This window comes from Paenibacillus residui (assembly GCF_042677205.1).
Lineage (GTDB): Bacteria > Bacillota > Bacilli > Paenibacillales > NBRC-103111 > Paenibacillus_L > Paenibacillus_L residui.
This window is the reverse complement of record NZ_JBHTIU010000034.1, coordinates 1-57,671: the sequence shown is the minus strand read 5'-3', so window position 1 is coordinate 57,671 and position 57,671 is coordinate 1. Positions and strand designations below refer to the sequence as shown.

General features: G+C 50.4%; 44 protein-coding genes and 1 pseudogene (1 of these 45 running past the window's edge). 24 read left to right on the top strand and 21 right to left on the bottom strand.

Going from position 1 to position 57,671, the window contains the following annotated elements:
- A protein-coding gene (locus tag ACFQ03_RS11110; RefSeq protein ID WP_379288155.1) for a helix-turn-helix domain-containing protein crosses the window boundary here: on the bottom strand, window positions 1–1,048 show its start. Its footprint begins 1,283 nt before the window's first position; 1,048 of the gene's 2,331 nt are visible here — the first part of the coding sequence; its start codon is at window positions 1,046–1,048; the stop codon falls past the left edge of the window.
- Window positions 1,049–1,242: 194 nt separating this feature from the next.
- On the opposite strand from ACFQ03_RS11110, the gene ACFQ03_RS11105 reads away from it, so the two are divergent.
- The 3 genes from ACFQ03_RS11105 (at window position 1,243) to ACFQ03_RS11095 (ending at window position 4,126) form a co-directional block, all read left to right on the top strand.
- Complete coding sequence (locus ACFQ03_RS11105) at window positions 1,243–1,371, top strand: hypothetical protein (protein ID WP_379288153.1); 129 nt, start codon at window positions 1,243–1,245, stop codon at window positions 1,369–1,371.
- 79 nt (window positions 1,372–1,450) lie between these two features.
- Complete coding sequence (locus ACFQ03_RS11100; protein ID WP_379288151.1) at window positions 1,451–2,545, top strand: hypothetical protein; 1,095 nt, start codon at window positions 1,451–1,453, stop codon at window positions 2,543–2,545.
- 12 nt (window positions 2,546–2,557) lie between these two features.
- Window positions 2,558–4,126: an FAD-dependent oxidoreductase gene (locus ACFQ03_RS11095; protein WP_379288149.1), complete on the top strand. Its 1,569-nt coding sequence runs from the start codon at window positions 2,558–2,560 to the stop codon at window positions 4,124–4,126.
- 840 nt (window positions 4,127–4,966) lie between these two features.
- On the opposite strand, the gene ACFQ03_RS11090 is transcribed toward ACFQ03_RS11095, so the two are convergent.
- From ACFQ03_RS11090 to ACFQ03_RS11065, 6 genes are all read right to left on the bottom strand, one after another.
- Window positions 4,967–5,803 carry a sugar phosphate isomerase/epimerase family protein gene (locus ACFQ03_RS11090; RefSeq protein ID WP_379288147.1) on the bottom strand — a complete coding sequence of 279 codons (837 nt, stop codon included), beginning with the start codon at window positions 5,801–5,803 and terminating at the stop codon, window positions 4,967–4,969.
- A gap of 166 nt (window positions 5,804–5,969) precedes the next feature.
- Window positions 5,970–6,896, bottom strand: a complete 927-nt coding sequence (locus ACFQ03_RS11085) for an ROK family protein (protein WP_144941819.1) — start codon at window positions 6,894–6,896, stop codon at window positions 5,970–5,972.
- Between the two features lie 71 nt (window positions 6,897–6,967).
- A complete protein-coding gene (locus tag ACFQ03_RS11080) occupies window positions 6,968–7,906 on the bottom strand; it encodes a DUF4434 domain-containing protein (RefSeq protein WP_150960284.1) in 939 nt (312 codons plus the stop codon).
- Window positions 7,907–8,012: 106 nt separating this feature from the next.
- Window positions 8,013–8,921, bottom strand: coding sequence for an N-acetylmuramic acid 6-phosphate etherase (gene murQ / locus ACFQ03_RS11075; RefSeq protein WP_379288144.1), 909 nt, complete (start codon window positions 8,919–8,921; stop codon window positions 8,013–8,015).
- 461 nt (window positions 8,922–9,382) lie between these two features.
- Window positions 9,383–9,658: a hypothetical protein gene (locus tag ACFQ03_RS11070; RefSeq protein WP_144941814.1), complete on the bottom strand. Its 276-nt coding sequence runs from the start codon at window positions 9,656–9,658 to the stop codon at window positions 9,383–9,385.
- Window positions 9,659–9,974: 316 nt separating this feature from the next.
- Window positions 9,975–10,217, bottom strand: coding sequence for a YkuS family protein (locus ACFQ03_RS11065; RefSeq protein WP_379288142.1), 243 nt, complete (start codon window positions 10,215–10,217; stop codon window positions 9,975–9,977).
- 149 nt (window positions 10,218–10,366) lie between these two features.
- Here ACFQ03_RS11065 and ACFQ03_RS11060 point away from each other — a divergent pair, with 149 nt between their 5' ends.
- A complete protein-coding gene (locus tag ACFQ03_RS11060; protein ID WP_144939037.1) occupies window positions 10,367–11,164 on the top strand; it encodes a M55 family metallopeptidase in 798 nt (265 codons plus the stop codon).
- Between the two features lie 158 nt (window positions 11,165–11,322).
- Here ACFQ03_RS11060 and hisC read toward each other — a convergent pair whose 3' ends face one another.
- The 7 genes from hisC to ACFQ03_RS11025 all read right to left on the bottom strand — a co-directional run bounded on the left by hisC (window position 11,323) and on the right by ACFQ03_RS11025 (window position 22,073).
- The gene (hisC, locus tag ACFQ03_RS11055) at window positions 11,323–12,438 is read right to left on the bottom strand and encodes a histidinol-phosphate transaminase (protein ID WP_379288139.1); all 1,116 of its coding nucleotides are present in this window, start codon (window positions 12,436–12,438) and stop codon (window positions 11,323–11,325) included.
- A 269-nt stretch (window positions 12,439–12,707) separates the two neighbouring features.
- Window positions 12,708–14,924, bottom strand: a complete 2,217-nt coding sequence (locus ACFQ03_RS11050) for a hypothetical protein (protein WP_379288137.1) — start codon at window positions 14,922–14,924, stop codon at window positions 12,708–12,710.
- A gap of 114 nt (window positions 14,925–15,038) precedes the next feature.
- Entirely contained in the window at window positions 15,039–16,502 is a 1,464-nt protein-coding gene (locus ACFQ03_RS11045) for an ABC transporter substrate-binding protein (RefSeq protein WP_379288135.1), read from the bottom strand.
- Window positions 16,499–17,377 (bottom strand): ABC transporter ATP-binding protein, encoded by an 879-nt coding sequence (locus ACFQ03_RS11040; protein WP_379288133.1) that lies wholly within the window; start codon window positions 17,375–17,377, stop codon window positions 16,499–16,501. The genes ACFQ03_RS11045 and ACFQ03_RS11040 overlap by 4 nt, the downstream gene beginning before the upstream one ends.
- Window positions 17,378–17,381: 4 nt before the next feature.
- Window positions 17,382–20,309, bottom strand: a complete 2,928-nt coding sequence (locus ACFQ03_RS11035; protein WP_379288131.1) for an ABC transporter permease — start codon at window positions 20,307–20,309, stop codon at window positions 17,382–17,384.
- Between the two features lie 5 nt (window positions 20,310–20,314).
- Window positions 20,315–21,412 carry an efflux RND transporter periplasmic adaptor subunit gene (locus ACFQ03_RS11030; protein WP_144939049.1) on the bottom strand — a complete coding sequence of 366 codons (1,098 nt, stop codon included), beginning with the start codon at window positions 21,410–21,412 and terminating at the stop codon, window positions 20,315–20,317.
- The gene (locus tag ACFQ03_RS11025) at window positions 21,363–22,073 is read right to left on the bottom strand and encodes an ABC transporter ATP-binding protein (protein WP_225312773.1); all 711 of its coding nucleotides are present in this window, start codon (window positions 22,071–22,073) and stop codon (window positions 21,363–21,365) included. Before ACFQ03_RS11025 ends, ACFQ03_RS11030 begins: the two co-directional genes overlap by 50 nt.
- 602 nt (window positions 22,074–22,675) lie before the next feature.
- On the opposite strand from ACFQ03_RS11025, the gene ACFQ03_RS11020 reads away from it, so the two are divergent.
- From ACFQ03_RS11020 to ACFQ03_RS11005, 4 genes are all read left to right on the top strand, one after another.
- Window positions 22,676–26,485, top strand: a complete 3,810-nt coding sequence (locus ACFQ03_RS11020) for a glycosyltransferase family 39 protein (RefSeq protein WP_379288128.1) — start codon at window positions 22,676–22,678, stop codon at window positions 26,483–26,485.
- Between the two features lie 35 nt (window positions 26,486–26,520).
- Window positions 26,521–27,489 carry a glycosyltransferase family 2 protein gene (locus tag ACFQ03_RS11015; RefSeq protein WP_225312774.1) on the top strand — a complete coding sequence of 323 codons (969 nt, stop codon included), beginning with the start codon at window positions 26,521–26,523 and terminating at the stop codon, window positions 27,487–27,489.
- Window positions 27,479–27,886 (top strand): GtrA family protein, encoded by a 408-nt coding sequence (locus tag ACFQ03_RS11010; protein WP_144939057.1) that lies wholly within the window; start codon window positions 27,479–27,481, stop codon window positions 27,884–27,886. The genes ACFQ03_RS11015 and ACFQ03_RS11010 overlap by 11 nt, the downstream gene beginning before the upstream one ends.
- A 350-nt stretch (window positions 27,887–28,236) precedes the next feature.
- A complete protein-coding gene (locus ACFQ03_RS11005; protein ID WP_379288125.1) occupies window positions 28,237–29,412 on the top strand; it encodes an LCP family protein in 1,176 nt (391 codons plus the stop codon).
- Window positions 29,413–29,475: 63 nt separating this feature from the next.
- Here ACFQ03_RS11005 and ACFQ03_RS11000 read toward each other — a convergent pair whose 3' ends face one another.
- On the bottom strand, window positions 29,476–31,251 hold the full coding sequence (locus ACFQ03_RS11000) for an ABC transporter substrate-binding protein (protein WP_379288123.1): 1,776 nt from the start codon (window positions 31,249–31,251) through the stop codon (window positions 29,476–29,478).
- A 158-nt stretch (window positions 31,252–31,409) separates the two neighbouring features.
- Between ACFQ03_RS11000 and ACFQ03_RS10995 the strand changes: the two genes are divergently transcribed.
- Window positions 31,410–31,781 carry an aminoglycoside adenylyltransferase domain-containing protein gene (locus tag ACFQ03_RS10995; RefSeq protein WP_144939063.1) on the top strand — a complete coding sequence of 124 codons (372 nt, stop codon included), beginning with the start codon at window positions 31,410–31,412 and terminating at the stop codon, window positions 31,779–31,781.
- Window positions 31,782–31,790: 9 nt separating this feature from the next.
- Here the strand turns inward: ACFQ03_RS10995 and ACFQ03_RS10990 are convergent, their stop codons facing one another.
- Window positions 31,791–32,306 carry a GNAT family N-acetyltransferase gene (locus ACFQ03_RS10990; RefSeq protein WP_150960304.1) on the bottom strand — a complete coding sequence of 172 codons (516 nt, stop codon included), beginning with the start codon at window positions 32,304–32,306 and terminating at the stop codon, window positions 31,791–31,793.
- 387 nt (window positions 32,307–32,693) lie between these two features.
- On the opposite strand from ACFQ03_RS10990, the gene ACFQ03_RS10985 reads away from it, so the two are divergent.
- The 4 genes from ACFQ03_RS10985 (at window position 32,694) to ACFQ03_RS10970 (ending at window position 36,910) form a co-directional block, all read left to right on the top strand.
- Window positions 32,694–33,401 carry a response regulator transcription factor gene (locus ACFQ03_RS10985; RefSeq protein ID WP_150960305.1) on the top strand — a complete coding sequence of 236 codons (708 nt, stop codon included), beginning with the start codon at window positions 32,694–32,696 and terminating at the stop codon, window positions 33,399–33,401.
- On the top strand, window positions 33,401–34,825 hold the full coding sequence (locus tag ACFQ03_RS10980; RefSeq protein WP_186328404.1) for a HAMP domain-containing sensor histidine kinase: 1,425 nt from the start codon (window positions 33,401–33,403) through the stop codon (window positions 34,823–34,825). Before ACFQ03_RS10985 ends, ACFQ03_RS10980 begins: the two co-directional genes overlap by 1 nt.
- Before the next feature lie 157 nt (window positions 34,826–34,982).
- Entirely contained in the window at window positions 34,983–35,981 is a 999-nt protein-coding gene (locus ACFQ03_RS10975; protein ID WP_225312775.1) for an ABC transporter ATP-binding protein, read from the top strand.
- Window positions 35,978–36,910, top strand: coding sequence for an ABC transporter permease (locus tag ACFQ03_RS10970; protein WP_379288119.1), 933 nt, complete (start codon window positions 35,978–35,980; stop codon window positions 36,908–36,910). The genes ACFQ03_RS10975 and ACFQ03_RS10970 overlap by 4 nt, the downstream gene beginning before the upstream one ends.
- 6 nt (window positions 36,911–36,916) lie before the next feature.
- Here the strand turns inward: ACFQ03_RS10970 and ACFQ03_RS10965 are convergent, their stop codons facing one another.
- Entirely contained in the window at window positions 36,917–37,384 is a 468-nt protein-coding gene (locus ACFQ03_RS10965) for a hypothetical protein (protein WP_379288117.1), read from the bottom strand.
- A 290-nt stretch (window positions 37,385–37,674) separates the two neighbouring features.
- Between ACFQ03_RS10965 and ACFQ03_RS10960 the strand changes: the two genes are divergently transcribed.
- The 8 genes from ACFQ03_RS10960 to ACFQ03_RS10925 all read left to right on the top strand — a co-directional run bounded on the left by ACFQ03_RS10960 (window position 37,675) and on the right by ACFQ03_RS10925 (window position 50,682).
- The gene (locus ACFQ03_RS10960) at window positions 37,675–41,163 is read left to right on the top strand and encodes a discoidin domain-containing protein (RefSeq protein WP_379288115.1); all 3,489 of its coding nucleotides are present in this window, start codon (window positions 37,675–37,677) and stop codon (window positions 41,161–41,163) included.
- A 296-nt stretch (window positions 41,164–41,459) separates the two neighbouring features.
- Window positions 41,460–42,416 carry an ABC transporter permease gene (locus ACFQ03_RS10955; RefSeq protein ID WP_144939078.1) on the top strand — a complete coding sequence of 319 codons (957 nt, stop codon included), beginning with the start codon at window positions 41,460–41,462 and terminating at the stop codon, window positions 42,414–42,416.
- A 15-nt stretch (window positions 42,417–42,431) separates the two neighbouring features.
- Window positions 42,432–43,304, top strand: coding sequence for a carbohydrate ABC transporter permease (locus tag ACFQ03_RS10950; protein WP_144939080.1), 873 nt, complete (start codon window positions 42,432–42,434; stop codon window positions 43,302–43,304).
- A 111-nt stretch (window positions 43,305–43,415) separates the two neighbouring features.
- The gene (locus tag ACFQ03_RS10945) at window positions 43,416–45,002 is read left to right on the top strand and encodes an extracellular solute-binding protein (RefSeq protein ID WP_379288112.1); all 1,587 of its coding nucleotides are present in this window, start codon (window positions 43,416–43,418) and stop codon (window positions 45,000–45,002) included.
- 169 nt (window positions 45,003–45,171) lie between these two features.
- Window positions 45,172–46,194 (top strand): response regulator transcription factor, encoded by a 1,023-nt coding sequence (locus ACFQ03_RS10940; RefSeq protein WP_379288110.1) that lies wholly within the window; start codon window positions 45,172–45,174, stop codon window positions 46,192–46,194.
- Window positions 46,191–48,026 (top strand): cache domain-containing sensor histidine kinase, encoded by a 1,836-nt coding sequence (locus ACFQ03_RS10935; protein WP_379288108.1) that lies wholly within the window; start codon window positions 46,191–46,193, stop codon window positions 48,024–48,026. Before ACFQ03_RS10940 ends, ACFQ03_RS10935 begins: the two co-directional genes overlap by 4 nt.
- Before the next feature lie 168 nt (window positions 48,027–48,194).
- On the top strand, window positions 48,195–50,315 hold the full coding sequence (locus ACFQ03_RS10930; protein ID WP_379288106.1) for a TIM-barrel domain-containing protein: 2,121 nt from the start codon (window positions 48,195–48,197) through the stop codon (window positions 50,313–50,315).
- 112 nt (window positions 50,316–50,427) lie between these two features.
- Entirely contained in the window at window positions 50,428–50,682 is a 255-nt protein-coding gene (locus ACFQ03_RS10925; RefSeq protein ID WP_144939090.1) for a hypothetical protein, read from the top strand.
- A 102-nt stretch (window positions 50,683–50,784) separates the two neighbouring features.
- On the opposite strand, the gene ACFQ03_RS10920 is transcribed toward ACFQ03_RS10925, so the two are convergent.
- The 3 genes and pseudogenes from ACFQ03_RS10920 to ACFQ03_RS10910 all read right to left on the bottom strand — a co-directional run.
- Complete coding sequence (locus tag ACFQ03_RS10920) at window positions 50,785–51,429, bottom strand: metal-dependent hydrolase (protein ID WP_144939092.1); 645 nt, start codon at window positions 51,427–51,429, stop codon at window positions 50,785–50,787.
- Between the two features lie 355 nt (window positions 51,430–51,784).
- Entirely contained in the window at window positions 51,785–52,636 is an 852-nt protein-coding gene (locus ACFQ03_RS10915) for a stalk domain-containing protein (protein ID WP_379288103.1), read from the bottom strand.
- 213 nt (window positions 52,637–52,849) lie between these two features.
- Window positions 52,850–53,041, bottom strand: a pseudogene (locus tag ACFQ03_RS10910) (helix-turn-helix domain-containing protein); the annotation flags it as partial.
- Between the two features lie 190 nt (window positions 53,042–53,231).
- On the opposite strand from ACFQ03_RS10910, the gene galU reads away from it, so the two are divergent.
- The 3 genes from galU to ACFQ03_RS10895 are packed head-to-tail and all read left to right on the top strand — an operon-like array spanning window position 53,232 to window position 55,797.
- Window positions 53,232–54,134, top strand: coding sequence for a UTP--glucose-1-phosphate uridylyltransferase GalU (gene galU, locus ACFQ03_RS10905; protein WP_379288101.1), 903 nt, complete (start codon window positions 53,232–53,234; stop codon window positions 54,132–54,134).
- A gap of 9 nt (window positions 54,135–54,143) precedes the next feature.
- On the top strand, window positions 54,144–54,782 hold the full coding sequence (locus ACFQ03_RS10900) for a sugar transferase (protein WP_379288099.1): 639 nt from the start codon (window positions 54,144–54,146) through the stop codon (window positions 54,780–54,782).
- 22 nt (window positions 54,783–54,804) lie between these two features.
- Entirely contained in the window at window positions 54,805–55,797 is a 993-nt protein-coding gene (locus tag ACFQ03_RS10895) for a UDP-glucuronic acid decarboxylase family protein (RefSeq protein ID WP_379288097.1), read from the top strand.
- On the opposite strand, the gene ACFQ03_RS10890 is transcribed toward ACFQ03_RS10895, so the two are convergent.
- Entirely contained in the window at window positions 55,776–57,128 is a 1,353-nt protein-coding gene (locus ACFQ03_RS10890; protein WP_379288095.1) for a hypothetical protein, read from the bottom strand. The genes ACFQ03_RS10895 and ACFQ03_RS10890 overlap by 22 nt on opposite strands.
- Window positions 57,129–57,671: the final 543 nt, after the last annotated feature.

Here is a 57,671-nt window from a genome sequence, read left to right as displayed (position 1 = left end):
GAATGAAAGAGTCCAACTCCTGAATATCGTCCGTATGCGCGGATTTCCTGGCATCCCCGGACAGCATGTTGAGCAGCCTCTGGATAGGATAGGACAATCTCTTGGCTCCGACGAAGGACAGAAGGGCAGCCGCCAAGGTTAGAACAGCAGCGACAATCCAGGTGATCGTCTGAATTCTATCGGCTTTATCCGTTAACAGTGCGGTTTCTGTCATGGCGATATAGCTCCAATTGTTAAAAGAAGATTTGATCGCCGATATATTGTAATCGGTTCCGTCAACGGCAACAGGGCCGGAGTAGGACTGTGTTCCGGATGACGCCGCTTGGAAGACGGATGGGCTTAGCTTCGTTCCGATAGTGTCCGAATCCTTGCTCAGAACAATGGTTCCTTCTTCGTTGACGATATACAGCTTTCTTCGCTCTCCCAAATTGACGGATTGGATGAAGGAAGTCAGCTTTTCGTTCGGGACCTGCAGAATAAGCAGCCCTTTCTTCTGTTCGGAATAGAAGATCGGCACCGGCCGCATAAACAGAAGCTCGTCCTGTCCCGGATACGTATGGGGCGGAATGGCGACCGCGGATCCGTAGTGGGTCTCCGTATTTTTAATCAATCCATAATAGGGATAGTCGGTAAGATCCAGGAAACCGTCCCTGCTGGAATATACTTTGTTATACAGTGTGAAGGCGATAGCGACATCATAATCGATATTGGAAAAGCTGCGCTGTTTTTTAATCGAATCGATCATTTCCAGCGTGTAGTCAATATTTTTGTTGGTAGGGCCCAACTCCACGGATTTCTCCACGGCGGCATTGTTAGCCAGCAGGATGGATGCCCTGTCCAGCGATTGCAGCATGCTGTCCATTTGGAACTGCATCTGCTGCAGAATAATCTGCTGGTTATGATTCACTTCCTCCTGAACCATGCGCGAGGCAATAATGGAGGAAGCGGTTCCAAGCAATATCACCGGAACTATACAGATCAGGATGGAATATATAAATAATTTTCTTCTGAAGGAGCGGTTTCGCCATAGATTCAATTTATGCAGCATTCAGTTATTCACCCCATCCCAAAGTCGCGTAAAGCCTCCTGCCTCAGATGTAAGCGGGGCCACTTTATCATTGTGATAAGTTTATTCGTTATTGTCAAAGTAAAATAGCGGAAGACGCCGTTCAAAGCAAAAACACGGCCGCTATGAAAGTTCGGGTGTGGGGACCGTGATCATGTTATGAAGGTAACCGGGGCGTGGAATCGTTCATCGGAGAGAACGTCCACGATATTCGCCGGTTCATTGTGCATCTGTGTACGGCGAAGAAGCTCAAAGAGGTCGCGGCTTCCATTCTGGAAATTTTCTTTATTCTCAATAAGAAATAGGGGAAAAAATCTCCTGTTCATGATATATTAATTCTATCTTCATTGTACCAAATTTTCAATCAAAGAGGGGAGCTCCAGCATGAATTTGATTGTGTCATCCGTCGTATCCCGTTTAAGGCCTTATTTTGACGGACTGCTTAGAGAAGAGGGAGAGACGGGCGCGCTCTACATTTACGATGAGGAACTGGGGGATCGGGCCAGCTGCTGCACGACAGGTGAGGCGGCCTGCTTTTACTTGCTGGATTGGAAGCTGCATCAGGGAGACGGCAAGGACATCGCCCGCAAGCTGGCAGAGGATGTACGGCGTAGACAGCTTCCTCAGGGCGCGTTCGGACAACCCTATTATGTAAAGAAGGGAGAAGCCGGGACGGTCGACATTGCGGAAATCGGTGCGGTAGCGAACAGCTTATATCATCTTTATAAGGGAACTGGCAGTGAAGCGGCACGAAGCAGCCTTGTGCAGTCGGCTCAATACTTGTTGACTCAGGTGGCCGAAGAGAATCCGGGCGCCGTCTATAAAAATCCGAACGCTACAGGACACGATGTCTTGAATGGCGATATATATGCCGCCCATACTTTCGGAAGAGCATACCAGGTTACGGGAGAGGAGCAGTACCGGTCGAAGGCGGAGGAAATTGTGAGTCATGTGGCGGACCGGTTCGGAAAGCATAGCCCGGGCTGGTGGCCCTATACCGAGCTATGGGACGGCAAGGTAGGTATGGGCAACAGCGTTGCTTACCAAGGCACGATCATAGCCTTTGCCCACACGGTCGTTCCGCTTCTTCCGCCGCCGTTGCAGGACCGTTGGAACCGGGTGGCAAGGGAAGCGGTAGACACAATGCTGCAGGCGATGGAGGAAGGTCCGAATGACTTCAACGAAGCTCCCTGGTGGTGCCGGGATTGGAACAACGCTTGGGAAATTTGGCTGTCCTTCTCCCGCTGCCCCGAGATAGAAGGAGCAAGTAATTATGTCATGAGCCGGCTGCGTGAGACGGAGGAAGCTGTTATCAAGGAAGGAGCCGCTTGCTTCCGGCCCAAGGTAACCTCTGATGATCCGGAGCGGACTCCTGTGACGACAACTTTTCGCAAAGCGGCTACATTCGCAGGGATTTTATCCTATCTTGTGCTGGACCAGGCCGAGGATATAAACGCAGAATCGAGTGAAAGGAAATAGGTGATGAATCTAATGGATAGAAAAAGTCTACGTGCCGATATCGTTATTATCGGAGGCGGAACGGGCGGCTGTGCAGCAGCGCTGGCTGCGGCCAAACAGGGCAAACAGGTAATTATGACGGAGGAGACCGATTGGCTGGGCGGCCAGTTCACCAGCCAAGCCGTTCCCGCAGACGAGCACCGCTGGATTGAACAGTTCGGCTGCACCGCGACCTACCGGGAGTTTCGGAACCGGGCACGCGATTACTACAAAAGAAATTTTGCAATGACTCCCGAGGCGATGCGGAATGAACGTCTCAATCCGGGGAACGGCATTGTCAGCCGCCTTTGTATAGACCCGCGGGTGGCGCTTGCCTGCTTCGAAGAAATGCTGGCACCGTATATCCACAGCGGCCGCGTACAGGTTTTGTTGAACCGGAGGGTGGTTAGGGCGGAAACGTCCGGTGACGATGTCGTCTCCGTAACGGTTTCTTGCTTGCGGACGGGGGAAGAGACGGTGCTGACCGCTCCTTATTTCCTCGATGCTACAGAATGCGGGGATGTGCTGCCGTTAGCCGGCGTCGAATACGTGACAGGAGCCGAATCCAGGGATGAGACTGGAGAGCCGAATGCGCTGGAAGGACCTGCACAGCCCGGAGATATTCAGTCGATCACCTACTGCTTTGCCGTCGATTACCGCGAAGGGGAGGATCATACGATTGAGAAGCCGCGGGATTACGAATTTTGGAAGCAGTATCAAGCGGATTTCCAACCGGATAAGCTGCTGAGCTGGACTTCCTTCGCTTCGCATCAAAAGGGTTATTCGCTGTTTCCGGAGCCCGGCTATTTTCCGTTATGGGATTATCGGCGAATAGTGGACCGTACTCTGTTCGCGGAGGGAGTCTTCGACAGCGATGTAACGATTGTCAATTGGCCGCAGAATGATTATTGGCTTGGGAATATATATGAAGTGAGCGAGGATGAGAGAGAGCGGAATCTGGAGCAAGCGAAGCAATTAAGCCTCAGCCTGCTTTATTGGCTGCAGACGGAAGCACCGCGTCCGGACGGGGGGCGCGGATATCCGGGAATTCGCTTGAGGAAGGATGTAGTGGGAACGGAGGACGGACTGGCCAAGTACCCGTACATCCGCGAGTCCCGCCGCATCCGTGCGGAATTTACCGTACTGGAGCAGCACATCAGCCCGACGACACGCGGAGACCAGGGGGCCGAGAAGTTCCCGGATTCGGTTGGAGTCGGTTGTTACCGGATCGATCTGCATCCTACGACCGGAGGGACGGTCGGCCTCTATATCCCGAGCCTGCCGTTCCAGATCCCGCTGGGCAGCCTGATTCCGGTACGGGTCAATAACTTGCTGCCGGCATGCAAGAACATTGGGGTCACCCACTTGACGAACGGATGTTATCGCCTCCATCCGGTGGAATGGAATATCGGCGAGGCTGCCGGTTATCTGGCCGCCTATTGTCTGGAGCGCGGAGTGACCCCACGGCAGGTAAGAAATCAGGCCGAGCTGCTGGCTGATTTCCAGGCTCTGCTGGTGCGCGAAGGCATTGAATTGGATTGGCCCGCAATCACAGCGGTATAGCTTGAAGGAAATGCCCGGCAGCAATGGGCATAGGGCGCAGTATGCCCCATAGACCAAAAACCGCTAGGCCCGTCGGAATTGGGGCTTAGCGGTTTTTTATTTAATATAAAAAATTGTAAGTCTCATCTTACACGTGTTCTTATATTACATCGGTAAACGTGCCTGTCCAAAGGACGGCGATAGCCGTTTATCCTTACAGTTTTTCATTTAGACCCCCATGTCGCTGACCGCGGCACCATCAGATGATGAAAATGGATGGATTTTCAAGGTAGAATAGAGTTGAATTGCTTCAATAGTGTGAAATTTGAAAACTAAATGGATTTCATACCGTTAGATTTCTATACTCGGAAGAAATATGGAAACTAACTGGAAAACCTACAGCTAGTTTGCGCCAAAACAGCCGTTTCGCCCAAAAGCTGCCCATTTTAACTGTAGTTTATCCAGTTAGTTTGATCATTTTCGCCCATTCGCTTGAATCTACCTGTACAAAATACAGTTAGACGTGCCGCTCCGCTTGCAACGATGCCTGCAGACGGTAAAATAGACGGATTTTCAAGGTAGTTTAGTCATTTTGCGCCATTCGCCTCAATCTACCTACATAAAATACAGTTAGTAACGCCCATAACGCTGAGCTGCACCATCGAATGGTGAGAATAAAGGGATTTTCAGGGCAGCGTGTCAAGATATTCAAGGTAATTTAGTCATATCTCCACGCAAATCGTGTGAATTTACCTGGACGAAATGCAGAAGGAACAGTTCACAAGGGCGGAGCCGGCTTATTAACGCTCCGTTCGACGTCCCGGTAAAGATTCTTTCCCGCAAAAAAAACCCCTCTTGTTGTTAGAAAGGCATCCGGCTTCTTACATAGTCCAACGCTTCGTCAATCTCGTGCGGTTGGAGCCCTTCGATGGATATGTCGATACAAGGCTTGTACTCGTGCAGCTTCTCCAGGAATCCGCTAATGTTAAAAGTTCCCGCCCCCGGCTTAACGACGTCTGGCCGTTCCCCTTCACGATAAACGGCATCTCTCAGGTGGGCCAATACGATTCTTTCCCCGAAAGTTTGCAGGGCCTGCCGCACAACCTCTTCCCGACTTGCGAAATTCCGATGATCAAGCAAATTGCATGGGTCGAAGACGACCCCGAGTGTACTGGAGGGGATTTCCTCCATGATCCGCTTCATATGGTCAGCACTGGAGAGCGTATGTACGCAGACCGGCTCCAAACCGACGGTCACTCCCCATTTCTCCGCTTCTTCCGCTAACTCCGTGATACTCTCCTTTAACACCGTCCATCCGATCTCGAGGTATCTTTCGGGGTCCTGATAGCGGAACGTATCGTGATCTCCCGTCTCGGTAGCGACGATGGATGTGCCGAAGTCTCTAGCCAGCCGGAGATGTTCCTTGAAACGCCGGATTTCCTCGCGTCGGATTTCCGGATCGGGATGAATCGGATTTATATAGCAGCCTAGCACGCCGATGCGAATACCCTGCCGGTCAAAATGTTCAGCGATATAATTGGCCAACCCCGGACTTAATCGGCCCGTGCCCGTGTCGATGTCGCTGATTGCTTTGGTTAAAGCCAGTTGAACAAAATCAATCTTATGAGCCCCCAAAGTTTCGGTTAACTGTTTAAGCGGAAGCCTACCGACCGTATGGGCCAGAATTCCTAATCCCACTTGTCCACACTCCTGTTTGCTTTTGGACTTACTATAGCCTGTCAGGGAAATAGAAGCAAGAGTTTGACAAAAGTACAGCAAAATAGGTTAAGCCCCCCAAACGCCTGCTTCAGAGGGGCTAGAGGGCTTGCTTGATTCCAATGGTTAATAATCTCCCTCGCGGGGATTATTCCTCTGCCGATGCCAGCCAAGCTAGGCGGGCAGCGCCCATCCATCCCGCGGAGCCGCCTAGCTTGGCCGGCAGGATTTCAACCGGGCGATATACCGGCATCAGCCTGTCGTTCAACTGTTGGCGAAGCGGATCGAACAAGAAATCGCCTTGCGCCGTCACAGCGCCTCCGATAATAATGGTCTGCGGATTGAACGCATAAACCAGATTCACGAGACCGGCAGCAAGGTAGCCGATATAGGTGCGAATCAGCCTAACGGCAGCAGTCCCGCCGGAGCGGGCTTGCTCGAACAGCTGCTCCGGACTGGCTCCGGTGAAGCCCGCCTCTTCGGCCAGCTTAATCAGGCCTGTGACGGAGGCATAGCTTTCCCAGCAGCCGCTGCCGCCGCATGTGCAGGGCTTGCCCTCGTGAACGATTACCTGGTGGCCGAATCCGCCGGCATAACCGGCACAGCCATAATCCGGCCTCCCATTCATGATCCGGCTGCCGCCAATGCCGGTGCCCAAGGTTACGCAGAGGAAGCCGTCCAGGCCGCGTCCGGCGCCTTGCCATCCTTCACCGACAGCCAGGGCGTGGGCATCGTTAGCAACCACGACGGGCAGCCCTGATGCTTTCTCCAGCTCTTCACGCAGTCGGACACCGCTCCAGCCCGGAAGGTTCCCGCTGGCAAAAGGAACCGAGCCGTCACGAATATCGACGAACCCGGCCGTTCCGACCCCCGCTGCCGCCAGTCGCCAGCCGTTGAGTTCAGCCATACGGCGGTATTTCTCCAGCAGGCCTGCCAGCTTGCCGAGTAAGGCGTCTCTGCCCAATGAGGCTTCTGTAGGTACCGTATCGGTATGTACAGGCTGTCCGTCCCGGGATACTATTCCCGCTTTAATTTGAGTACCGCCGATGTCAATGCCGATCGCCAAAGTCGTCATCCGCGTTCCGCCTCCAGTCGATTCGGGCCGAACGGGAGCTGCCCCAATTCGGCCCTTGTTCCGTATACGAATTAGATTAATCCATGCTTGCGAATATATGCCATGTATTCCTCATACAGCTTGACGGAGGATTCGTCTCCCGCATGTACAGGGCTTCCGGGCTTGTTCATCATGCCCAGGTATTGGTAGCACAATATTTTATCAACGTGGCCCGATAACGTTTCCAACTGCCGGATAACTCTTTCCGGGGCTCCCGGATAAAGCACCTTGCCCTGAAAACGGAACACTTCCAGGTCCGCCCACAGCGGCTTGCCTGCCCGGTCGTGAGCCTCGCGCAATTTCGCGAACACTTCGTCTACAGCCTCGAAGGTGGTCCGGTTCACGCCAATTTCATCTTGATAGGCGATATAGTCTACCTCCAACGCTTTCAGCTGGTCGACAAATTTGTCATCCGCAACGATCGAACGGGTCCCGTACGGAGCGATCAATATTTTCTGGGGACCGACCTTCCGGCAATAAGCGGATAATTCATTGGCATAGGAGATGTATTCGTCCGGGAAGTAGGAATGAATGGCCGCTTCCACCGGAAAATACCAACCGGCGAATGAGGAATGGTGCCCGTATCGAGCCGCCAATTCGTCTGCGATCTCGTATCGGAGCCGGTTGCGGTCTCCGGTAATCGACAGGCTTCCCATAATCGGAGTGGTAAAGAAGCCCAACCCGACATAGATGGATATTCCCAGCCTGTCACCGGCCTTCAACACAGCCTCCAGCGGGTCCGGACATACGGTATCCCATCTCAGCGGAATAACCTCCGAAGGATAGAAGGCTTTGCCGTGCAGCGCCACTTGCAGCAGGACGAGCGTATCCATGCCGGCCTCGGCCATTTCTTCAAGCTTCTTGTCCCAATCCTGCTCTGTGAATTGCTGAGTAGTGGAGTTCCAGGTATCGCCTTCGTATGGATTCGGATGATAGAAATCAAACCAGGAGCCGCTAATTCTTTTTAACATGCTTATTGCCTCCTTAAATTTAAGAAGTGGAAGGGTCAACTTGTACGGTTGTGCTTGCTGATGGCTTCGCAAATTCATTCAAAAACGGTTAGGTGCTGATGTTTCTTCAATCCTTGTTCTGAGCTAAACGGATGGCGTCACGAACCCGGCCTCCGGACTGTTCCAATAGCCGGATAGAGGTAGCGGCATCCGTACCTGAGATCAGCAGCACAATGGCTGCTTTGACATTGTAACCGGTCTGCTGCAGAGCCTGGACCGCCGCTGCTTCCTCTTCGCCTGTCGCATTCGTTACGATCCGCTCGGCGCGCTGAAGCAGCTTGTTGTTCGTCGGCTGCATGTCGACCATGAAATTCCGGTAAACCTTGCCCAGCTTCACCATAGCTGCCGTGCTGAGCATGTTAAGAATGAGCTTCTGGGCTGTTCCCGCCTTCAGCCGGGTTGAGCCGGTCAATACTTCGGGTCCTACCGGCACTTCAATGGCGATGTCCGCCGCCTGGCCGAGTGCCGAGCCCGCGCTGCAGCTCAGGCCGATCGTACGCGCCCCCGATTGCTTGGCGCAGGACAAGGCCCCAAGCACATACGGCGTCCGGCCGCTGGCGGCAATGCCGACGACTACGTCATTCGGCCCAACGGATCGGGCCCGCAGGTCGTCTGCCCCTTGCCGGGCATCGTCCTCGGCGGATTCGTCGGCCTGGATGAGCTGGCTCCCTCCCGCCAAGAGCGCCTGTACGGTCTCAGGAGGAGTGCCGAAGGTTGGCGGGCATTCGTACGCATCCAGCGCAGCCAGCCGGCCGCTCGTTCCTGCGCCGACATAGAACAGCCGGCCGCCCCGGCCTAATGCATCCGCAATGCAATCCACCGCCTGAGCTATGACGGGCAGATGCTGGCCGACAACGACAGGTACCTGCCGGTCCTCGTCATTCATGACTCGTAAGATTTGTTCCGTTGACATCTGGTCCAGGTCATCGCTGAGAGGATTGACCTGCTCGGTATCCAACCGATCGGTTTCGTTCATCTAGTATTGAGCTCCTTTAATCTCTGGAGGAAAACTCCAAAAATATATGGTTTATAAGGAAACTAACTCCATTATAAGAGGCGCTATCCTTAAAGTAAAGAAATAATTGCCAGTGGCGTGTATCCTGTTATTGGCAATGACAAAGGCAGTATTTCCTTCAATCTTACGGACATATCTGAGGCGCATTTTAAGAGATTATGCCGCGGAAATCCTTGAATGGAGTTGAGCAGACCGATGAAACCGTTCATAGCGATGGTGAATTTGCAGAATAGAGAAAGGAAACAATGAGGAGGATATTTTGGCGGAAAGTAAAACGACAAGCGCAGTGGATAACCATTATGAGATATGGAGTCAAAAAAATGATAAGGGATGGTTGTCACAGATTTGAACTGAAAGGACCAGGAAGGAAGGCCGTGATCCGGGTTCATTCCATAAGCATATGCCCGGTGCACGGTGCCCGGTCAGATCGGCATAAGATCCTGATGCTTGGCAAGCCTGGAGCAATCCCGGCATAAGCCTATGACCTTTCCTTCGTGGCCCGAATAGAAAGTCAGCGAATCAACCCTCTTTTTACAATAAGTGCATTTCTGAGCTCCACGGGCAGTCTTCTTTTTATATTGGGAGATATGAACGACATTTTGAGAGGTCTTTGGCTTGGAAAGGGAGCGGAAGAAGAACACGGCCAGTGCAATTCCGGCCAATCCGATGATTCCCGCAAGCAGCCATACGATTTTCATAATAACCTCCTCCTGTCTGCAGATGCATTTTTAATACTTTCATAGAACAAGACTTGTTCCGGCAACCCGAAGCAAGCACAATGTATTTCACTGGTTCGGGGATGGGGATGGAGATCATCCAGAGTGTGGTCATGTTGTTCGTCTTTCATCGATTGATATTTCTATTTTATCACTGAACCCGGGGACGTTCCATAGCATGTCTCGACAGGTGAAGAAGTAATAGAGTTCACTGACTTCCGGGGAGGACGCGGTTGCAAATCCGCCATAAAAAGCTGCAGGGAGGCCCGGACGGCACTCCCTGTTGATTACGGCTCGTTTAGCTGATGGTTCTTTGATTCACCTGCTGGATAATCTCTTCAGTTGTCAGCCCTTGTGCATTAATGACAGATGCCCGGGTTTCGGCATTGGCGATTCCCATCACGTTCTGATCCTGACCGGAGATAACACAGCAATCACAGCTCTGCAGACTTTGTTCATCCAGTTGCAGCACTTCATGTCCGTTATTTTGCAGCGCATCTTTAACATTGCTTAGACTATTTTCTACAGCAATACGTGCCATATTTTCCAACCACCTCCATTCCGTAAAAAATAGAGTGCTTCAAAAGCTCAAAAACTATTCGTAATTTTCTATTTCTCACCTCGAAATGTAAGCTATAATGTACAGGAAGAATTCATTCGTTATTCGTTAAGCCCAGGGGAGGGACAGGAATGAAGATTTATGCAAGTGTGGATATGGAGGGCATTACCGGAATTGTGCTCAGGGAGCAGTTGATGAGGGGAGAGCCGCTTTACAATGAAGCGCGCCATCTGCTGACACAAGAAGTAAATGCCGTTGTGGAGGGTTTGTTGGAAGCGGGGGCCAAGCATATCGTCGTTAAGGATGCCCATGCTACAGGATTTAACTTTATCCCGGAATTGCTGCATCCCGATGCACTTTATTGTATGGGAGGAACACCGATAGCCGAAAGATTTCCCGGACTGGATTCATCCTTTGACGGAGCTTTGCTGATCGGTTACCACGGTATGGCCGGAACCCGACGGGCGGTCCGCGATCATACGATGAGCTCTGCATCTTACCAGTATACCGAGCTTAACGGAAATCCGGTTGGAGAAATTGTGCTGGACGCCATGCTGTTCGGTCTTCATGACGTTCCCGTCTTGCTCGTAACAGGTGATGATGCCACTTGCCGCGAAGCCAAGCAGGCTCTAGGTACGGTGCATACTTACGAAACCAAGACGGCGCTTGGCCGCCATGCCGCTCTGCTTAAGCCTCCTCGGAAGGTATACTCTGAGATACGAGAGGCCGTCAAGCAGGCCATAGCAGGACGCGACGCGTGTCGTCCGTTAGTCATTCCCGGGCCATATGAGCTTCTGCTGGAGATGAACAGCACCGATTTGGCCGATAGGAGATATGTCGACGGAGAGACGAGCATCCGATTGGATGGAGTAAGGATGTTGTACAAGGATACCGACTTTGTTCGTTTGTTGAGCCGTGCTTTAGTATAGATATTGATAAGGAGCCCCGAATGCGCGAAGCTGCGAACCGGGGCTCCCCCTTATAGTACCCGGAATACGCTTCGAAGGCTATGCGTCACTGTGGGGTACCCGCCAGGAGCTTTTCTCATACCGCCGGGCTGGGGAGGGGAGGTCGGTCCTCCATCCGGCTATCCCAGTTGAGACAGCACTTTGTCTAACGCTTCTACAAAAAGCCTGTTCTCCAATTCGGAACCGACCGAAACCCGCAGATGCCCCGTTAATCCCCAAGTACCCCCATACCGGACAATGATGCCTTGCTTAAGTAAATGTTGATAAACACGGTATGCGATTTCCCCAAACTCCACTAATATGAAGTTACTCATGCTGGGAGTGTATGGAAGACCTTTGGCTTCGAAGGCGGCATATAAATAACGGCGGCCTTCTTCGTTAACGGCGAGAGATCTTTGAACGTGCTCTTCATCTGTAAGAGCGGCGACCGCAGCTTTCTGAGCGAGCGTGTTCACGTTGAAAGGCTCTTTCACTCTATGCATGGCCGCGATGATCGGTTCGACGGAGAGCGCGAAGCCGATTCTCAAGCCGGCCAGACCATATATTTTCGAGAAGGTTTGCAGAACAACGACGGATTTATTCCGGCGGACCCAGTCCAAGCCATTGGAATAATCCCCGGCCGTCGCGTAGTGGGAGTACGCGCCATCCAGCACCAGAATCACATGGCTGGGCAGTTTCTGAATGAAAGAGTCCAGTGAGGAGCGAGGAATATAGCTTCCGGTCGGATTATGGGGGGAGCATAAGTAGATAATCTTGGTCCGATCCGTGACGGCGGAAGCCATGCGATCCAGGTTATAGTTAAACCGGGGATCCAGTGGAATCTCTACAATTTTCGCCCCCATCAGCTTTCCGCCGAAGGCATACTCGGTAAAAGAAGGAGAGGGGACCAGGACCTCGTCTCCATCCTCCAAATAGGCTTCGGAGAGAAGAGTAATGAGCTCATCGGCACCATTGCCGATCATGACCTGCTGCTCCTGCAGTTGATAATGCAAAGCGATAGCCCGTTTCAGTTCTCCTCCCGAGGAATCGGGATAGCGGTGCAGCTCGGCAAGCTGCTGCATAATCGCTTCGACCGCTTTCGGAGAAGGACCTAACGGATTCTCGTTCGAAGCCAGCTTAACGACCCGTTCCAATCCCCATTCTCGTTGAACCTCCCAAATAGGCTTGCCGGGAGAATAAGGCTCCAGCTGCTCGACTTGTTTACGGGTTGAGGGAAAAATGCTGCCTAAGCTCATGGTTATTGAATCCTCCTTGAAATATAAAGTAAACTTTATCGCTTTAATTGGATAATACATTAAATTGGTAGCAAAGTAAAGATCATATATTTTTTTGGCTTCTCATAGCCATTCCAATTACTTTCATGCATGCAAAAGCCGCGCAGAGTTTCTCTGCGCGGCTTGGGGTGTTGCATTTCATTTGGGCGATAAAGATGTTCTCTTAGAGGAAGCATTAATCCTGCCTGGAGAGAACGCCCGTTTCATAGCATAAAAGAGAATGATTTCTATTAATCAGCAGTATAGAACCATTTCAGTTCTTTGCTGGTAATCAATTTCCGCTGACCCGGCTGGAATTGATAGTACACGTTTAATTTGTACTTGTCTAAAGACTCCAGCTTGAACACCAGCTCCGGATCATTGATGTTGACAACGGCTGTATGGGAGCCCAACTGCAGGGTATTGCCTCCGCCTCCAGGCTGTCCGCCGCCCCCGGATTCCGCGGAGCTTTCCAGGCTGAACTCCTGGGCGTGCTGGAATTTGCCGTCGCTATCCTCGATTTCGATCACCAGCTTGTGATTTTCGGTGTTGCTGACAACCAGTATATCCTTGCCAAACTCGTAATCGAACGAGAACTTCAGGTCGCCACTCAAGAAATTCATCGTGGTGCCGATGTTTTTCATGGACAAGGTGTACGGGAAGAATTCGATATTTCTCAAGTCATCGGACGGCTCTGATTTCTCAAGAGGCAGAGCGAAGGCTAACGGTTGAATATAGGCGTCGGGAACATCCTCTTTCCCGGCCAGCTTGCCTTCTTTGACGGCTTGGCCAATGAATAGTTGCATATCGTTCGTCTCCGCTCCCTGTGGAAGCACTCCGGACAGGTGCAGCAGAGCTTTGCCACCCGGGCTGACTTTCGATTTCAATTCGGAAATATTGAGAGGGTATACTTCTCCGTCAGGATTTACGAAGTGGGCGACCAGTTTGGAGACTTCGTTAAACCGTTTCTCCAGGTTCTCGACCTCCACCAGGGCGACAACAATATTTCCGGTCTTTCCAGTGAACGTATGTACTTCCCTCACCGAATATTGCGCCTTGCGCCCGACATCGTCGATCTTTTGCTTCTGTCCGCTGCCGACGGCCGGCACTACCATCATATCCGAATTATGGACAAACTGGATGAGGTCCTCGACCTTGCCTCCGCCGCTATTGTCTCCACCCGGAACGCCAGGTGCCGGCTGTTGGGAAGTTTCCTTCTTCTCTTGAACATATAGTTTAACATCGGAAAAATCATAGGTGTACGGGATTTTCCCAAGGTATTGAACGGTAATTTCCTGGCCTGGCTGTAAACCAATGACCTTATCCCCGCGAATGATCGTAGCGTCTACCGTTACGGCATCGTCCAGCTTAAAGTACCCGGTAAGGTTAGGGATCGACAGCGATTGGGTGCCGTTGTTCTTCAAAGTAACTTGTGCGGTGAGCAGGTCTTCATCTTCCCAGGGCAGGCGTTTGAGCTCCTCCAGACGAATTCCATAGGTACCGTCTTCGTTGGAAAATTCATAATCCCGACCGACCGATACTTCCTCCTTGGTGGAGTCCGGCAGAATAAATTCCGCAATCGGAACCTGAACGGTCTGATTGTTGCCGAGATCGACGGTTTCCGCTATCTGTAGCTGCCAACCGCTCTCATTGACATCGATTGGAATTGAGCCTGTTAAAGTGACTTCTTTCTTGACGAGCGGGTTAATTACCGTTTCCTTGTCAATTCCGGAGACGTTCAGAGGATACAGGAGTCCCTCGGCTGTCCGCAGGTTGAATTGCAGCTCGGGAAGCTTAGCCCCGCGTTTCCCGGTATTCTCCATCTCGAAATAGATGGTGGGGAGGAAATGGGTATCATTCTTGCTGACGGATACGCGCTTGATGCCGTTCTTCATTGGTTCGTTCCCGATCGTGGCCATTCGTTTGGAGCCTACGGCAGTCAGCAGGGAGTAATCTTTCGGTATGGCGATCGATCCGATTGGTTTTTCGAAATCGCTGCGGGAGAAATCCCATTGGATAAAGTTGAAGGATAAATCCTCAAGATTCGTCTTATCGTTTACTTTGGCATAAAACCGGAAATCCATGCTGCTTTTGGCCGGAATTCGGTTCTTGTCTTTGTCCGCTGCAAACAGGGTTACCGGGAAGGAGGTGCCGGAGCTGCTCTTAAGGCGCACCCAGTAATCAATAAATTGAATTTCATTATTTCCCTGGTTGTTGACCGTTAATGTAAAGGTGACAATTCTGCCGCTCTCCGCTGCGTTGGACAGGGAGGCCTGCTTCAGTTCGATCGTGTTGCTTCCTCCAATCGATATCGATCCGATGGAGGGTAGTTCTCCAGCCACCACTTCTTCTATGGCTGTGGTATCTTTCGCTCCATCCGCCATAACATGAGACGGCATAGCAGTTCCTGTAGTCAAGACCGCAGCTAATGTCATTACGGCAAATGGATATTTCCAACGTTGTTTCATGTCCGGTGCTCCTCTCTTTGTTGTATAAATTAGAAAGGGAGGGCCTTGCCGGTACGGCAAAGGCCGCTTCCCAACTCTTCACTCTTGATCAAGACGGACTTCGATGACTTGCAATCAGCCTGCCGGAACGGCAATCACTTCGCTGCCGCCTCTATCGAATGAGGAGGCATCCGGATTCTCCTTCATTTGCAGCAGCAAGGCATCGCCTTCTTCCTGCCAAGCTTTTAATGCGTCGCGAATTCCGGTCTTGCCTTCCATGGCTTCATTGAAATATTTTTGTCCCAGCCATACAACATCATAAATATTAGGCATCTTGCGATAGATTTGATAATCTTCCATAGTTTCCGGAGGTGCGGGCTTAACATTGTATAAAGCTTCTACGTTATATTCCTCACCGTCGCTGCGTTTCGTATATTTCTTGTTGGAAATCAGACTGTTCGAGCTGCGGGATTTCAGTCTGGCCCAGTCTTCCCCGTTCATGAACTCGATATATTTCCATGCCGCTTTGGGATTGGGGGCTTTAGCATTAATCGCCATCAGATCGCTAAATCCGAAGTTATAACTGCTTCCGTCCGGTGCCGTAGGAACGGATACAATATCCCACTGAATAGGAGTGTAGCCTTCGATGTTATCCGCTTCTTTGTTCGCATTGATCAGCTCCTTGATTTCATAGAGCGAGATGATTGTCATCGCGAGCCGGCCCGATAGGAAATCGTTATAGCCAAAAGGGTTGTCATTATTGAATCGGCTGAAATCCTCCGGATTGTTCGGGTCCATGAAAGGGATGACCTTATCTTTACCGAGCTGAATAACCGTTTTCCATGCTTCTTCCCAACTGTCTGAGTCGACGGTCATTTTCTCCCCTTCTTTGTCAAAGGTGCGCAAACGTAAAACATTGGCATAATTCTGCACAGTACTGAAAAGATCGCCGCCGCCGTACGAATAGAAATTAAAGCCGAATTGGCTTCCGTCGTCTTTGCTCACCCTCTTGGCAAGGTCGAAAAGATCGTTCCAGCTCATGCCGTCGGTCGGATACCCTACTCCCGCTTCGTCGAACATAGCTTTATTATAAACGAGTGCGGAAGAATAGAAAGTAGGAGAAAGGGCATAAATTTGTCCGTTTCCGACCTGTTTGATTCCATCAAGGACTGCCGGGACGATATCCTCCGTATTGAATTTATTTTCCTTGATCATAGGTTCAAGCGGAGAAAGCAGGTTCTCATTAACCAGTTCAGGCATCTGATCATAACTGAACAAGACTACATCGGGCGGGTTAGGCCCTTGCATCGCCTCTTTCAATTTGACCATCGGATCTTCTTCCTCTTCTCTCGGACCTCGGGAGTAACGGTAATTTTCTCCCAATTGAACAATTTCTACGTTGATATTCTTATACTCCAATTCGAACAGTTCCGTATACTCTCTGCGGAAATATTCTTCGTCAAACCATCCGGTAGTAGTAGCGATGCGAAGCGTCTGCGGAGTTTCCTGTTCCGTCTTTCCTGTGAAGGAACAGGCCGCTAATGCTGGAGTCAGCAAAGATAGCGACAGTGCCGAAGCCCATAATTTTCTTTTGTTCATGTTTGGTCCCCCTCCAATGATTTAGGTGGCTTGATAATAATTTTCTCTCCATCAAATTCCATGGAAGCTTTGTTTCCTATATTTAATGCTTCCAGGAAAGTCTTCGGAACCTGTAGTCTTCCGACGCGGTCCAATACAACAAATTCCTCGTGAACCTCATTAAGCTGATGGCCCTGATCTGAATGATCCAGATTCGGATTGCGCTTGATAAATTCGGTGCTCGTTAATCCGTCACGGATAGCGACAACCCGGTCCACCTTGCTGGCCAGAGACAGGTCATGGGTAACGATGACAATCGTCACTCCCAATTCGCGATTTAAACGGCGGAATGTATCCATGATTAAGTCCGATGTCATGGAGTCCACGGAGCCTGTAGGTTCGTCGGCCAGCAGCAGGGAGGGGCGGTTGGCCAGCGAGATCGCAATGGCGACCCGCTGCTGCTCTCCTCCGGATAACTGCGTCAGCCTGTTATTGACCCGTTCCTTCAGCCCGACCCACTCCAGCAGCTGCAGGGCATAGGCCCGGTCTACCTTGCCTCCCAGCATCATGGGAGTCTCCACATTCTCCAGAGCCGTGAGGTAAGGGAGCAGGTTGCGCGCATTATTCTGCCATACAAAGCCGACTGTTTTGCGCTTGTATTCGACCAATTGCTTGTCGGTTATTTTAAGTAAGTCCCATTCCCCTACACGAACCTGACCGGCGGACGGCCGGTCCAGGCCGCCCAATATGTTCAGGAAGGTAGACTTGCCGCTTCCGCTGTTTCCGATGATCGCCATCATTTCGCCCTGCTTGACTTCTATGTTTAAGCCTTGAAGAGCGACAACCTCGATATCATCGGTTTTGAATATCTTGACAAGTCCTTCACAATGAATCATCGTCTTATCGCTCCTCTCCCATTTTTACAGCTTGATGAACACGAAGTCTGCGGATATGAGCGAACAAGAGCGCTGCTCCTGTCAGCATCATGAAGGCAACGACGATGTACAACTGATTGGTATCCTTCGCATCGAAGATAACGCGGAATGGCGGTACCTGCTGTTTGACGTCGTCGGCAGTTTGCAGGAACGGCAAGAACAGATAACTGGTCAGCTTGCCGATACCGATTCCGACTGCAATAGCCAGCCCTGCGGTGAAAACCTGCTCCATAAGAAGCATGAAGGTCAATTGTTTTCGCTTGAGCCCCATCGCCCTCAGTACGCCGAATTGTACGACCCGGCCGGACAGGTTAAAGAACCAGAACAGCAGATAACCGATTAGAGAAACCAGTACCGATACAAGGAAGCCAAGACTGAGAATGCCGAATACTCCTCCGCGGGACGGATGCTTGTTCTGCGAAATCAATTCGCTGCGGACATCCTTCACGCTGGCAACCTCGATATTCTGCCGGGCCAATTCTTCCAGAATCGGAGCGACCTTGGCTCCTTCCTCCATCTTCAGCCATACTTCATAAGGCAGAAGAGGGACCTGATCGTAAATGTACTCCAGATTGGCGACGAAGAAGGGAGATTGCTCGGGATATTGTCCTGGCCAGTATGGCAGAATACCGACGACAACAAATTCCACGGGCTGCTGCTGAATGGAAATGGTCAGGACGTCGCCTTCCTTCAACTGATACCTCTCCGCGAAATTGCTTGGAATGAGAACCGATTGCTCGTAAATTCCCAACTGGTTAAGATACTGATGCGGCTTGTATGGGAACAAGTCATCCCGGAACCAGGCGACATGATAGTATTGATCATTGTCAATCCCGATTAGAGTACCTTGGCCGGCCGATCTTCCGGAGACGAGGACGCTCCCTTTGGTCTGAAGAACACGGGCAGCATGTTCAACGCCCTCCATCTGGCGGAAAATTTCGAATGGAGGCTCTAAATATCGTAATTGGGATGGAGGGACGTTGCCTGGGCCCCCTGGGCCTCCCGGACCTCCGGGTCCTCCGGGACCGCCGGGATTTCCGCCTCCCGAGTTCCCCCCGCCAGTATTCCCTCCGCCCGTATTGCCTCCGTTGTTGCCTTGCCCATTGTCGGGTCTGCGGTCACGGGGCAGATCGTCCGAGACGGTGTCCCAGACGGTTTGGATTACGACATCCGTTCCAAATTGATAAAGAGTCCGTTCCGTCGAGTTCAAATCGATGGTTCGCGCGGCCGAGGAGTTATAGATTCCGAGACCGAGCGTCAGCATCAGCAGCAGCATCAGCGGATAATACGTCATCGACGAGCGTGAGAGCTGATTCAGCGTCAAATAAGACGATACGGACAGGAACGGTTTGCAAATCCAGCCCAGCAACTTGAGCAGCCATGGAAAAATTCTTAATACAATCAAGCCAAGCGAAAAGATCGAGATGGCCGGTACGAAGAACAGCAGCGGCTGAACCTGCATTTGATCGGCGGACAGTCCGGTTTGCATGCTGAAGAACTGTCTCTGTTGAAACAAGTACCATCCGTATCCGACAAGGCCAAGCAGAGCGACATCCAGAAACCAGCGCTGCCAGAAAGGCTTCTTCGTTCTGGCCAACTTCTGTTTGTGTGTTACGATGGACGATCTGGCGAAGGTGATGGCCGGAACCAGGCTGGCCGCGATGGCGATCAGTACGGCACCTGCGCCATAGAGCCACATCTCGAAGGAGAAGCCTACCGGTATGGATTTACGGTCAACGAAGGTCAGGAATCCGCTGCTTGCTCCGATGCTCTTCGCCATAAACCAGCCTATCAAGGTACCGATAATAAGAGCGGTGCCGCCAAGCAGAACACCTTCCAGGAAGAATATATTAATGATCTGCCGGGTGCTTCCCCCGCGGGAACGTAGAACTGCAATGTCATTGCGCTGTCTTTCCAAGGCTTGGCGGGAATTCATTATGATGTAGTAAAACACCATCGCGATCATCGGTGCCGCCAGAGTAAACAACAGGAACTGAAGCTGCATTCCCTGCTTGCGGAATTCTCCAAGCAAATCCAGGAAGGAAATATCCACTTTCGTATCCTTCAACTGCTGATACAGGTTAATGTCGAGCCGCTCCAGCTTTCTTTCCAAACTCGCAATTTGACTTGTCTGAATATCCTTCAGATCGAAGGCATAGTACCAGTTGGACATACTAAGCGGGATTTTCTTGTTTTCCAGCAATTCCTTCTGAAAAACTCCCTCGTCTACCAGCATAGTATTCAGAAGCGATTCCATTTGCTGAAACCAATAGGGACTGGTTTCCTGCTTCGGCTTGAATACCCCTACGATCTTGATTTTGACGGGCGGAATGCCGAAACCGCCGGAAATCGGGTAGTTATATACCTCGCCTACCCGTAAATCATTGCGGTATAACGCTTCATCCAGCATGATGACTTCAACGGCCCCGTCCTTGATTTCCTTGGAATACAGGGAACCGGATGTAATTTCGATCTGCTCCTCCAAGTCTGAATAGGAGGACAGGGTCATCTGCCTGCGCTGGGTCGATTCGATTCGGGATGAATCGACCGGTGTAATGGAAGCGCCGCGGATGGATTGGCTCCTTACAAAGACGGAATAAGGAAAGCCCAGATCCTGCGGAACCTGCTCCCGTATGTATCGATCTACCTCATTAACGTCTGCCAGTTCCGGCCGGTCAGAGCCCACCGCCTGGTAACGCATCAGCAAGGAGCCGGGAGGCATGCCGCCTTCCAATTCCTGCAGTGATTTGGCGACTACCCGCTTCAAAGCTCCGTCCGCATACATCGGAATGCTTGTCGTAAAGGAGACCGCCACTATTAATCCGACCAGGGAACTTAGTGTCAGCCATCGGGTGTTCCACATTTTTCGAATAAGAAAACGAAGCATAGCCATAAGCTCTATTTACCTACTACTTTCTGGCCGGGAGTCAATCCCTTGAGAATTTGCACTTCCGTAGAGTTCTGCAGGCCGACTTCGACATCAACTTCCCGTTTATTGCCGTTCTCATCAACAACCTGGACATAGTTGCGGCCGCCCACCGATCTTAATGCGGATGGAGGAATCAGGATGGCATCTTCAATCCGCTCGTAAATGACGGTGACACTTAGACGGGTCCCGCGCGAAACGTTCTCCGGCATTTGATCCAATTGAACGAGCATGTAGTTGTCGATGGTATCCTTCTGATTTTCGTTGCCTCCCCATCTGCCGGACTGATTGTTATTGGGATCCGCTTTCGGACTGGGGAGCTGCAGAATTTTACCCTTGTGCTGTCCGGCGGCATTGATGTCGACAATAGCTTCCATCCCAATGGCTACATTCTTGAGATCATCCGCATTGAGAGTTGCTGCAACGGTCAGCGTGGACAAATCGGCGAGAACCGCTACAGTATCGAATGCTTTTGGAGAATCTCCTTTCTTCATATAAACTCCAACGATACTTCCGGAGAAGGGGGCATAGAGCTTCGACTTGGAGATACTTTCCTCCAGCTCAGCCATTTCTTCCTTCTTGATTTGGAAGTCCAGCTTCGCCTGTTCGATCTGATCCGAGGTTTTGTCCCCGCTGTCGCGAAGCACCTCGATCAAGGCGAGCTCCTCTTTCTTGTGCTGCAGTCTTTTCTGTCTCAGTTGGCTTTCCAGATCGGAAACGTCCAACTCGGCAATGAGCTGGCCGGCTTCCACATAATCTCCGGTCTGAACATAAATTTCCTTGATGCGCTTGTTCTCTTCAGAGAAGAACAGCTCTTCTTCTTTAAGCGACATAAGCTTTCCGGATCCCTTGACCGTCTTCTGCAAGGAGCCGGTCTTCACTTCATACTCGGGCTTGGTGGAGAGCTTCGGCGGATTAATGACCGGAAGCTCCTCTTCTTCTTCCTCCTTGGGGAGAAGGGAGCAGCCGGAGAAGAGAATTACGGATAAACATAGCAAGGAAATCGCTAGAATTCGCCACTTAGACTTGTTGGGGCTGAATGAACTTGCCATCCACCATTTCGAAAACATGGTCGGCTACCTCCAAAATCGTAGGATCGTGTGTTGTCATACAAATTGTTACTTCCTCTAAATCAATAATTCTGCGAAAAACCGACATGACCTGCGCTCCCATCTGGGAATCCAGCTCCGCCGTCGGTTCGTCCGCCAGGATAAGGCTGGGACGATGGGCAATGGCCTTGGCTATCGCCACCCGCTGCTGCTCTCCCCCGGACATTTCGAAAGGACGATGCTTCATTCGTTTGCTCAGTCCTACCAGATCCAGACAGTATTCCACTCTTTCCTTCCATTGGGATTTGGGAATGGTTTTCGACATGCGGAGCGAAAGTTCTACATTCTCCCAAGCGGAGAGAAGCGGTAGAAGAGCATAGGTCTGAAAAATAAATCCGATGTCTCTCCTCCGGATCTCCGTTCTCTGGTCATCCTTCAAACGGTGAAAGGGATGTCCCCGGAATATGATTTCTCCCTCATCAGGCTGGTCAAGGCCGCCGATCAGGTTGAGCAGCGTTGTCTTGCCTGAACCGGAACGCCCTCTTAACATAAACAGCCGTCCCGGCTCCAGCGTCATATCGATTCCTTTGAGAACATGGATTTTACGCCCTGCAGTCTGGAAAGTTCGCTGGACCGACCGGACGGTGAGCAAAGACTCGCCGGATTCTACTACTCCCCCCATTCTTAACCTCCTTTTTGTCATTGTCATTAAAAATGGCGCCGCTTAGGGACACCTTGTCTGGAGATAGGGCTAGATGATATCTAACACCCCTGCTTCTGGCACTCTTAATTCTATTAATCACTCTATGAGTTCCCAGTAATACTAAATCAGACACGGCAAATAATGGGTAACAATTTGGTTACGAATCCCATCATTCGACAATCCTCTCCTTTTTTTCCATCCGGGAAGGGAGATTCAAGAATATGAATCGGCCTATCGATGGCGCGAAAGCGGCAGTAACCTCGAGGACTTTGTATACGTTTCTGCAGATGTTTATCCAATCCGGGAAATGATCGAGAGCAAGAATGCCGGGTGGAAGAAGAATAGTGGCCAGACTCCTACATTAAATATGACGATTCAAAACTAGAAAAAGTTTCAAATTTCCCGATATTTTTTAGAAAAATATGCTATTTGCCATAAAAATTGAAAATTCAGACATCATGTCACGTTGTGATGGGGAGAAGTGCTTTAATTATTTTTAGGCTATCGCGCAAAGCCGGATTTTGGCATAATAGACGAAATAGGAGAGTCAACGGATGAATCAGTGAAGCAGGTGAATACTTTTGAATAGAAAAGGATGGATTTTTGCCTTAATTATTTGGTTGGCTGCAGTGTCGTGGACCGGGACCTGCTCAGCTTCCGTCAATTTGCTGCAGAATGCCGGATTTGAAAATAAAAGTGAGGCGTGGGCGGCCGATAGCTGGATCTCCGGGAAGGAGGCAACGCGATTCGCTGTTGAGCATGGGGAGGGCGCCCGCAGCGGATCGTTCTTCCTTCTCATAGAAAGCACGGTGCCCAACGATGCCAAATGGGTGCAGAGCGTATCGGTCAAGCCGGATACACTCTATCGGCTGTCCGGCTGGATTAAAGCGGAGCAGATCCCCGAAGGAATGAAGGGGGCCAATCTGTCTGTTCTCGGAACGATCGAAACGTCAGCCGATTTCCGGGATACGCAAGGTCAATGGGAGTATGTAGAACTATACGGGAGGACGGGGCCGGAGCAGCAGAAGCTGGAGGTCGCCTTGCGCCTCGGCGGCTATGGCAGCCTGAATACGGGGCGTGTCTACTTCGATGATGTGGCTTTCGAGGAAGTTGAAGGGCTGCCCGCCGGGGCCGAACCGGTGTCCTTCGCTCCCGCCGAGACACAATTGGATACCGATGGCGGCCCGGATGCCGGGAACGCGAAGGTCTCCTTATTCTCGCCGCTTGTCTACGCGCTCCTGTTCTTCCTCGGATTTGCCGTTCTTTATCACTGGCGAATCCGTCAAGAATGGAGGCTGTCCGGACAGAGCTCTGGCGGCGCGGCGGAATGGGTGGCTCTGCTGCTCTCCTCCGCTTTGCTGCTGCGCTTGTGGATTGCTGTCAAGGTGCACGGGCACCCCGGAGATATGGCTACATTCGCATATTGGGCAAGAGATGCGGTAGAAGCGGGGCTGACCGGATTTTATGATCAAACGACTTTCGCGGACTATCCGCCGGGCTATATTTATATCTTGTACTTATTGGGTAAAGGCCAGGAATGGCTGGGGCTCTCCGCATCTTCGACTGCGCTTGCCGTCTGGATGAAGCTTCCCGCCATTCTGGCCGACCTGGCCGCATCGCTTCTCGTTTACCGGATGGCCTCCGCCCGGCTGTCCCGTCCCGCGGCGGTCGGATTGGCTGCACTTTACGCGTTCAATCCCGCAGTTTTGGTGAATTCGGCAGCCTGGGGACAGGTGGACTCTTTCTTCACTTTCTTTCTGGTGCTGGCTGTGCTTCAGGTACAAGGAAGGAAGATGACCGCAGCCAGCGTCTGGTTCGCGCTTGCCGTTCTTATCAAGCCGCAGGCGCTCATATTCACTCCCGTATTGCTGCTGGGATTCGCCCGGGAACGCAGCTGGAGGCAATTGGGAACGGGATTTGTGGCCGGGACCGCAGTCTTTATTGCAGGCGTCCTGCCATTTGCGTTACATAAACCGCTGTTGTGGGTATTTAAGCTCTATCTGGAAACTCTGCAGTCTTACCCTTACGCAACTCTCAATGCCTTCAATCTGTTTGCGCTGACAGGAGGCAACTGGGTTTCTCAGGAACAGAAGCTTCTGTTCCTGTCCTACCAGACTTGGGGGTGGCTGTTTATTGTCGCGGTCACCATCTTTACTGCCTTTTTGTTCTTCAAACGCAAGAAAGGTACGGAGCCCGATTATTGTTTAATGGCTCTTGTTCTGATTTCGGTCGTATTTGTCCTAGGCGTTAAGATGCACGAAAGGTATCTTTTTCCCGCACTCCTTCTGGCTCTGCTCAGCTTCATCCAATCCGGGGATCGGAGGGTGCTGCACTTGTTCGTCGGCTTCAGCATCACTTCCTACGTTAACGTAAGCTATGTGCTTGCGCACGGGTTGGAGCATATGTACGCCGTCGGACGGTTTGACGGGCTGCTGCTGCTGACGTCTCTGGCTAATGTTCTGCTGTTGGCATTGTTGATCAAGACCGCCTGGGACCGGTTCGTTAATGGAAAAGTGCGGCCGGTGTATGATCCTGATGAGGAGGCGGTTTGGGTGAGGAGGGCGAAGGAAGCTTCGCAGGAGCAGCATGGGAGCGTTAGAAACCGCTGGAAAAGGAAAGACTGGATTCTGATATCGCTTCTCACCTTAATCTATGCCGCAGTTGCATTATTCCAGCTTGGCTCCTTCCGGGCGCCCGAACAATCGTGGAAGCCTTCCAGGGACGGCGAGGCCGTCATCGTGGATTTTGGCGAAGAACGGCTGATTGACCGGACGAACGCCTTCGGCGGAATCGGGGATGGCCGGTTCCGGCTTGAATTTGCTGCGGAGAACGGGGATTGGGGCGAGCCCAAAACGGTAGACATGAACTATGTCAAAGTGTTTACCTGGACCAGCGTCCCGGTAGATGTGAAGGCACGTTATACCAAGATTACGGCTGAACGTTCAGGCTTCGAGCTTAAGGAGCTGGCCTTCTTCGTCAAGGATGCGGCGGAGCCGCTTCCCGTCCGCTCGATCCGGACTGAGGGCGGAGCGGTGGAGGAGGCTGCCCGGCACTTATTCGACGAGCCGAATGCGGCGGTCTATCATCCGACCTTCCTGCACGGCACCTACTTTGACGAAATCTATCATGCAAGGGCGGCCTATGAGCATTTGGAGAGCATCAAACCTTACGAGAACACACATCCGCCATTGGGCAAAGAGCTGATCGCCGCCGGGGTGGCCGTGTTCGGAATGAATCCTTTCGGCTGGCGGATAGTGGGTACTTTATTCGGAATCGCGATGATTCCAATCATCTATGTGTTCGCCTTCCGCATGTTTGGGGCCACTCGTTATGCCTTTATCGCTTCTTTCCTGTTTGCCTGCGATTTTATGCATTTCGCCCAAACCCGGATAGCGACCATTGACGTTTACGGCGTGTTTTTCATCATGCTCATGTACTATTTTATGTACCGTTACTATCAAATGAATATGTATCGGGACGGCCTGAGGAAGACGCTGGTCCCCTTGTTCTGGTCCGGGCTGTTCTTCGGCATCGGGGCGGCGAGCAAGTGGATAGTGATTTATGGAGGAGTGGGACTCGCTTTCCTGTTTTTTCTCACTCTGTATGAGAGATACCGCGAATATTCCGCCGTGCGGCGAAATAAGGCTGAGGTCAGTAACTTGAATGCTGCGGAATCGGCGGACTCCGCGGGAAGCGGTGCCTCGGCAGCGGAGGTTCTTGCTTTTCCAAGGATGGCGCTGGCCAGTGTGTTATGGTGCTCTTTGTTCTTTGTCATCCTTCCGCTCATTATTTACAGCTTGTCTTTTGTCCCGATCATGATGACCGCGGGTGAAGAAGTAAGCCTGGCCAAATTGATACAATATCAGAAGGATATGTTCGATTACCACAGCCAGCTGGTTGCGGAGCATTCGTTCTCTTCCCCCTGGTGGGAATGGCCGTTCATGGCTCGTCCGATCTGGTATTACTCCGGCCAATCTCTGCTCCCGGAAGGACAAGTTTCGAGCATTGTGTCCATGGGGAATCCGGCGATTTGGTGGCTGGGCACGCTGGCGGTTCTGGCGGTCATTGTGTGGCTGTTCAAGAACCGGCACCGGGGGATGCTGGTCGCGGTGACCGCATTTCTCTCACAGTACATCCCTTGGATGCTCGTTCCCAGACTGACGTTTATCTATCACTTCTTCGCGATGGTGCCTTTTCTGATTCTGTGCCTGACCTTTATTTTTAAAAAGGGAATAGAAGCGCGGCCGCAGATGAAAATACCGATCTATGCCTATTTGGGCTTATGTCTCGTTCTCTTCGCCATGTTCTATCCCATCTTGTCCGGCATGATCATCAGCAAAGAATATGCAGGCCTGTTAAAGTGGTTTCCATCTTGGTATTTTTATAGTTAGAAGCTGTGAGCCGCATGTGTCAAGGAGGTAGCTCATTGTCATACGAACCAAACTATTCAGTTGTAGTACCCATGTATAACGAGGAAGAGGTCATACTCCGTACCTACCGCCGTCTTAAGGGAGTGATGGACGGGACGGGAGAGCCCTATGAGTTCGTGTTTGTCAATGACGGGAGCCGGGACCGGTCTGCGGAGATCGTGAAGGAGCTGTGTCAGACGGACCCGAACGTGAGGCTGATCGATTTCTCGCGCAATTTCGGTCATCAGGTTGCCATAAGCGCCGGAATGGATTATGCCCAAGGCAAAGCGGTGATCGTCATCGACGCCGACCTTCAGGATCCTCCGGAAGTCATTCCGGACATGATCCGCAAATGGAAGGAAGGCTACGATGTCATCTACGGCAAGCGATTGAAGCGCAAGGGAGAGACGGTCTTTAAGAAAACGACGGCATTGATGTTCTACCGCCTTCTCCGCAGCCTGACCAGTGTTGATATTCCGGTAGATACGGGCGATTTCCGCTTGATCGACCGCAAAGTTTGCGACGCCTTGTCGGGCCTGAAGGAGAAGAACCGGTTCATCCGCGGGATGGTCAGCTGGGTGGGCTTTAATCAAACTTCAGTAGAATATGTCCGGGAAGAGAGAGCCGCCGGGGAAACCAAATATCCGCTTAAGAAAATGATCCGGTTCGCCCTGGACGCCATCACCTCGTTCTCTTATAAGCCTCTTAAGCTGGCCACATATATCGGTTTTGTCCTGTCGCTTTCCAGCTTCCTGTATTTGCTGATCGTTCTGTATCAGAAGCTGTTTACGAATTCGACGGAACCGGGGTGGGCTTCGATTATCGCAATCAACCTGTTCTTCAACGGGATTGTCCTGCTGATGCTTGGCGTCATCGGCGAGTATATCGGCCGGATCTATGATGAGTCCAAGAACCGGCCTCTCTATATTGTTAAGGAAACCAAAGGATTCGGCACGAAGAAGGGGAGTACGGAGGATGATCGCTAAAGGAAATCGGCAGAGCCTTGTCCAATTCATTAAATTCAATCTGGTCGGGGTTCTGAACACGCTCGTTGATTTTGCTTTGTTCACCTTGCTCATCTATGTCGGAATGCACTATTTGGCTGCACAGTGCATCGCTTATGCCGGCGGAGTGACGAACAGCTATTTATGCAATAAAAAATGGACCTTCGCTAACGGCAGCCGGACGACCGCAGCCCAATTTGCCCGTTTTGCGGCGGTCAACGGGGTTTCCTTCGCTCTGTCCCTCGTCTTGCTGTACTTGTTGGGCGAACGGTTCGGAGTCCACCCTCTGGCCGCCAAGGTAGGTGTGACCGCCATTACGATGATAGTCAATTTCACCGGCACCAAGCTGTGGGTATTCCGCAATGAAAGCCGTTCATAAAGAGCGAAACTTTCTGCCGGAATCCATCGTCTAATAATCGTAAGTGAGCGTGCATCCGCAAGTCCGGCGAACAAGGAAGGAATAATCTCCGTGGATCATGGCGTTGGTCCTGCGGAATGTGGCGCAGATGAAATAGGACGGACGGCGATAAAATCGTATTTTCTTTTTCACGTTTTTCTTGTAAACTGTAATTTGTGTGCCTGCCGGATAGGTTGGAAATGGATGAATTTGGTAGAAAATGTCGGAAATTTAATCTTTTTGTAACAGATTTGTGATTTGGCCGATGTACCATGTATAGCAGGTTGTTTGCTCAGCAATACAGCAAGAAAAACGTGAAACGGGGTTAATCCATGTCAGATTTAAATTTAGCTCCGAGGTCCAAGAAACGGTCGCTTCCGCTCTACGCGAAAATATTAATTGGCCTTGGACTCGCCCTTATATCTTTGATTGTGGCTGCAGGAGTTTATGCGAATTATATTTTTCAAAAAGCAAACGATGTTATTGATGACGTCGGGGTAGAAGAGCATGTTCCCCCGGAGGAATCGGCTAAGGTCAAGCCGTTGACGGTAATGCTGATGGGGATTGACCATCGCAAGGAAACCGGAAGCATGAATACGGATGTCATCATGGTGGTTTCCCTCAATCCGGAACGGAAGTCCGCCACGGTCGTCTCTATTCCGCGGGATGTTCAGCTCACGCCGGATGGTCTCCCTCACCGGAAAGCGAACTATTATTATCCTCATTTTTATTTGCAGGATAAGGAGACGGCTTTCGCCAAGACGAAGGAGCTGTTCGGCGAGTATTTGGAAGTGCCGATCGACTACATGCTGACCATTGACTTTAACGGTTTCGTTAAAGCCATTGATGAGCTGGGCGGACTCACCATCGATGTAGATATGGATATGTGCTATAAAGATTCGTATGACGGAACGAACATTAATCTGAAGAAGGGCACGCAGTTGCTGAACGGCAAGCAGACCTTGGACTTTGTCCGTTATCGGAAGTCAAGCAATAGCTGTTCCGTTAGAACGGCGGAATCGACAGATTTTGCAAGAAATATGCGGCAGCAGCAAGTGTTGGATAAAATGTTCGGAAAACTAAAATCGTTCTCCGGTTTAACGAAGGTAGGCCAACTGATCGAGGCTGTCGGAGAAGAGATGAAATCCGATATTCCAAGCTCACAAATTCGGGACTTCCTTGAGAAATACTACAACATCGATAGAGGGAATATTAAATATGTTCACCTGGAAGGGGATTGGGTCAGCCCTTATATTATCGTGAAGGATGAAGATATCGACCAGGCGAGAAACGCGTTGAAGGAAGAACTGGGCATCAAGGCTTCCGCCCACCCGTCTTCCTCGCCAGGGGTAACTCCTTCCGGGACACCCAAGCCGGGCAGCACAAGCAAGCCGGGTGCAAGCCCTGGCGCAAAGCCTAATGCAACACCAACACCCAGCCCGAAGCCTAATGCAAGCAAACAACCGTCCTCGGTTACGAAAGATACCTACGGACAAGGGAAGAAGTAAATACAAATCAGCAAAGCGGCCGATCTTTCGGCCGCTTCTGACATTTTCCATGCAAACAGTCCTTTAAGGCTTGAACCAAATATCCTTGAACTGAACCCACTCCAGAGAGTCCAGAGAAATTCCTTTCACCGAAGGATGATAGACGGTTTTGAGATGCTTCTGATAGAGGAAGAGAAGAATATCATCGGTCTTGAGCCGCTCTTCCAGCTCAAGCAGCAGAGCGGATCGGCGGCTTGCGTCCGGTTCCAGGGTCAATTCCCGGATTTTGTTAGCCAGCAGGTCCGCGACAGCTCCTGCCGAATGCTGAAGGATACTTTGATATAAATCAATCAATCGCAGCTCCGTATCTCTATCCAGCATGATCGAGAACAGGATCAGATCATGGCGGAGCCGATCCTCCCCTTGAAACTGCTCCAAAGGAAGAAGAGTCAGCTCCACCCGAATCCCGGACTCCCGGCAGACTTTCTGAAACAGCCTGGCATCGTTCTCGTACTGGGGAATAGTGCAGAGGCTCAGCATCTCCCCGTTATATCCCGCTGCCCGCAATTGTTCCGAAGCCTCTTCACCGTTCACTTCCTTATATTCGCCTTCGGCCTTATGCAGAAAGCCGTCCGCCGGATAGATTACATCGCCGGCGAGTGAATCCAGTATACGTTTCCGGTTCACGGAAGAGAAGATGGCCTTGCGCAGAAGCTTTCTCTGGAGAGGGCCTTCTTTCAGCATATTCAAGGTAATGAATTTGCAGGTGGTTCCCTGATGCTTGACCTGGTTCCACCCGCCTGCCGCCTTATCGGGCAGACGGAAGTTGTGTATGATTTGAAAGCTGTCCAGCTTATTCTGATGCGGATCATGTAAATCGGGCAGCTTCCATATTTCGACCCGGTCCAGATGAGCCCTTCCTTGAAAGTAGAAAGGAAAAGCTTCGAGTACGCACATATTATGATCGTTCTGCGTCAGTTTGAACGGCCCTGTTCCGACAGGCATCCTTTCGAATGCCGTAGCGGATTGCTCGCCTATGTCTTCAGGGACGATAGAGGCTCTGCTGGTGCATAGAAACGGAAGAAATAATTCGTTCTTCCGCTTTAACCGAACGATTAATGTCGTGGCATCGGAAGCGGAAGCTTCCTCAATATCGCTGTAAATCCAGCGGTAGAGTGATTTTTCTTCCAGCTTGCGAAGCCGGTTAAGGGAATAGGCAGCATCCTGGGCCCTCATTTCCCGGCCGTGGTGGAACAGAATCCCTTTGCGCAGATAGAAGGTCCACTGCGTTCGGGCAGCATCGGTCTCCCAGGCGTGGGCTAAATGTGGCTCGATTTCGCCGGTCAGCGGATGGCGTCGTACCAGGCTGTCGAACAGCTGGCTGACCAGATGCAGCTCGCTGGCATAACGAATATAAATAGGGTCCAGCGAATAGATCGGCTGGCTCATTGGGAAGCGGAGGGTATCGACAGGGAAACCAGCGCCGTTTTCTTTCGAATAACCAAAGTAGCTGTACAGCCAGTCATGGAAGGTTTCCTTCAGGCTGGAGGGAAGCAGTGGAGAATGGATTTGCTCCAAAGCCCCTTTCAAATCTTTCTTCTCCACCAGTTGTTTCGCTGCATGCAGCGCCATTTCTTCCACAGGCTTCAAGAAGGTCAAGGTTGACCGTTTCCCCCTGCCGCGCTCGGGCCTCCAGTCCAGCCAACCGGCTTCGCTCATCCGCTTAAGAATAAGAATGACATTGCGGTGGGTGCATTCCAAAGCGTCGGCCAGCTCATCCAGCTTAACCTCAATCGGTTCCCCTTCACTAATATGGGCGTACATTTGCCTCCATTTTAAATAATGCCGGGTCATGATCATTTCCATCCCTCCTGTTTCCAATGAGCTGTAGCTTCCCGCAGTCAGAATAAAATGTGAAATTATGAAAAAAAACTTGCTCTTTTTCTTCTTATTTTACAAGGTACAATAAAAAGTATAAAGCCCAAGGGGAACTAAATGAGACAGGAGGGAAAGAAAAGATGAAATGGAACGCATATTGGGGTAAGCAGGCCGCCGCGGTGTTGATGCATTTGCCGGAAGAAGATGAGAGGACAGTCGAGTACACCGTGCTGAATCTGGCTAAAATTGTTTATGGTTTGGATGGCCGTTCGGCGGCCACCCGAGCAGCGGCAGGCCAATATGCCCTGTCGGTTCTGCCTGCGCATTGGCACAAGCTTATTCGGGAGGCGCTCAGGATCAACAAAATTCGTTCATCCGTCTCGTATTACGAATCCAAGAAGGCCCGCGCTGAAGAGCTGCGCCGGTTTGTTCAGTATATCCTTCAATATTGCGAGAACCATCCCAAAGCCGGGGAGCGGTCTCCTATGAGGGAGACCGCCGACAGAGCATGACATGAATTTTTATTCCTGATGGCCGCTGCTTTCGTCGATGGACGGCGGCAGTTCCATCGTATATTCCAATGATATAGCGGCGACCGGACGTCCGTGCTTATTTTCTATTTTGCTGATGCTGACAGGTTTAAAACCGAGCTTGGTATACAACAGAAGTGCCGGGAGGTTGTTGTGATGGCAGACAAGGACGATTCTGGGAATCCGGTACTTATCGCGGGCGATGCCGATCATGGTGCGGAGCAGGTAGGCTCCGGCGCCTCGACCACGAAGAGAAGGATCTATAATGACGTTACCGATGTGACAGACTTCTCCGGGCTGCAGTAAATAAAAGTTGGCAAATCCCGCCACCCTGTTGTCCAGCAAAATGACGGTCGATTCATAGCGTTTCGCAATCGCAATTCGCAGCTGCTCCTTCGTTAAAGGGTAATCGCTTGCCGGAAACATAAAGAACAATTCCTTCTCATTGCTTGGAAACCGGCATATGGTATCCAAATCCTCTTCCTTGACGGGGCGGTTGGCGAACATTTCGCATTCCTCCTTGTCTGCTGATCATCCTCTTCAGAATCCAGCCGATTATTTTGTTCTCCTGCGGCTGAAGTCATACGCGGGAACTCTCCCGCTTCGCATGAACCCGACTTTGTTAAAGGATTCTACCGAACCTGGCCCTTTTCCTTCTTCAACATTATATTTCAGGAGGCTGCAGCCAATTAACCGATATTCCGGTTGGCCGGTGCGTCAGCAAAACATCAGACAGATAACGGTGCCGAGAAGCTAAGCCATGGTCAAAAAAGGTTTTCCAAAATTATGGTAATTTTAAGATTGTTACACGAGGAATCCGGTACAATGGGAAGAGGTAGGTTGGCTTGCCCGAGTGGAGGGAACAAGCCGTGAACAGTTTAGGAGGGTTAAGGGTTGTCTCATACGATATTGGTAGCCGATGATGAAGAGGAAATCAGGGAACTGCTCTCTTTATATATGGAGAAGGAACGGTTCAAGGTGCTGGAGGCGGCTGACGGCCAGGAGGTTCTGAAGCAGCTTAGCGAGCATTCCGTCGATTTGATTCTGCTGGATATTATGATGCCGAATATGAACGGATTGCAGGCTTTGAAGGAAATCAGGAAAACAAAGTACATCCCCATTATCTTGCTATCGGCCAAAGGGGAGGATAACGATAAAATATTGGGATTGGGTCTTGGAGCGGATGACTATATCGCCAAGCCTTTCAATCCTCTGGAGGTGACGGCCAGGGTCGGCGCCCAGCTTCGCAGATACTATAAATTCGGCATGGCAACCGGGGAATCTGAGGATGTCAGGCTTCTCCGATCGGGAGATTTGATACTGGATAAAGAAAGCTGTGTCGTCAGCCGAAACGGAGTAGAGGTACCTCTTACCTCCATGGAATACAAGATGGTTTTGCTGCTAATGGAGAACCCCGGCAAGGTGTTTACAAAGCGCAAAATATTCGAGTCCGTATGGGAAGAGATGTATTATGGCGATGACAATACGATCATGGTCCATATCAGCAAAATACGGGAGAAGCTTGAGGAAGATCCGCGCCATCCGGTGTATATCAAGACAGTCCGCGGTATCGGCTATAAATGGGAGAAGCAGGTGCCGTAATGAAGGCCAGGAAAATATACCCTACATTGATGTGGAATTACCTCATGATTATTCTTATTACGTCACTTGTCGTCATTACCAGCTTTGTGTATGTCGGTTATTTAATCTATCAGAGCATCGAATCCAATACTATTCCCATGATTAAAGCGGAAGATATCGTCCGGAGCGATTATCATAATATCCAGCTCGGTGAGGCGGAAGAGCTTGGAGGCTGGGCAGAAATTATTAACGAATCCAACGAAGTGATTCATGTCATCGGAGAGAAGAAGGATTCCGTCGAGAGATATACCGTTTCCGAGCTTTACCGCCTTCTCAGTTATTCGCGAGACAAAGATGTCTATGCGTCAGCGGCTTCTTTTGAAACAGAGGACGGGGCTGTCTATTCCTTGCTGGTGAAGGTTCCCAAGGAGGCGATTAATGGGGCAATTGATTTAATGAAAAACTCCGATCAAGCCCTTAACAAAGTAGCGCTTCATCTGCTATTCTCTATTCTCGCTATTCCCGTGCTTTTAATGTTGATCGTATTTATTTATACATTTTGGACCGCGAAACGGATAAGCCGGCCTCTGCAGACTATCGCCAAGGGTCTGACCCGAATGGTTGGAGGAAATTACGCTACGAGAATAGACCTGAAAGCAGTGCCGGAGTCGGAAATCGGGCAAATCCGGGATGCCTTCAATGTCCTTTCGGAAAGACTTGAAAATAGCGAGCGGGAGAAAAAAAGACTGGAAGAAAGCAAGCAGCGTATGCTGATAGATTTGTCCCACGATCTGAAAACTCCGATGACTACTATACAAGGGTATGCCAAAACTCTGTCAGAGCCCATTGAAATTGATGAGGAGAAGAAGAAGCGCTATTTAAAGATTATCTATAACAAATCCGTAAGAATGACCGCTCTGATCGACTCCATGTTCGAACTGTTGAAATTGGATGCACCGGATTTCCATTTATCGCTGCAGCGCAAAGATTTTGCCGACTTTATGCGGGAGATGGTCGCGGAGCATTATGAGCAATTGGATGAAAAAAGGCTGGATATCCAGGTGGACCTGCCCCATGAGAGCATCATGCTGGCTTTTGATCAGCACCATATGAGTCGGGTCGTAGCGAATCTGCTGACCAATGCGGCTAAGTACAATCCTCCGGGAACGAAACTGCGAATTGCTTTGTGGCAGGAGGAAGGATCCGTTGTCTTGGAAATAGCCGATAACGGCAGAGGGATTTCGGACAAGCTGAAAGCGACTTTGTTCGATCCGTTCGTCCGTGGGGATGATGCGAGATCTACGGCGGGAGGCAATGGCCTAGGGCTGGCTATCGCCTATAAAATCGTCCAGAAGCATGGAGGGATGCTGTTCCTGACTTCCAGCAGCACAGAGAAGACGATCTTCTCCATCCGTCTTCCTCTTAATGAACAAAAGAGCGGATAAATTTTTGTGAACCGTACCGTAAAGGTGCGGTTTTTTGGTTGCATGCCGATTTAAGACAAAGGTTAGCTCATCTAAAGATTCTGTTAAGGCCTGATAAAGATGGATGAAGTATGATGTCTGTAAATCTTATCAATAGTCTGGACAGGAGCGAATGGATATGAAGATGGACGCTGATCAGAGGCCGATGCCCAACAACGAACGTCAACCTATTCTCGATATTCATAATGTGTCCAAAAAGTTAGGGAGCCGTCAGATTATCCGGAATCTGAATCTGCAAGTTTATCCCGGAGAAGTGGTCGGCTTGCTCGGACCGAACGGGGCAGGCAAAACAACGCTTGTCCGCATGATTGTCGGGTTAATATCGACAACATCCGGCAGGATTGCAATTGCAGGTCACGATATTTCCCGGGAAAAGGTGAAGGCGTTAAGATATGTGGGCGCAATTGTCGAAAACCCGGAAATGTATAAATTTTTGTCAGGATATGATAATCTGCTTCATTATTCGAGAATGGCTCCGGGAGCGGATAAATACAGAATCGGGTACTTAAGCAAGCTCGTCGGGCTGGAATCCCGCATTCGCGATAAGGTTAAAACTTATTCGTTAGGCATGAGGCAGAGACTGGGGATCGCGCAAGCTTTGCTGCATCGTCCTTCCTTGCTGCTGCTGGATGAGCCGACCAACGGGCTGGATCCGGCAGGGATCCGCGAACTGAGAGATTATTTGAAAAAGCTCGCTCATGAAGAAAACGTGGCGGTTGTCGTCTCCAGCCATCTGCTGTCGGAAATGGAATTGATGTGCGATCGGGTGGCCATTATACAGGACGGAGCGATTAGGGATGTCCCAACCATTGTTCATAGCGTCGCTGTCGGAACTACAGAGCAGGTCACGGTTATGTTTAATATCGACCGTCCCGATTTGGCGAAAAATACGATAAAGGCTGGCTATGCCGATATGAAGGTCGAGGATGATCCGGCTGGAATTCGGGTAACTTCGGAGATCGGGCAGATTCCGTCCTTGAATGAATGCTTGGTCGTTGCCGGTGTCAAAGTGTATGAGATCCGAATTTTGGCAAAAAATTTGGAAGATAAATTCCTCGAAATCACAAGCACGGGGAATACGCTTCGGGAGAAAATAGGGGAGGGGAACCGGAAATGAATCTATGGCCGCTCATTCAAAATGAAAATATGAAAATATACAAAAGAATTCGCACCTGGATTTTCATAGGGCTGCTTGTTGGGGTGGCCATTGCCGTCACGTTCCTTCCCTCGGCCGAAAAGAATGATGAATGGTGGAAGCAGCTTAATGAAGCGAACAGCAGCTTGACTACAATGCTGGAAGATCCCTCTCTCTCCGATTTTGACAAGCAAAAGTTAAGGAACGAAATAGTCATTAACGAGTATAGGCTGAACTATAATCTTCCACCCGATGATTCGACTCTATGGGGAACCGTTCGGGATTACACGTTATTCATTTCATTCATTACTTTATTTACGGTCATTATCGCTTCGGATAGTGTGGCCAGAGAATATTCCTGGGGGACGATGAAGCTGTTGCTGATTCGCCCCGTGTCCAGATCACGCATTCTTCTTGCGAAATATTTATCCGTCCTTATGTTCGCGGTTTTCCTGCTGATTCTACTATTTGTCGTCTCCGTATTGGCTGGAGGGTTTAAATTCGGATTCCATGAAGCCTTTTCCCCTTATCTGTACGTAGCGAACGGCGAAGTCAAGGAAGGCTCCATTCTGCTGCATCTTCTTCAAATCTACGGGCTTAAATCCGTCCATCTGCTGATGATTGTCACTTTCGCCTTTACGATCTCTACGCTGTTCAAGAACGGAACGCTGGCTGTCGCTTGTGCCATTGTACTCATGTTTACAGGGAATGCGCTCGTTCTCTTCTTCAGCGGCTATAGCTGGGTGAAATACTTGCTGTTCACCCATACCAATCTGCTTCCTTATCTGGAGGGCAGCGCACCTATGGAAGGATTAACGCCGAGCTTTTCCATTCTCATGCTGGCTCTTTATTACCTGTTATTTATTGCACTTTCCTGGATTGTCTTCTCTCGAAGGGATGTGCGAAGCTGATATCGGCTATAGTTTATCCAGGTCTTGCAGCAAGCTGCGGATAGCATCGGGGTCCGGCTTTCCATTCTTTTTGAACCGGGTCAGCTTGTCATTAAGCAACTGGCCCAACCGCTCGTAATACTCATAAGATTCTGAAGTGGAAGGGTCAAACCAGACATAAGAATCGTCGTTAGAGCTGTTACGAAGGTAGGGGCGATTCCACTGCTCGGGATAATGATACCCCTGTTCTCCGAGAACGATAGCCAATGCGTCGTCATGACCTATGGGCATGAAGTGATAATAAGTTTCCTTGTGACCGCCTTCCGATACATTCAAATGAATATAGTGATACATAAGGTAGTGTTCGCCGGTCTCTTTATCCTTGAGAAGCTCATAGGCTTCGGTTTCGTTCTCTTCCAGCTTCCTGGCCGTTTCCAATCTATGCTCCAATATAGTATGCGGAACTCGTTTCAGGTCGGTTAATGAATCACTCATTGTCAGCATCCTTTCGAAAAGATAGATGTAATGCAATTATAGCATACGCATATAACCCAAACGGGCTTTCCTACTCTCACCTCATGAGTTGAACTAATCCTCATTTTAAGGCCAACCTTACAAACCGGGTTCATTAGGGTGGAATCCTCAGATAGATAAGCTACCTTTTAACTCCAAACCATAAATTAGCATATAGGAATCATAAGTTAGTCCATTGGATTGGGCGGAAGGTTTTGGTAGTGTTCGAATTGTAAACGCTATCAAAATAGAAGGAAAGGTGAGGATGAATCGTGTCTTGGACAAGTCGATTAAGTCTGTGTCTGGCGGTTTTGCTTATGCTGACGCCATGGCTGCCGGCCGGCAGTGGCGGGATGTCGGCAGCAAGAGCAGCGGAAACCGAAACGAACGTCAATTTGGCCATGGGGAAGCCGGCCTATTCAAGCAGCAAGACAAGCGACCGGGAAGCGGACAAAGCCGTGGACGGCAATCCGACAACCTACTGGCAGCCACTTGCGGCAGACCGGCAGGATATGAATGTATGGCTCTATGTGGATTTGGGGCGGCAGGAAACTTTCAACAAAACGGTCATTCAATTTAAAGCGGGCCGGTTCGTTGAATATAAGATTCAATATTCGGATGACGGTGTGGAATGGAAGGATGCCTTCGTCAAAAACGGGAGTATCGGAAGCCTGGAAAATGTAATGTTCGAAGAGGTGACGGGACGATACGTCAAACTCGATCTTTCCTTGGCGAGCGATAACAACGTTCAAGTGGCGGAGTTCGAGGTTTATAACTTCGATGGGCAAATCAATCCGGAACCGGACAATTTGCAGAGCGTTTATTTTGTGAATGAGCAAGGTCAAAGATATAAGCTTAACGATCAGATTGAGATGACGAAAGATGAAGTGCTGACTCTTAAAGCAAAAGCGAGGCTGAATACAGGGGAAGAGGTTGATTTGGAGCATATTCCAAAGAAATTTTATACCTCTGCTGTGCAGAGTGCCACTATCGACCAGAACGGCGTCGTTACCGCTCTTCAAGCGGGTGCAAGCCAGGTATTTGTAGAAGTGCCGGTGCAAGGGGGGGAACTGATAAACGAAGATTTGTGGATTGTGGTCAAAGATCCGGAGGAATTTCATGCGGAAGCTCTAATCGCCGTGACGGACCTGACCCATCCCCGCATGAAAATCGAAATCGGCCAGCCGGCCGTTATCGTACCTGGGGATGTGTACCCGGAAATTCCGGTTAGAGCGAACGTAGATGCCTCGATCAGCATGGAGGTTCAAGTTAACGGAAGCACGATCGTCGGCCCGAGTAATCCAGTTGCATTTGCCAAAGGGGAGGAGAAGGCGCTAACCATTCCCGGTACGGCCGATGTTCCGGGACAGTATACGGTGAAGCTGAAGATAGAAGCAGGCGGGGAAATCTACTATGATGCTTTCTACTTCACTGTATTGGAAGCTGATGCCGTACCGGCCGGTCAGAGCAGCGTTGCTTTTCTTAATGACCAAGGAAAGATGGTATATGTGCCGGATTATAAAGGCAATCAAATCCTTGATTTTTCCAATAGCGGCTATATGGGCGGAGGAGTCCGGCTGCCTGATGTTCAAGCGAGAATAGCTTTGGAACCGGGAGAAGGAGACGATACGGCCAGGATCCAGGAGGCTATCGACCAGGTCTCGTTAATGCCGGTCGGTCCGGACGGATTCCGCGGCGCAGTTTTATTGAAGCAGGGCACATTCCATGTTGCCGGGACACTTAATATTCACACAGGCGGTGTCGTGCTCCGTGGGGAAGGCAAAGGCGAGGACGGAACGATTATTCTCGGAACGGGTAAGGCTGCAAGAAATTTGGTCGTCATCGGCCCCAACACGGCTCCGGTGGTAGATAACGGAAGCAGCGTGGAAATTACGGATTTATTCGTGCCTTCCGGTTCGCGGACCTTCCACGTGAAGGATGCTTCCGGCTATCAAGTAGGCGATACGGTGATGGTACGCCGGGTAGGCAACAGCCGTTGGATTCACGAAATCGGAATGGATCATATATATATGAGGCCCGGAGGCAGCGGCACGAATCAGTGGACGCCGTTCAATCTCGATTTTGACCGGGTTATTACAGCCATCGACGGCAATCAGATTACTGTAGATGCCCCTTTGGCAAATTCGATCGAACGCAGATGGGGCGGCGGACTGATGCTCAAATATAATGACGAGGCTCGTATCGAGCATGTCGGAGTAGAAAATATTCGCGTCGTCAGCGAGTTTGACCCCAGCATCAAGGATACGACGAATGATAACGGAAAGACGGATCCGTATTATGCGGATGAACAGCATGCGGAACGCTTCGTGGTGTTTAACAGCGTCAAGAACGGCTGGGTGAGGGAGGTTACGGGATACCACCTGTCCTATGCGCTTGTTCAAATAGGCCGCCATGCCAAATGGATAACTGTGCAGGACAGCGAACAGTACGATATGGTCAGTATCATTACAGGCGGCCGGAGATACAGCTTTTATATACAAGGCCAGTTGAACCTGGTTCAGCGCACCTATGCGGAAACCTCGAGACATGCTTTTGTCTTTGACAGCCGTGTTCAGGGTCCGAATGTGTTCCTCGACAGTCAATCCACGAAGGATTACAATACGAGCGAACCGCATCACAGATGGTCCGTAGGCGGTCTATTCGATAACATAAGCGCACGGATCAATATACGTGACCGTGCATGGCTTGGCAGCGGACACGGCTGGTCTGGAGCCAACTATGTAACCTGGAATACCGAAGGAGGATTGGTCTCCCAACAGCCTCCGACTGCGCAGAATTATGCAATCGGTCATATTCCGAACAATGACGGCATTAACGTGTCTCCTCTTGTTCCGAGTTCCTATGATCCGCGCCCGAGAAACAATGGATTTTGGGAGCATGAAGGTATGCATGTCACTCCGGGAAGCCTGTATAAGCAGCAATTGAAGGAGAGACTGGGGACGGAAGCTTTGGAAAACATCAAGCGCACTCCGGTAGGGGGCGGCGACCTGGATGTACCGGATTCCGATTTCGGCGACCTGCCACTGTTGAAGGAAATTTTGGTAAACGGCGAAGCGCTGCCGGGTTTCTCCCCGGACAAATTCGATTATACTTATGAATTGCCGGTAGGTACGCAAGAGGTACCGCAGGTTGCGGCGAAAGGCCAGCCCGGCAGCACCGTTGAAGTGACTCAAGCGGGATCGCCCAATGGTAAAGCGGTCATTACCGCGCGGAGCGAAGAGGAAAATGCTTTCGTCCAATATACGGTCCAGTTCAAGTCGCTGGAAGTGTATGGGGATATTCCCCCTAATTTGACGGTCTATCCAATTATGACAGCACGGGCAAGTGACTCGCATAAAGATTATCCGCCGGAAAACGCCATTGACAAGGAGCTGGGAACCCGCTGGGCCGGCAAAGGGGAGCAGTGGATCGAATTTGATCTCGGCCAGGAGAGATTGATTTCCTATGTTCTGATGGCTCAATTCCAGTACTTGAAATATAAATTTGATATTGAGTTATCGACTGACGGAAATCAGTGGACCAAGGTGTACAGCGGCGAGAGCAGCGGATTGACGGAGCTTCTGGAAGGATACCCGATACCGGACACTTATGCGCGGTATTTGAGAGTGGTAGGTCATGGCAACAACAAGGATGCCTGGAATAATGTCAACGAGATTGTTATTGCCGGCGATGTGCCTCCCGACAAACCGGACAGGCCTGACAGACCCGACAGACCTGACAGACCGGACAGGCCCAACTGATCCAACGGAATTTACCCGAGGCCAGGGCCTACTAGTAGATTCTATACGTCAGCCTATTAACTAATGCATAAGGAGAAACAATCTGGAAGAAACAGCCGGGGGCAGTTCCCGGCTGTTTTTCTATGTCCGGCCACGCCTCCAAGGTCCGCCACAGGGGGAAGATCGCAATGGAGCCAACGGTTTGGGCCAATCGTAAAAAAACACAACTCAGGGAGGATAACTCCATTGTCTCTGATGCCGCTTTCAGAGTAAGATCAGCCATATGAGAACTAAGTTTAATGGGGGGAGAGGTGCAGATGGCTAGCAAAATCCAGCCTTCCGATCGGGTCCAATACCGATTTGCCAACAAACGAGAGCTTTGGGGAATGGTGCGAAAATATAAAGCGCTTTACTTGCTTTCAATTCCGGGAATTATTTATTTTATTATTTTTAAATACATCCCCTTATTCGGGAGCGCCATGGCTTTTCAGAATTATAATCTGTTCAAAGGGTTTTGGGGAAGCGAATGGGTCGGGTTGGCACATTTTAAACGAATGTTCGCCTACGACGAATTTCTAACTATTTTCAAAAATACTTTATTGATTGGTTTGTATGATCTGTTCATCGCCTTCCCGATTCCAATCCTCCTGGCGCTGCTGCTCAACGAGATGCGCATTATTGTCTACAAAAGAATTCTGCAAACGATCGTTTACATGCCGCACTTTCTGTCCTGGGTCATAATTGGCGGAATCGCCATCGGAATTCTGTCGCCGACGACCGGAGTCGTTAACGAAATCCTCGGCCGGTTCGGGGTGGAGCCGATATATTTCCTTGGAGAAGAATCCTACATCCGCAGTATTCTGATCGGCTCCGGCATTTGGAAAGACAGCGGATGGGGAACGATCATTTACTTGGCCGCTCTGGCCGGCATCAATCCGGAACTGTATGAGTCTGCCGTCATAGACGGGGCCAATCGCTGGCGCCAAACGATTTCGATTACGATTCCATCGATTCTTCCTACGATCATGATTCTTTTCCTGCTCCACATCGGCAATTTCCTTGATTTCGGATTTGAGAGGGTTTATGTCTTCTTGAATTCCTTGAATGCGGACAAGGGAGAGATTCTCGACACCTACATCTATAGGGCCGGTCTGCTGGAGAAGCAGTACAGCTATACGACGGCCATCGGTTTATTCAAATCCGTAGTCGGACTTCTGCTGATCATGATTGGTAACACCTTAAGCAAGAAGGCAACCGGAGACTCACTTTATTAAGGCAGGTGTAGAGAAATGAAAAGAATGAGCAAGGGAGAACGAATTTTTCAGGTTTTCAATTACTTTATAATCACGCTGATCGCCTTAAGCATGCTGCTTCCAATTTTGCATGTGCTGGCTCAATCCTTAAGCGGTGAACTGGCTATTAACTCGGGAAAGGTGACGATACTTCCTGTAGATTTCACATTCGTCAACTACCAGATTGTTCTTAAAGATATGTCGGTTTGGAGAGCGTTTATGGTGAGTGTTGTCGTGACGGTGTTCGGAACCTTGTTCAATCTGGCGGCAACGGCCTCACTGGCTTATCCGTTATCCAGATCGGAATATTTGGGACGCAGGTACGTGCTCATGATGGTGCTGCTAACGTTTATTTTCAGCGCACCGCTGATTCCAAACTACTTGCTGATCCGTTCCCTGGGGATGCTCGATACTTTATGGGCGCTGATCATTCCGGGAGCCATAAGTGCTTACAATCTGTTCATCATGCGGTCATTCTTTAATAACCTGCCGGGTGAATTGATTGACTCCGGAAGGATCGATGGTGCCGGCGAGATGAGAATTCTGTGGAGCATTGTGCTTCCGCTGTCCAAGCCGGCTATGGCTACGATGGGACTCTTCTATGCCGTATCCCACTGGAATTCGTATTCCAGTGCCATGTACTATATTAACAACAGGGCCCTGTACCCGCTTCAAGTTCGTCTGCGGGAGATCGTCATTACCGATACATTCGGGGAAATGGATTCCTCCTTTGAAAATCTGGCCAATATGTCTCCAGAAGGGATGAAAATGGCGGTCATTGCGATTTCTACGCTGCCCATTATGATGGTCTATCCTTTCCTGCAGAAGTATTTCATTAAAGGAATGCTGATCGGTTCCATTAAATCGTAAAAGAACACAAGGCATAATAAAATTCCCAATACAAGGGAAGAAGAGCAAACGTTATCATTGGTAACAAGACTGGAAACGTTATCAAAACAATTATAGAAAGAAGGGGTAAACATGAAAAAGGCATGGGGTCTGGCATTAGCCGGGGTTCTGGCTGTAACGACTCTCTCCGGCTGTGCCGGCGGAGGCAAGGAAGCTTCACCATCCCCCAATACGGGGGCAGGGGAGGAAAAGCCCGGCGAAGCCAAGAAGGAGCCGACGAAGTTCTCGATTTCCTTCTCTACGTCCGGGAACCCATATTTGGAGTCTTCGCCCGACATTAATAAGGACAAATGGGTATTGAAGCTGGAAGAGCTGACCAACACCGATCTTAACATTATTCCTGTGTCGCATAAGGAATTCGATCAGAAAATGAGCTTGATGTTCGCCGGTAACGACATTCCGGACGTCGTCGGAAATCTGAGAGGCGGCCCAACGACTTCATCTATGGCCGGATCGGTGGAAGCCGGAGTGTTCAGACCTCTGGACGATTTGCTGAAAGAGCATGCCCCGAATCTGATGGCCCAGGTCCCTAAAGAAGCTTGGGAAGAGACCAGCTTTGAAGGAAAAATATACGGAATTCCGCTGTGGATCTCCAATCCTTCCCGGCGTGCAACCTTCCTTCGCACCGATCTTCTGGAAAAAACCGGTTTGCCAATGCCGAAGACGGCGGACGAATTTCTCGATGTTCTGCGGGCATTCAAAGAATTGGGAGTGGAATACCCGTACCAGTTCCGAGAAAATTTCAAGTATGCCGATACTTTCCTGGGAGCTTACGACGTGCTGCCTTTCCAATTTGAGCTGCAGGACGGCCAGGTCGTACCGAAATTTTTTGACGTAGAGAATATGACCAAAGCATTGGAAGCTTATAAGGCCATGTATGATGAAGGCCTGATTCCCAAAGATTTCGCAACGGTGACACAAGCCGATTACACCAAAAACATCAGTGCGGGCAAGGCGGGAATGTGGGCTGCCAATGCGGAAGGGCTGGCCGGGTTTAGAACGAAAATCAAGGAAGCCGATCCCAACAGCAGAGTGGATATTGTCGCTTCGCCGACAGGCACGGACGGCAAGGGAGGTCTTCAGCACGTTGCTGCTATTTCACAAACCTATTATATTAATAGCAAGGTGAGTGAAGAAACAGCGATCGACATCATTAAGTTCTTCGACTGGATGACGACGGAAGAAGCGGAAATGTTCTTCTCTTTCGGAATCGAAGGCGATACTTACACGATAGAAAATGGCAAGGTTAATTACAAATTCCCGGTAACCAAAGAGGAAGTGGACGAGGAAGGCTTCCGCAGCGGGAATCTCTGGATGGTTCACGACGGCACTTATAGAAAGAAATTGGCGGAATTAACCGAGGACGGCAAAGATATGCTGGACGCTTTCGATAACATTCTCGCCCACGAAGGTCGTCCGGGAATTACATTCAACCCTAATCTGAGCAGCTTTACTAAATATCCGGATCTGGCTCCGGGCGGAGATGTGGGGCCGAAGCTCATCCTGGATCATATGATCAAGATGATCTATGGCAGGGAGCCGATCTCTGACTGGCCTAAAGTCATCGAGGAGTACAAGGCCAAGGGCGGAGATGAAATCATTAAGGAAGCGACGGAAAGGTATAAAAACAACGATGGGGTCATCGACCGCACGAAGTGATCTTCCATGGAGCCCCGGGGAAAAATGGTTTTACAACAGCCAAGCCCCGGGGCTATAATAGACGGGACTTCAGTACATGTGATAGTCAATCATTTCGGTATCTGCTGCGACGTTCGTTCGGGCGGATACTTTTTTCCATCCTTAGATGGAGAGAAGGGGGGACGAGGCTGTGAACTTACTTATCGTTGATGACGAGCCGGTCATTCGCAAAGGTTTGGTCAGGATGGCCGAGCAGTATCATTCGTCTCTTGCCAGCATATATACCGCCAATAATGGTGTGCATGCGCTTGAGGTTGTTCAGGAACATAAGCCTGAAATCATCTTCACGGACATCCGGATGCCCAAGATGGACGGGTTGGAGCTATGCAGGCATATTCATGAGCAGTACGATCATATTCAAACCGTAGTCATTTCCGGCTACGGGGATTTTGCTTATGCACAGCAGTGCTTGACTTACGGGGTAAAGCACTATTTATTGAAGCCGGTTACAAAGCCTGATGTTCATGCCATATTGGACAAATTGCTGAATAAGCCGGTCAAAGGCTACATTCCCATATCCAGGTATGTGGAATGGATTGATCAGGCGGATCAATGCATTTGGTCCTTGGACCAGGAGAAGTTGAGGAAGCTGGTTCAGCAGTGGAAAGAAGACTGCTTCTCGACGGGAATGAATGCGCTTCAATGCAGCGAATTGCTTAAAGATTGTATAAGCATGCTTGAGAGAAGGCTGCAGGCTAGAGACTCCTCTTTTCCCCGGATCTCCTCGGAATATATGGGAGCGCGGACCCGGGAGGAAGCATTCGATTTTTTCGAACGGCAGTTGGAGCGGATCATGGATGAGCTGAGCCTGAAAAGAAACGGCCGGTTCAAGGATCCTCTGGAGGAGGCGAAGGCCTATATCGAGCTTCATCTGTCCGAGGAAATCTCCCTCGAGGAGGTTGCGGAGAAAGCCGGATTTACGCCCAATTACTTCAGCTCCCTGTTCAAAAAGATGACGAACGAAACCTTCGTCCAATACCGGATCAAGAGAAGGATGGAGAAAGCGCAGCAGCTGCTCGCGGTTCCGCATTTTCGCATTGTGGATGTCGCGGCGGAGGTCGGATACGAGGACTATCCCCATTTTACGAAGATGTTTAAAAAAGTGACCGGTCAGTCTCCGTCGGAATACCGGGCCAAGCTGGGGATTAAATGATCAAGGGCAGTCTGTACCGGAAACTACTCTTGTATTTTCTCGTCATCATAGTAGCGACTCTCGTTTCCGTCGGCATATCCACCTACAGTAAATCTTCGAAAGAGCTGGATGACCAAATCAGGCGCCATATGTCGCAAATTATTAACAATGCCATTAATCATACCGACCTGTACCTGAAATCGTATGAGCGTTCCATTATTGCGCTTCTGAACAATCGGGATGTGAAGAAATTTATAGACCTGCCCAATCCGCCGGAAGATTACGATTATTATCATTATCGCAAGCTTATCAAGGAAGTCGGGCTGCAGCCGATCCTGATCCGGAATCCGGAGATATTGTCCATTTATATTATCAGTTTTGACGGCAACGCGATCTATGATTATAACGGCATGCCGGATGAAACTTTCTCTTCCGCCGAAATAGAGGAGCAGCTCCGGTATTTGCTGGAATACACGAAGCCGGACGGCAGCTTATCGATCATGAACAGCAGCATTTTTCCATCGTATGACAAGCAGGTGGTGAGGCTTGCCCGGCAGATCAAGGGCTACTCCTCTACCGATTACAAGGGAATTCTCGCCATTGAAATTAAATCTATGGAGCTGTCTGCTCTGTGGAACGGAGTCGATTTGGGCGAGGACGGTTATTTTTTTATCGTGGATAAGATGGGGAAAATCGTCTATCATCCGGATCCTTCCCGGATTCGTACCGATGTGGAAGGACCGTTCAGGGACAACATTTTACACGCGGATGAGCAGATGTTTATGGTGAACGAAGAAGGCCGCGAGCGGATGTTCATGAGCCGCAAGTCGGATTATTCCGGCTGGAATCTGGTCGTATCCATGCCAATGGATGAAATTATGAAGCCCGTCTCAAGCATAAGGATGACGACGATCATTGTAGGATTGTTCACGTTTGCATTCGCTTCTCTGCTGGCGTACCGGTTCAGCCGCTCCATTACCCGCCCCATCCAGGTACTCAAAAAAGGAATGAGGCAAACGGAAAAAGGAAACTGGATGATGATTCCGCTGCCCGAGCAGAAGGATGAAATCACGGAGCTTATGGTCCGTTACAATCTGATGGTCAACCGATTGTCCGAGTTGGTGGAGCAGGTTTATGAGGCGGAGCTGAAAAATCACGAAACCCAGATGGAGAGACAGAAGGCGGAATTCCAGTCGCTGCAGCTTCAGATTAATCCCCACTTTCTGTATAACACTCTGGAGACGATTGTATGTTACGCCGCAGTGCAGGATTCAGAGGAAATATCGGATATTGTGAAAGCGATGGCATACATGCTCCGGTATTCGATTCAGACCAATCTGGAGGAGATTACCGTTGCGAATGAATTGAACCACGTCCTTAACTATATGATTATTCTAAAACACCGAATAGACCGCGAATTCGAAATTGATGTGTCCGTTCCTCCAAGATTTTTGCTGAAGAAGATGGTGCGTCTGACCCTGCAGCCTTTGGTGGAAAATGTGTTTCAGCATGCCTTTCCGGATGGAGTGGAGGATCGTCACTGGATACGGATCGATGCGGAGGAGAAGGGAGACCGGTTCCGCGTCATCGTGGAGGACAATGGGGTCGGGATCGCATCTGATCATTTGCAGCTGCTGCAGTCCAAGCTGCAGACCAATCGGCTTGCGGATGAGGAGGATGGCTCGCGGAAGGATAAAGGCGGGATTGGAATGGTTAATGTTCACCGGCGTATCCAAATGGTGTTCGGAGAGGAGTATGGGCTGACGATAGAGAGTGAGCCGGGACGAGGGACCAGAATGATTATGAATATGCCCCTGCATGGCAACGGAATCAAACCTCCGGGAACGGCTTGAACGGATTATGGGACAGGACAGCTCTATTGCTTGGGCGAACCCGTTTGCGAATCGGGACGTCAGCAAGTCCTGCCCCCTGCGGAGTTCCGGGAAACCGGGTGTTAGAGGAGGCGACCTTGGTCCGATAAGTGCCAGCCGTTAAACGAACATGGGAGAGGAGCTTTGTATATGGAAAATCGTTGGATTTCCGCTGACAAAGGCTGGGAGGAGGTGGCGGCCGGCGTATGGAGACTTCGCGTCGGGAATCCTTCCGGGCGGACGCCGTCTTCGATCGTCCAGCCGTTACATAAGACGGAGGCGCTGGAGCGAATGGGAAGCGGCAGCCTGCCTTTCCAACTGAGTGAGATTGAGCTTAGGACGGACCAGCTTCGAACCGTCATTACTCTTCCGCTGCAAAGGGATGAGCGGCTGTATGGGCTGGGTCTTCAGTTCATGCGGATGAATCATCGCGGGCGGACGAGATATTTGCGTGTGAACAGCGATCCGAAGCAGGATACCGGCGAGACTCATGCGCCGGTTCCATGGTACGTCTCCAGTCTTGGATACGGAATATATGTAGATACCTCGCGCATCGCAACCATTTACTGCGGGTCCGCAGTGCGTTCGGACTGTCTGTACGGGGAAGCGAAGGACCGCAACAGCGACCCGGACTGGAAGGCGACTCCGGTTTCGGACCAAGTCGAGATGGTTATCCCGGATCAGGGGGCTGAGTTGTATGTGTTTGCCGGCCCGACCATATTGGATGCGGTTCGCCGCTATAACCTGTATCATGGCGGGGGAGTCCTGCCTCCAAGATGGGGGCTGGGCTTCTGGCACCGAGTGCCGAAGAGCTATTCGGCGGATGAGGTGCTGAAGGAAGCCATGGAATTTCGCGAGCGGGGAGTGCCGTGCGATGTCATCGGGCTGGAGCCGGGATGGCACAGCAGAAGCTATCCGGTAACGTATGAGTGGCATGAAGGGAGATTCCCGGATCCGGCCGGCTTTGTAGACGAGATGGAGAAGAACGGTTTCCGCGTCAATCTGTGGGAGCATCCTTACGTATCTCCGGATGCAGGAATCTACGAGCCGCTTAAGGCACTATCCGGCTCCCATACGGTATGGCATGGATTGGTGCCGGATTATACATTGCCGGAAGCGCGGCAAATTTACAGCGATCAGCACCGCCGGGAGCATGTGGACAAGGGAGTGTCCGGATATAAGCTGGACGAATGCGATGGGAGCGAACTGACGCGTAATTCATGGATATTTCCCGAGCATGCCGAGTTTCCGTCCGGGTATGATGGCGAGCAAATGCGCCAGATCTACGGCTTGGCGCTGCAGAAGATGACAGCGGACCTGTTCCGCGCCGCCGGCCGAAGAACCTACGGTCTCGTCAGAGCGTCCAATGGATGCGCCTCCTCCATGCCTTATGTTCTGTATTCCGACTTGTATGATCACCGCTCTTTCGTACGGGCATTATGCAATTCCGGCTTCAGCGGCTTGCTGTGGACTCCCGAGGTGCGGAAAGCGGAGAATGCGGAAGACTGGGTCCGGCGGATGCAGGTAGTCTGCTTGTCGCCGCTGGCCATGCTGAACGCTTGGGCGGACGGGACGAAGCCGTGGTCCTTCCCCGAAGCTGAGCCTGTCGTCACCAAGTATATCCGTTTGAGAATGCGGTTGATTCCATATCTATACTCGGCCTTCGCCCGCTATCACGAAGAAGGGGTTCCTCCTATCCGGCCGATGGCTCTGGAAGAAGCGTTCGCGGCCCGAAATGCGCGGGGGGAGAGCAAGCTGGACTCGACGGATTTCGCGTATGGGGCTTCAGCGGAAAGCGAGCTGGACGACCAATATATGCTCGGTGATTCCATGCTGGTAGCTCCTCTGTTCGCCGGTGAACGGAGCCGCCAGGTTTATTTGCCGGTAGGGGTATGGTACGATTTCGATACCGGAATCCGTCATGAAGGGGGACGTTATATCGAGGCCTCCCCCGGACTGGACACTATTCCTGTCTATGTACGGGACGGCTCGATCATTCCGATGATGCCGGAGCTGCCGCATGTCCCGCGACAAGGGGAGCAGGTAGCTATCGAGCTGCATCATTATGGCACGGCCTCGGGTAAGTTCCGCTTGTTCGATGATGACGGAGAAAGCTTCGCTTACGAACAAGGGGAGTATCGGTGGCGGGAAGCCGTGCTTCGGGTGTTGGAAGAGGGCCGCTATGAAACATCGGTCTCCCCGGCCGAACAGGGCTGGTCTTCGGCTTATAGCGGGTTTACTTGGGTATGTCACCATTTAGGCACGAAATAGGAGCAGGCAGAAGAGGGCGGTCACAGGCAGTGGATCGGGATTGGCCTGTTTCTAATTAGGATATAATAGGAATCATTCTGGTTACTCACCGTGTTTAAATAGGAGGGACGACATGAAGGATAAGGATAAACTGGAGAAAATCGTTACGGAGACTCTGCTGGAGGGAGAATTCAATAAGGGTGATCCGGATGATGAAGCGGTCGGACGCCTACCATCCAAATATGAAATCCGGCAGACCGTCCAGTTGGATCCCATCGTTGAGGAGACGAAGCGGTTCCGGACCATGGGTAAAGAAGTGGATGACCGGTATGATGAATATATGAAACGGGCCAACAGGGAAGATCCCGAGGACGGGGATAAGAATTAGAAGCGGCTCTCAAAAAGTTTCATAGAGATGAGGGGGGCTGCCGCCATGCCGCCCCAGCCTGCCAAACCTGCCGGGATAATCATACGGCAGGTTTTCTCTTTCTTACCTGAGAAGGCGGATCGGTTTCTTGTATAAAGGGTACAGCCACTTAACCCCGCTCGGTGTAAAAGTATCTGCCAGCAGGTGGGAAAAATAGCTGATGGCGGACAAAGCGGCGATCCCCTCAATACCGACTTGACGCTCCAATCCCAACCCGATTGCCCACCATAGAAATACAGCCCATAAGGTATGGGTCATCCCTCTGTGCTTTAACCAAGGGGCCCAGGCAATGAACAGGCCGAGTCCGGCCAACCAGATCATTTCATTCTGCCATCCCCAATAAATCAGACCGATCCCGATAAGACTCAGCAGAAAATTGCGGATAACTCCTTGACGCGTAATCAGGCCGAGAAGAAACAGGGCGGTGGCCACCATAGTCCACTCCATATAGAAGAGATGGCGGTAAAAATAGAAGTAAAGAACAGCCCCTACTGATAAAATCCCCAGGCCCAGAATGCTTTCTCGGAGCAGCTTGGACATTTTATCCAATTTGCCGCTCAGAATGCTGTTGCCGTCCAGGTCGGCACTTAAGGAGGAGAAGGCGGCCGCCGCCACACACATAGCCCCTTCTTTAAAATCCATCGAATGGTACAGTCCGGCAAACACGCCAATGGCCGCGCCGATAGCAAGATGAGTAGAGCCTTTCATAATTCCTCCCGAATTAGAAACATATGTTCTGATCTTTTATTATACACTTTGTAACTGCATTTAACAATCGCCGCGACCGCTTATATGGCAATATTTTCGAGAGAGCTTGAGCGGCATGAAAAAAGAACCTCCAATCCTCATTATTCAATGAGATTACCGAGGTTCTTATTAACCACATTAGAAAGTTTAAGTTCATTAAAGCATTAAAATGGAACAACTTTCTAATTGGCATAAAAAGCTACCTTTAAAACCGGGTTATTCGTCTTCGAAAAGGCTCCGTTAGGAGCTTTTTTTATTATTATTGCATATCGGTTAAGGTAAACGGTGAAACCCTATCGGGCCGGAATTATACGCATTACTCCGGCGAATCGGTGTCATCCAACAGGATGATGGCTTGTGCGGAGCTTTGGGGCGGCAAGCTCATGGTCATGATCGGACCGTAATAAGCTTTGATTTTCGCTCCCTCCCGGATTTCGTCCGCTTTGGCGGGCTCCGCCATCGCTCCTGATCGGATTACCGTATCCTCAGCGATATGAAGAATGACGCCGCTGGTTGGATCGCCTTCTTTCTCGTCCACCTTGATAGTCCATCCATGATCGGTGGATTTGACGGACTGTACGGTACCTTCCACTTGTCCGAGCTCATGAATGATACGGACGGCTTCAGCGCGGGTTTGCGGCGGGAGGCTGCGGGTCATGGCCAGACTATAAGTCGCTTCTATTTTCATTCCAGGCTTTAATTCAGGTGCTTCTTTAGAATCCTCGGACTCGGGTCCGGTGATGTTTAGGTCTGCAGGGACGATCAGCCGGATCACCGGATACGGAGAATTCGCCCCCAAGGATAGTACGTTGACAATCCGATCTCCACTGTTGGCCGCTGCCTGCACGTCCAGTACTATGGCCTCCATCGTATCGGTGACAGCCTCCTTCGGCCCATTCTGGATATCGATTCTGTACTCCTGCTCGTTCCAGATTACATTCATGCCGAGCGCTTCTCCCAAATCACGGACCGGTAAATAAGCCACTCCGTCCACCATTAGGGGCGTCATGGGGGATTCGGGGGCTTGTCCGTCAATGGCTACTTTCATCTTATGGTTAAATATCGCCTTGACCTCCGTCCAGTCCGCGGTTGAGGCAGCAACTGCGGTAGACCCGATCAATCCTACAGACAAAGCAACGACAGCGACAGATTTTAGCATCTTGTTCATTATGTATCCTCCTGATTGTCAATGGTGGGAATTTCCTTTGCATCTATGTAGACGGGAAGAAGGCCCAGAATGTTGCATGATACATTCAATATTTTATTTTAAATGCAGATGACATCGCTATAAAGCGCTTCCACAGGAAAAGCGTCAGTCTCCTTCCTCTTCCTCGGGCAGATCGGGGAGGACTTCCCAACCCGTGCAGTTGAGGTTGACCTTCCGTCCGATCAAATAATCAGTCGAAACCTGAAAGAGATCGGCCATTTTTTTTAACGTCTCCACATCGGGTCTCCTGCGGTTCTTCTCGTAATGAGAAAGGGAAGCTCGCGATATATTCAGAAATTGTGCCATCTGTTCTTGAGTAAACCCTTTGTTTTCCCGTAATTTCGCAATTCGGCGGCCGTACTTCATGAACCAAACTCCTTTCTCTATGCTAAAGGTGACAAAAGCGGCTATTGACACGTTACATATTGTATACTAAATTAGGTTTATGATGATACATATTGTATCTAATAAATAGTAAGTTGACAACTATAATTTAGAGCTGGCATTTCATTTTGGGCTGGCCGATTTCAGTTGAGATTCAAGGAGGAGTAGTGAAATGAGCAAAGTAAAAAAAGCGATCATCCCAGCGGCGGGTCTAGGCACCCGCTTTTTGCCGGCGACCAAGGCCATCCCGAAAGAGATGCTGCCCATCGTGGATGTTCCAACCATTCAGTACATTGTCGAAGAGGCGGTCCGGTCGGGAATCTATGATCTGATTATCGTTACAGGTCGTAACAAGAACTCCATTGAAAATCACTTTGACTACAATCATGAATTGGAATCCGCTCTGGAAGAAAACAAGAAGGAGGAGCTGCTGCAGATCGTAAAGGACGTATCCAATCTGATAGACATTCACTATGTCCGGCAGAAGGAGCCGCTTGGACTCGGTCATGCCGTTTGGTCAGCACGGAAATTTATTGGCAACGAGCCTTTTGCCGTCCTGCTTGGGGATATGATTATCGACAGCGATGTCCCCTGCTTAAGGCAGCTGATGGATGTATACGATGCGAAAGAATCCTCCGTCATTGCCCTTCAGCCGGTACCCTGGAGTGAAGTGCACAAATACGGGGTGGCATCGGGAACCTATCTTACGGGCAGGTTGTCGAGCATCGATCAACTGGTTGAGAAGCCTCAAGCGAAGGCGCCGTCCAATCATGCGATTGTGGGAAGATATATCCTCACTCCACGCATATTCGATTTGATCAGGGGATTGGCGCCGGGCAGAGGCGGCGAAATTCAATTAACGGATGCGCTGCAGCAATTGACCCGCTATGAACCGCTGTTCGGCTATTTGTATGAAGGAAGATTGTATGATGTGGGCACCAAGCTGGGCTTTCTGCAGGCCAATGTCGAATTCGCGCTAAAGAGGGAGGATCTGTATTCGGAATGGCGTGATTATTTGCTTACGCTCTCCGGAGAATTGGAAAGAACCGCCAACAAAATTGGAGTAACCGGGTGATCTAGGTCCATGGAAGGGATTATAACCAAATCGAGTACAGAAGCACAGTCGTCAGTAGAGCTTTCGAGGCCGTACGGTTTTTACTGCTCCATAATTAAACCGGCTCTAGACTGGACTGCCGGATTGTTATTGCTGCCGGTTGTCGCTCCGCTCCTCCTCCTTCTCTGCCTTCTGATTAAGCTGGAATCGGAGGGTCCGGCTCTGTTTAGACAGAAGAGGGTGGGGAAGGACGGCAAAGTTTTCACGATCTACAAGCTCAGAACGATGTATACGCATGTTCCCAAAGAAGGGAGATCTCCGGAATCGACGGATGATCCGAGAATTACGAAGGTTGGCAAATGGATTCGCAAAACCAGTCTGGATGAGCTTCCCCAGCTTCTCAATATTTTGCGCGGCGAGATGAGCTTCGTGGGTCCCAGGCCGGAGCAGCTTTCAATTGTACAGGATGCTTACGGGGAGAAGGAGAGGCAGAGATTCCTGGTCAAACCGGGAATAACCGGACTTTGGCAAACCAGCGCTGATCGCAAAGCCCCGATTCATCATAATCTACACCACGATTTTACATATATCCAAAATATTTCTTGGCGGATGGATGTATACATTCTGTTAAGAACCGCCTTGGTAATGCTGAAAAGCAATACTTATTAACAACTGAAAAGGGTGGAAGTTTATGGAGAATAAAATTTTGGTTACGGGAGCTGCAGGTTTCCTTGGCTCGCATCTGACCGCGAAGCTGTTGGAACAAGGCCAGGAGGTCATCGGGCTCGATAATCTGTCCTCCGGCAGGAAGAGCAACTTAGAGCCGTACTTGAAGAATCCGCGGTTTACATTCGTTGAGCGCGATGTTTGTGAACGGGAGGTGCTGGCCCTCCCTTATATGGATAAGGTCAAGGCCATCTTTCATCTCGCATCCCCGGCTTCGCCTAAATTTTATCAGGCACAACCTCTCGAAACGATTGCGGTGAATACGCTGGGAACTTACCACATGCTGGAGCTGGCCCGGAGGAACGGGGCGAAGCTGCTTTATACCAGTACCAGTGAAGCCTATGGAGATCCCGAGATCCATCCCCAGGAGGAGGAATATCGGGGAAATGTCAATACATGGGGGCCGCGAGCTTGTTATGACGAGAGCAAAAGGCTGGGCGAAGTTTATTGTTATGAGTACGCCCATCGCTACGGGGTCCGGGTTAAAGTAGCGCGCATCTTTAATACATATTCCGCAGGATTGCGCAATGATGACGGCCGGGTCATCTCCAATTTCGTTACCCAGGCTCTGAGAGGGGAGCCGATTACCGTCTATGGCGACGGTTCGCAAACCCGCTCCTTCTGTTATGTAGATGACAATATTCGCGGTCTTCTGCTAATGATGGAACGCGATGAAGCTAACGGTCAAATTATTAACATAGGAAACACGAAGGAGTATTCCATCCTGCGGGTGGCGGAGCTGGTAAAACAGCTTACGGGATCCGACAGCCGGATAACCTTCCATCCATTGCCTTGTGACGATCCCAAGGTTCGCAGGCCGGTCATACAGAAAGCCAAGCGGCTGCTTGGCTGGGAGCCTCAAATTGATTTATGGGAGGGATTACAAAGAACGATAGCGGCCTATAGGCAGCAAATGGAAGAGCAGGAGGGAGGCTATTACTCTGCGACGAACATGTAGGTTTCTTCCGGCACGAGTCCGGTGATTCGATAGGACGCGACACTTTGTTTGAGTCCGATCGTCTTCCATAGACCACTCCATCTGTAAATGTAGATCTTGGTGGCATAGCTTGGAATGCCGGAAATGGTAAATTCCGTTCCGGGCTGATTGGTCCATCCCTTTCTATTTTGCCATACCCATACTTTCTTGAAGCTGCCCGAGAGAACGTAGGTGCCCGTCACTTTCGGATCCAGGTATTCAAAATACATTCCAGAAGTCAGCTTGGAGACCATTCTCAGTACGTTGGCTCTCGCCGTCAATCCGGTGGAAGCATCGGTTTTTCCCGAGAACAATCCATACCAGGGATCTTCTTCCGGGGTAAGCAGAAGCGAGAAGGGCATGGCGAATCGCGTTGCCGGAGAATGCCCGTCATTTTTGACAACTCCGAGAGAATCCCAGATGGCCGTCAGGAAATAGTTGGCCAACTGCTCGGGGGGCAGCGATGATGATGGATTTGTAGGATTACGGTCTTTCACGTTGAACTCGGTCGTGTAGAACGGAATGTCTCTTGTAATTCCTGAACGTGCCTTGACTTGATCGAATGCGTATTGAACAGAGCTTGAATAGGTTCCACTGATCGGGGTATATTGCAGGTCAAAATACGTATGAAGATCGAGCCCGTCCAGTTTTCCGGAATTAATCAGCGGGGCAATGACCGGGCCATACCCCTTTAAGGTCCAGTCCTTAAAGGCATTCTGCGAGCTGAATCCGCCCGGGATGACCTTGAGAGAGCTGTCCACCGAATGAACTCCGTCCGCTAACCCTTCGAGCGCTTGCCGGTAAGCTTGCCGATCGATCGAAGCTTCCACATCCGGTTCGTTGAAGGCTGAGTAAACGGTTATACCCCAGTCACGGACATGGTACATTTGGGCCCAGGTACCTCCCGGTCTGAAGCGTTCGGCGAATTGGCGGCCGATAGAATACCATTTGTCATAATCTCCGATGGGAATTCCTTTGGATTCATAGTTTCCGTAGTATTCGAACAGCAGCATCGGAGTAATGTTGTGTTCGAACATCATCGCTACAATACTGTCAATGGTTTGGGGAGTAGGGGCGCCGTCCTTGTAGTACCAGTTAGGATAGAGGTTGACCCGGGCCCATCCCAGTCTAAGGCTCTGCAGAAATTCCAGGTCTTCCACAACATTGGTATCTCCGTTGGTGAAATTTCCGGAGCCGAGAAGCGAAGGGATATCGAACCCTTTGCGATCAGGAGATTTGGGTGCATCGGAATAGGACAGCAGTAGAAGAATTAGTAGAGTGACGATCGTTCCTTTGAAAATTTGCGAGCTCATATGTCATCTCCTTTCTAGGAGGGGATACTACAAAATATGATTAAAGACTTATAAATGCTTGGACAGCTGCGGGAAATCATAATTATCCGGCCATTTAATAACCGCTTCACTTCAAGTTAGACTTTCAATTGCCGTTGTGAAAACTCTATGAAACTATTTTCAAAAATAGAAAAATAAATGACTTCAAAAGAGAAAGGGACAGGTTAAAATTTCTATTTTTGTAATTGACGTCCAACTCTTTTTAGTATAAATTAATAACCAAACTGATACAATATGTATCAAAAATAAGAAAAAATCAACAAAAAAAGATCCGTTTGGTATTTGAGGTAATGTCTCCTGAACCTGTATCACTGGAGGCACTCGATCACACTGTGGGTCCTCTCAAGGGCCTTAGACGTTAATCGTCGAGGGTGTGATGTGAGGGAAGGTTAAATGCCTTATTGCAAATTTTTCGAAAGGGCTCCGTTAGGAGCTTTTTATTTAGGCTTTAGCCAGTTGAGTGCGTGAAACGCGCGAAACAAAAAACCACCCGCTATGCGGGTG

What these genes read in the sequence shown, in the direction of transcription:
- ACFQ03_RS11000 (WP_379288123.1), bottom strand. Translation starts at nt 31,251, where the DNA reads ATGATCATGACCCGGCATTATTTAAAATGGAGGCAAATGTACGCCCAT.
- ACFQ03_RS10935 (WP_379288108.1), top strand. Translation starts at nt 46,191, where the DNA reads ATGATCAAGGGCAGTCTGTACCGGAAACTACTCTTGTATTTTCTCGTC.
- ACFQ03_RS10900 (WP_379288099.1), top strand. Translation starts at nt 54,144, where the DNA reads ATGGAAGGGATTATAACCAAATCGAGTACAGAAGCACAGTCGTCAGTA.
- ACFQ03_RS11030 (WP_144939049.1), bottom strand. Translation starts at nt 21,412, where the DNA reads ATGTTTTCGAAATGGTGGATGGCAAGTTCATTCAGCCCCAACAAGTCT.
- ACFQ03_RS10955 (WP_144939078.1), top strand. Translation starts at nt 41,460, where the DNA reads ATGGCTAGCAAAATCCAGCCTTCCGATCGGGTCCAATACCGATTTGCC.
- ACFQ03_RS10980 (WP_186328404.1), top strand. Translation starts at nt 33,401, where the DNA reads ATGAAGGCCAGGAAAATATACCCTACATTGATGTGGAATTACCTCATG.
- ACFQ03_RS10945 (WP_379288112.1), top strand. Translation starts at nt 43,416, where the DNA reads ATGAAAAAGGCATGGGGTCTGGCATTAGCCGGGGTTCTGGCTGTAACG.
- ACFQ03_RS10920 (WP_144939092.1), bottom strand. Translation starts at nt 51,429, where the DNA reads ATGAAAGGCTCTACTCATCTTGCTATCGGCGCGGCCATTGGCGTGTTT.
- ACFQ03_RS11035 (WP_379288131.1), bottom strand. Translation starts at nt 20,309, where the DNA reads ATGGCTATGCTTCGTTTTCTTATTCGAAAAATGTGGAACACCCGATGG.
- ACFQ03_RS11010 (WP_144939057.1), top strand. Translation starts at nt 27,479, where the DNA reads ATGATCGCTAAAGGAAATCGGCAGAGCCTTGTCCAATTCATTAAATTC.
- ACFQ03_RS10990 (WP_150960304.1), bottom strand. Translation starts at nt 32,306, where the DNA reads ATGTTCGCCAACCGCCCCGTCAAGGAAGAGGATTTGGATACCATATGC.
- ACFQ03_RS11095 (WP_379288149.1), top strand. Translation starts at nt 2,558, where the DNA reads ATGGATAGAAAAAGTCTACGTGCCGATATCGTTATTATCGGAGGCGGA.
- ACFQ03_RS11060 (WP_144939037.1), top strand. Translation starts at nt 10,367, where the DNA reads ATGAAGATTTATGCAAGTGTGGATATGGAGGGCATTACCGGAATTGTG.
- galU (WP_379288101.1), top strand. Translation starts at nt 53,232, where the DNA reads ATGAGCAAAGTAAAAAAAGCGATCATCCCAGCGGCGGGTCTAGGCACC.
- ACFQ03_RS11065 (WP_379288142.1), bottom strand. Translation starts at nt 10,217, where the DNA reads ATGGCACGTATTGCTGTAGAAAATAGTCTAAGCAATGTTAAAGATGCG.
- ACFQ03_RS10895 (WP_379288097.1), top strand. Translation starts at nt 54,805, where the DNA reads ATGGAGAATAAAATTTTGGTTACGGGAGCTGCAGGTTTCCTTGGCTCG.
- ACFQ03_RS11025 (WP_225312773.1), bottom strand. Translation starts at nt 22,073, where the DNA reads ATGGGGGGAGTAGTAGAATCCGGCGAGTCTTTGCTCACCGTCCGGTCG.
- ACFQ03_RS10995 (WP_144939063.1), top strand. Translation starts at nt 31,410, where the DNA reads ATGAAATGGAACGCATATTGGGGTAAGCAGGCCGCCGCGGTGTTGATG.
- ACFQ03_RS11070 (WP_144941814.1), bottom strand. Translation starts at nt 9,658, where the DNA reads ATGAAAATCGTATGGCTGCTTGCGGGAATCATCGGATTGGCCGGAATT.
- ACFQ03_RS10975 (WP_225312775.1), top strand. Translation starts at nt 34,983, where the DNA reads ATGAAGATGGACGCTGATCAGAGGCCGATGCCCAACAACGAACGTCAA.
- murQ (WP_379288144.1), bottom strand. Translation starts at nt 8,921, where the DNA reads ATGAACGAAACCGATCGGTTGGATACCGAGCAGGTCAATCCTCTCAGC.
- ACFQ03_RS10915 (WP_379288103.1), bottom strand. Translation starts at nt 52,636, where the DNA reads ATGAACAAGATGCTAAAATCTGTCGCTGTCGTTGCTTTGTCTGTAGGA.
- ACFQ03_RS11050 (WP_379288137.1), bottom strand. Translation starts at nt 14,924, where the DNA reads ATGAAACAACGTTGGAAATATCCATTTGCCGTAATGACATTAGCTGCG.
- ACFQ03_RS11100 (WP_379288151.1), top strand. Translation starts at nt 1,451, where the DNA reads ATGAATTTGATTGTGTCATCCGTCGTATCCCGTTTAAGGCCTTATTTT.
- ACFQ03_RS11005 (WP_379288125.1), top strand. Translation starts at nt 28,237, where the DNA reads ATGTCAGATTTAAATTTAGCTCCGAGGTCCAAGAAACGGTCGCTTCCG.
- ACFQ03_RS11085 (WP_144941819.1), bottom strand. Translation starts at nt 6,896, where the DNA reads ATGACGACTTTGGCGATCGGCATTGACATCGGCGGTACTCAAATTAAA.
- ACFQ03_RS10930 (WP_379288106.1), top strand. Translation starts at nt 48,195, where the DNA reads ATGGAAAATCGTTGGATTTCCGCTGACAAAGGCTGGGAGGAGGTGGCG.
- ACFQ03_RS10950 (WP_144939080.1), top strand. Translation starts at nt 42,432, where the DNA reads ATGAAAAGAATGAGCAAGGGAGAACGAATTTTTCAGGTTTTCAATTAC.
- ACFQ03_RS10890 (WP_379288095.1), bottom strand. Translation starts at nt 57,128, where the DNA reads ATGAGCTCGCAAATTTTCAAAGGAACGATCGTCACTCTACTAATTCTT.
- ACFQ03_RS11040 (WP_379288133.1), bottom strand. Translation starts at nt 17,377, where the DNA reads ATGATTCATTGTGAAGGACTTGTCAAGATATTCAAAACCGATGATATC.
- hisC (WP_379288139.1), bottom strand. Translation starts at nt 12,438, where the DNA reads ATGAGCTTAGGCAGCATTTTTCCCTCAACCCGTAAACAAGTCGAGCAG.
- ACFQ03_RS11045 (WP_379288135.1), bottom strand. Translation starts at nt 16,502, where the DNA reads ATGAACAAAAGAAAATTATGGGCTTCGGCACTGTCGCTATCTTTGCTG.
- ACFQ03_RS10965 (WP_379288117.1), bottom strand. Translation starts at nt 37,384, where the DNA reads ATGAGTGATTCATTAACCGACCTGAAACGAGTTCCGCATACTATATTG.
- ACFQ03_RS10970 (WP_379288119.1), top strand. Translation starts at nt 35,978, where the DNA reads ATGAATCTATGGCCGCTCATTCAAAATGAAAATATGAAAATATACAAA.
- ACFQ03_RS10925 (WP_144939090.1), top strand. Translation starts at nt 50,428, where the DNA reads ATGAAGGATAAGGATAAACTGGAGAAAATCGTTACGGAGACTCTGCTG.
- ACFQ03_RS11080 (WP_150960284.1), bottom strand. Translation starts at nt 7,906, where the DNA reads ATGTTAAAAAGAATTAGCGGCTCCTGGTTTGATTTCTATCATCCGAAT.